The 56373-nt window shown below is 69.9% G+C and carries 52 protein-coding genes and 3 pseudogenes (1 of these 55 only partly in view); 29 read left to right on the top strand and 26 right to left on the bottom strand.

The genetic code is table 11. From position 1 onward, the window contains the following. From JHN45_RS03385 to JHN45_RS03375, 3 genes are all read left to right on the top strand, one after another. Window positions 1–817, top strand: partial view of an ATP-binding cassette domain-containing protein gene (locus tag JHN45_RS03385; protein ID WP_201047934.1) — the final stretch only. The gene continues 1706 nt to the left of window position 1, outside the view; only the last 817 of its 2523 coding nucleotides appear in the window; its start codon lies beyond the left edge, outside the window; it ends in the stop codon at window positions 815–817. Between the two features lie 37 nt (window positions 818–854). Further along, on the top strand, window positions 855–2063 hold the full coding sequence (locus JHN45_RS03380) for an ABC transporter substrate-binding protein (protein WP_201047933.1): 1209 nt from the start codon (window positions 855–857) through the stop codon (window positions 2061–2063). A 188-nt stretch (window positions 2064–2251) separates the two neighbouring features. Beyond that, window positions 2252–4039 carry a serine/threonine-protein kinase gene (locus JHN45_RS03375; RefSeq protein WP_236583265.1) on the top strand — a complete coding sequence of 596 codons (1788 nt, stop codon included), beginning with the start codon at window positions 2252–2254 and terminating at the stop codon, window positions 4037–4039. 19 nt (window positions 4040–4058) lie between these two features. On the opposite strand, the gene JHN45_RS03370 is transcribed toward JHN45_RS03375, so the two are convergent. Next, entirely contained in the window at window positions 4059–4598 is a 540-nt protein-coding gene (locus JHN45_RS03370) for a hypothetical protein (RefSeq protein WP_201047932.1), read from the bottom strand. 282 nt (window positions 4599–4880) lie between these two features. Between JHN45_RS03370 and JHN45_RS03365 the strand changes: the two genes are divergently transcribed. Then, window positions 4881–6065 carry an MFS transporter gene (locus tag JHN45_RS03365; RefSeq protein WP_201047931.1) on the top strand — a complete coding sequence of 395 codons (1185 nt, stop codon included), beginning with the start codon at window positions 4881–4883 and terminating at the stop codon, window positions 6063–6065. A gap of 205 nt (window positions 6066–6270) precedes the next feature. Continuing rightward, window positions 6271–7086 (top strand): SAM-dependent methyltransferase, encoded by an 816-nt coding sequence (locus tag JHN45_RS03360; protein ID WP_200708647.1) that lies wholly within the window; start codon window positions 6271–6273, stop codon window positions 7084–7086. A 28-nt stretch (window positions 7087–7114) separates the two neighbouring features. Here the strand turns inward: JHN45_RS03360 and JHN45_RS03355 are convergent, their stop codons facing one another. Beyond that, complete coding sequence (locus JHN45_RS03355; protein ID WP_200708648.1) at window positions 7115–8020, bottom strand: helix-turn-helix transcriptional regulator; 906 nt, start codon at window positions 8018–8020, stop codon at window positions 7115–7117. Window positions 8021–8275: 255 nt separating this feature from the next. Between JHN45_RS03355 and JHN45_RS03350 the strand changes: the two genes are divergently transcribed. The 6 genes from JHN45_RS03350 to JHN45_RS03325 are packed head-to-tail and all read left to right on the top strand — an operon-like array spanning window position 8276 to window position 14436. Continuing rightward, a complete protein-coding gene (locus JHN45_RS03350) occupies window positions 8276–9367 on the top strand; it encodes a substrate-binding domain-containing protein (protein WP_201047930.1) in 1092 nt (363 codons plus the stop codon). 39 nt (window positions 9368–9406) lie between these two features. After that, window positions 9407–10495, top strand: coding sequence for a mandelate racemase/muconate lactonizing enzyme family protein (locus JHN45_RS03345; protein WP_201047929.1), 1089 nt, complete (start codon window positions 9407–9409; stop codon window positions 10493–10495). Further along, window positions 10492–11556, top strand: a complete 1065-nt coding sequence (locus JHN45_RS03340; protein ID WP_201047928.1) for an ABC transporter permease — start codon at window positions 10492–10494, stop codon at window positions 11554–11556. The genes JHN45_RS03345 and JHN45_RS03340 overlap by 4 nt, the downstream gene beginning before the upstream one ends. Then, window positions 11553–12593: an ABC transporter permease gene (locus JHN45_RS03335; protein ID WP_236583264.1), complete on the top strand. Its 1041-nt coding sequence runs from the start codon at window positions 11553–11555 to the stop codon at window positions 12591–12593. Before JHN45_RS03340 ends, JHN45_RS03335 begins: the two co-directional genes overlap by 4 nt. After that, window positions 12590–14116: a sugar ABC transporter ATP-binding protein gene (locus JHN45_RS03330; protein ID WP_201047927.1), complete on the top strand. Its 1527-nt coding sequence runs from the start codon at window positions 12590–12592 to the stop codon at window positions 14114–14116. The genes JHN45_RS03335 and JHN45_RS03330 overlap by 4 nt, the downstream gene beginning before the upstream one ends. Beyond that, window positions 14113–14436: an L-rhamnose mutarotase gene (locus JHN45_RS03325; protein WP_200708653.1), complete on the top strand. Its 324-nt coding sequence runs from the start codon at window positions 14113–14115 to the stop codon at window positions 14434–14436. The genes JHN45_RS03330 and JHN45_RS03325 overlap by 4 nt, the downstream gene beginning before the upstream one ends. A 38-nt stretch (window positions 14437–14474) precedes the next feature. Here JHN45_RS03325 and JHN45_RS03320 read toward each other — a convergent pair whose 3' ends face one another. From JHN45_RS03320 to JHN45_RS03300, 5 genes are all read right to left on the bottom strand, one after another. Beyond that, entirely contained in the window at window positions 14475–15200 is a 726-nt protein-coding gene (locus JHN45_RS03320; protein ID WP_201047926.1) for a GntR family transcriptional regulator, read from the bottom strand. Between the two features lie 100 nt (window positions 15201–15300). After that, window positions 15301–16860 (bottom strand): MFS transporter, encoded by a 1560-nt coding sequence (locus JHN45_RS03315; protein ID WP_201047925.1) that lies wholly within the window; start codon window positions 16858–16860, stop codon window positions 15301–15303. A 112-nt stretch (window positions 16861–16972) separates the two neighbouring features. Further along, on the bottom strand, window positions 16973–17752 hold the full coding sequence (locus JHN45_RS03310) for a hypothetical protein (RefSeq protein WP_201047924.1): 780 nt from the start codon (window positions 17750–17752) through the stop codon (window positions 16973–16975). Between the two features lie 88 nt (window positions 17753–17840). Further along, the gene (locus JHN45_RS03305; protein ID WP_201047923.1) at window positions 17841–18806 is read right to left on the bottom strand and encodes an SMP-30/gluconolactonase/LRE family protein; all 966 of its coding nucleotides are present in this window, start codon (window positions 18804–18806) and stop codon (window positions 17841–17843) included. Between the two features lie 174 nt (window positions 18807–18980). Then, window positions 18981–19868, bottom strand: coding sequence for a helix-turn-helix domain-containing protein (locus tag JHN45_RS03300; protein WP_201047922.1), 888 nt, complete (start codon window positions 19866–19868; stop codon window positions 18981–18983). 280 nt (window positions 19869–20148) lie between these two features. Here JHN45_RS03300 and JHN45_RS03295 point away from each other — a divergent pair, with 280 nt between their 5' ends. Next, the gene (locus JHN45_RS03295) at window positions 20149–21171 is read left to right on the top strand and encodes a CdaR family transcriptional regulator (protein WP_201047921.1); all 1023 of its coding nucleotides are present in this window, start codon (window positions 20149–20151) and stop codon (window positions 21169–21171) included. Window positions 21172–21332: 161 nt separating this feature from the next. Further along, window positions 21333–22154, top strand: coding sequence for a class I SAM-dependent methyltransferase (locus tag JHN45_RS03290; protein ID WP_201047920.1), 822 nt, complete (start codon window positions 21333–21335; stop codon window positions 22152–22154). A gap of 5 nt (window positions 22155–22159) precedes the next feature. Here JHN45_RS03290 and JHN45_RS52745 read toward each other — a convergent pair whose 3' ends face one another. Beyond that, on the bottom strand, window positions 22160–22357 hold the full coding sequence (locus JHN45_RS52745) for a helix-turn-helix transcriptional regulator (protein WP_374195585.1): 198 nt from the start codon (window positions 22355–22357) through the stop codon (window positions 22160–22162). A 257-nt stretch (window positions 22358–22614) separates the two neighbouring features. On the opposite strand from JHN45_RS52745, the pseudogene JHN45_RS03280 reads away from it, so the two are divergent. Both JHN45_RS03280 and JHN45_RS03275 read left to right on the top strand, forming a co-directional pair. Next, window positions 22615–23399, top strand: a pseudogene (locus JHN45_RS03280) (dioxygenase). A gap of 9 nt (window positions 23400–23408) precedes the next feature. Beyond that, a pseudogene (locus tag JHN45_RS03275) lies at window positions 23409–23707 on the top strand (muconolactone Delta-isomerase family protein). On the opposite strand, the gene JHN45_RS03270 reads toward JHN45_RS03275, so the two are convergent. Beyond that, a complete protein-coding gene (locus tag JHN45_RS03270) occupies window positions 23668–24708 on the bottom strand; it encodes an LD-carboxypeptidase (RefSeq protein WP_201047919.1) in 1041 nt (346 codons plus the stop codon). The pseudogene JHN45_RS03275 and the gene JHN45_RS03270 overlap by 40 nt on opposite strands. Before the next feature lie 605 nt (window positions 24709–25313). Between JHN45_RS03270 and JHN45_RS03265 the strand changes: the two genes are divergently transcribed. The 3 genes from JHN45_RS03265 to JHN45_RS03255 all read left to right on the top strand — a co-directional run bounded on the left by JHN45_RS03265 (window position 25314) and on the right by JHN45_RS03255 (window position 28040). Then, window positions 25314–26156, top strand: a complete 843-nt coding sequence (locus JHN45_RS03265) for an oxaloacetate decarboxylase (protein WP_201047918.1) — start codon at window positions 25314–25316, stop codon at window positions 26154–26156. Window positions 26157–26487: 331 nt separating this feature from the next. Continuing rightward, window positions 26488–27309, top strand: coding sequence for an SGNH/GDSL hydrolase family protein (locus JHN45_RS03260; RefSeq protein WP_307783028.1), 822 nt, complete (start codon window positions 26488–26490; stop codon window positions 27307–27309). Between the two features lie 77 nt (window positions 27310–27386). Further along, window positions 27387–28040 (top strand): TetR/AcrR family transcriptional regulator, encoded by a 654-nt coding sequence (locus tag JHN45_RS03255; protein WP_236583262.1) that lies wholly within the window; start codon window positions 27387–27389, stop codon window positions 28038–28040. A gap of 77 nt (window positions 28041–28117) precedes the next feature. On the opposite strand, the gene JHN45_RS03250 is transcribed toward JHN45_RS03255, so the two are convergent. Continuing rightward, complete coding sequence (locus JHN45_RS03250) at window positions 28118–29749, bottom strand: MFS transporter (protein WP_201047916.1); 1632 nt, start codon at window positions 29747–29749, stop codon at window positions 28118–28120. 311 nt (window positions 29750–30060) lie between these two features. Then, on the bottom strand, window positions 30061–30516 hold the full coding sequence (locus JHN45_RS03245; RefSeq protein ID WP_201047915.1) for a MarR family winged helix-turn-helix transcriptional regulator: 456 nt from the start codon (window positions 30514–30516) through the stop codon (window positions 30061–30063). Window positions 30517–30710: 194 nt separating this feature from the next. Between JHN45_RS03245 and JHN45_RS03240 the strand changes: the two genes are divergently transcribed. Together JHN45_RS03240 and JHN45_RS03235 are read left to right on the top strand one after the other, a co-directional pair. After that, window positions 30711–31679, top strand: a complete 969-nt coding sequence (locus JHN45_RS03240) for an alpha/beta hydrolase (RefSeq protein WP_201047914.1) — start codon at window positions 30711–30713, stop codon at window positions 31677–31679. Window positions 31680–31725: 46 nt separating this feature from the next. Then, window positions 31726–32466 carry a maleylpyruvate isomerase family mycothiol-dependent enzyme gene (locus JHN45_RS03235; RefSeq protein WP_201047913.1) on the top strand — a complete coding sequence of 247 codons (741 nt, stop codon included), beginning with the start codon at window positions 31726–31728 and terminating at the stop codon, window positions 32464–32466. 7 nt (window positions 32467–32473) lie between these two features. On the opposite strand, the gene JHN45_RS03230 is transcribed toward JHN45_RS03235, so the two are convergent. Beyond that, complete coding sequence (locus JHN45_RS03230) at window positions 32474–32851, bottom strand: MarR family winged helix-turn-helix transcriptional regulator (protein WP_200708667.1); 378 nt, start codon at window positions 32849–32851, stop codon at window positions 32474–32476. 87 nt (window positions 32852–32938) lie between these two features. Between JHN45_RS03230 and JHN45_RS03225 the strand changes: the two genes are divergently transcribed. After that, window positions 32939–34420 carry an MFS transporter gene (locus JHN45_RS03225; protein WP_201047912.1) on the top strand — a complete coding sequence of 494 codons (1482 nt, stop codon included), beginning with the start codon at window positions 32939–32941 and terminating at the stop codon, window positions 34418–34420. Window positions 34421–34493: 73 nt separating this feature from the next. Further along, window positions 34494–34781, top strand: coding sequence for a DUF6332 family protein (locus JHN45_RS03220; RefSeq protein WP_201047911.1), 288 nt, complete (start codon window positions 34494–34496; stop codon window positions 34779–34781). On the opposite strand, the gene JHN45_RS03215 is transcribed toward JHN45_RS03220, so the two are convergent. The 3 genes from JHN45_RS03215 to JHN45_RS03205 all read right to left on the bottom strand — a co-directional run bounded on the left by JHN45_RS03215 (window position 34742) and on the right by JHN45_RS03205 (window position 37404). Next, window positions 34742–35407, bottom strand: coding sequence for a response regulator transcription factor (locus tag JHN45_RS03215; protein WP_201047910.1), 666 nt, complete (start codon window positions 35405–35407; stop codon window positions 34742–34744). The two genes, JHN45_RS03220 and JHN45_RS03215, sit on opposite strands and share 40 nt — an antisense overlap. Further along, window positions 35404–36624 carry a sensor histidine kinase gene (locus tag JHN45_RS03210; RefSeq protein WP_201047909.1) on the bottom strand — a complete coding sequence of 407 codons (1221 nt, stop codon included), beginning with the start codon at window positions 36622–36624 and terminating at the stop codon, window positions 35404–35406. Before JHN45_RS03210 ends, JHN45_RS03215 begins: the two co-directional genes overlap by 4 nt. 87 nt (window positions 36625–36711) lie before the next feature. Beyond that, the gene (locus tag JHN45_RS03205) at window positions 36712–37404 is read right to left on the bottom strand and encodes a TetR/AcrR family transcriptional regulator (RefSeq protein WP_201047908.1); all 693 of its coding nucleotides are present in this window, start codon (window positions 37402–37404) and stop codon (window positions 36712–36714) included. A 167-nt stretch (window positions 37405–37571) separates the two neighbouring features. Between JHN45_RS03205 and JHN45_RS03200 the strand changes: the two genes are divergently transcribed. Next, window positions 37572–38021 carry a nitroreductase family deazaflavin-dependent oxidoreductase gene (locus JHN45_RS03200; RefSeq protein WP_200708673.1) on the top strand — a complete coding sequence of 150 codons (450 nt, stop codon included), beginning with the start codon at window positions 37572–37574 and terminating at the stop codon, window positions 38019–38021. On the opposite strand, the gene JHN45_RS03195 is transcribed toward JHN45_RS03200, so the two are convergent. Next, complete coding sequence (locus tag JHN45_RS03195; RefSeq protein WP_200708674.1) at window positions 38011–39288, bottom strand: geranylgeranyl reductase family protein; 1278 nt, start codon at window positions 39286–39288, stop codon at window positions 38011–38013. The genes JHN45_RS03200 and JHN45_RS03195 overlap by 11 nt on opposite strands. A gap of 132 nt (window positions 39289–39420) precedes the next feature. Here JHN45_RS03195 and JHN45_RS03190 point away from each other — a divergent pair, with 132 nt between their 5' ends. From JHN45_RS03190 to JHN45_RS03180, 3 genes are read left to right on the top strand one after another with little or no spacing between them, the layout of a single operon-like run. Then, window positions 39421–40776, top strand: a complete 1356-nt coding sequence (locus tag JHN45_RS03190) for a dipeptidase (protein ID WP_201047907.1) — start codon at window positions 39421–39423, stop codon at window positions 40774–40776. A gap of 58 nt (window positions 40777–40834) precedes the next feature. Continuing rightward, a complete protein-coding gene (locus JHN45_RS03185; protein WP_307783027.1) occupies window positions 40835–41107 on the top strand; it encodes a DUF1905 domain-containing protein in 273 nt (90 codons plus the stop codon). A 14-nt stretch (window positions 41108–41121) separates the two neighbouring features. Continuing rightward, the gene (locus tag JHN45_RS03180; protein WP_201047906.1) at window positions 41122–42174 is read left to right on the top strand and encodes a protein kinase family protein; all 1053 of its coding nucleotides are present in this window, start codon (window positions 41122–41124) and stop codon (window positions 42172–42174) included. Here the strand turns inward: JHN45_RS03180 and JHN45_RS03175 are convergent. The 8 genes from JHN45_RS03175 to JHN45_RS03140 all read right to left on the bottom strand — a co-directional run bounded on the left by JHN45_RS03175 (window position 42147) and on the right by JHN45_RS03140 (window position 50799). Further along, window positions 42147–43217, bottom strand: coding sequence for an ABC transporter ATP-binding protein (locus JHN45_RS03175; protein WP_201047905.1), 1071 nt, complete (start codon window positions 43215–43217; stop codon window positions 42147–42149). The genes JHN45_RS03180 and JHN45_RS03175 overlap by 28 nt on opposite strands. Further along, window positions 43214–44332 carry an ABC transporter ATP-binding protein gene (locus JHN45_RS03170; RefSeq protein ID WP_307783026.1) on the bottom strand — a complete coding sequence of 373 codons (1119 nt, stop codon included), beginning with the start codon at window positions 44330–44332 and terminating at the stop codon, window positions 43214–43216. The genes JHN45_RS03175 and JHN45_RS03170 overlap by 4 nt, the downstream gene beginning before the upstream one ends. Continuing rightward, window positions 44329–45249: an ABC transporter permease gene (locus JHN45_RS03165; protein WP_201047904.1), complete on the bottom strand. Its 921-nt coding sequence runs from the start codon at window positions 45247–45249 to the stop codon at window positions 44329–44331. Before JHN45_RS03165 ends, JHN45_RS03170 begins: the two co-directional genes overlap by 4 nt. Next, the gene (locus tag JHN45_RS03160; RefSeq protein ID WP_201047903.1) at window positions 45242–46228 is read right to left on the bottom strand and encodes an ABC transporter permease; all 987 of its coding nucleotides are present in this window, start codon (window positions 46226–46228) and stop codon (window positions 45242–45244) included. The genes JHN45_RS03165 and JHN45_RS03160 overlap by 8 nt, the downstream gene beginning before the upstream one ends. A 120-nt stretch (window positions 46229–46348) precedes the next feature. Continuing rightward, entirely contained in the window at window positions 46349–48169 is a 1821-nt protein-coding gene (locus tag JHN45_RS03155) for an ABC transporter family substrate-binding protein (protein WP_201047902.1), read from the bottom strand. 250 nt (window positions 48170–48419) lie between these two features. Continuing rightward, window positions 48420–49463 (bottom strand): NUDIX domain-containing protein, encoded by a 1044-nt coding sequence (locus JHN45_RS03150; RefSeq protein ID WP_201047901.1) that lies wholly within the window; start codon window positions 49461–49463, stop codon window positions 48420–48422. Window positions 49464–49602: 139 nt separating this feature from the next. After that, a complete protein-coding gene (locus JHN45_RS03145; protein ID WP_200708683.1) occupies window positions 49603–49797 on the bottom strand; it encodes a hypothetical protein in 195 nt (64 codons plus the stop codon). A 30-nt stretch (window positions 49798–49827) separates the two neighbouring features. Next, complete coding sequence (locus JHN45_RS03140; protein WP_201047900.1) at window positions 49828–50799, bottom strand: TIGR01777 family oxidoreductase; 972 nt, start codon at window positions 50797–50799, stop codon at window positions 49828–49830. 188 nt (window positions 50800–50987) lie between these two features. Between JHN45_RS03140 and JHN45_RS03135 the strand changes: the two genes are divergently transcribed. Next, window positions 50988–53009: an NPCBM/NEW2 domain-containing protein gene (locus JHN45_RS03135; protein WP_201047899.1), complete on the top strand. Its 2022-nt coding sequence runs from the start codon at window positions 50988–50990 to the stop codon at window positions 53007–53009. Window positions 53010–53077: 68 nt separating this feature from the next. Here the strand turns inward: JHN45_RS03135 and JHN45_RS03130 are convergent, their stop codons facing one another. Then, complete coding sequence (locus tag JHN45_RS03130) at window positions 53078–54034, bottom strand: ROK family protein (protein WP_201047898.1); 957 nt, start codon at window positions 54032–54034, stop codon at window positions 53078–53080. A 205-nt stretch (window positions 54035–54239) separates the two neighbouring features. Here JHN45_RS03130 and JHN45_RS03125 point away from each other — a divergent pair, with 205 nt between their 5' ends. Further along, the gene (locus JHN45_RS03125; RefSeq protein ID WP_201047897.1) at window positions 54240–55277 is read left to right on the top strand and encodes a LacI family DNA-binding transcriptional regulator; all 1038 of its coding nucleotides are present in this window, start codon (window positions 54240–54242) and stop codon (window positions 55275–55277) included. An 8-nt stretch (window positions 55278–55285) separates the two neighbouring features. Beyond that, window positions 55286–56068 carry a hypothetical protein gene (locus JHN45_RS03120; protein ID WP_201047896.1) on the top strand — a complete coding sequence of 261 codons (783 nt, stop codon included), beginning with the start codon at window positions 55286–55288 and terminating at the stop codon, window positions 56066–56068. Here the strand turns inward: JHN45_RS03120 and JHN45_RS03115 are convergent. Next, window positions 56014–56373 (bottom strand): annotated as a pseudogene (locus JHN45_RS03115) (serine/threonine protein kinase); the annotation flags it as partial. The gene JHN45_RS03120 and the pseudogene JHN45_RS03115 sit on opposite strands and share 55 nt — an antisense overlap.

Raw genomic sequence — 56373 nt, 5'->3', positions numbered from 1 at the left:
CGTACTGAAGGACCCGAGGGTGCGGTCGTCGTACCTGGGAACGGTCGGCACCAGGACCCGGCCGCCCGAGCACGTGGGCGGACGGAGCATGATCCGCCTGCACGGGGTCGGCCACACCTACGGCGGGGTGGTCGCGCTGCGGGACGTCGACCTCGATGTCCGCCAGGGGGCGGTGCTGGGCATCGCCGGGGCCAACGGCGCGGGCAAGAGCACGCTGGCCGGGATCCTGCACGGCTCGCTCGAACCGGCGCGCGGGCAAAGGGAGTTGGGCGGTGTCGTGCGGACCGGTCTGGCGCCGGAAGGGCGGGCCCTGTTCAGGACGCTCTCCCTGCGCGAGAACCTCGAGGTTGCGGCGTACGCGGCGGGCATCACCGGCGGCGCGCTGCGCGAACGGCTGGAGGAGACCGTCGAGTGGCTGCCGGCCCGGCTGCGGGACCGGATGTCGGCGTCCGCGGGCGGGCTGTCCGGCGGGGAGCAGCAGATGCTCGCCATCGCCCGGGCCCTCATCGGCGCGCCGGACGTCCTGATCGTCGACGAACCGGCACTCGGCCTGGCCCCCGCCCTGGTCGACGAGGTGTACGACCGGCTGACCAGGCTGGCTCACGAGGGGCTGACCGTCGTCCTCCTCGAACAGCTCCTCAGCCGCGCCCTGTCCGTGTGCCACGAGGTGGCCGTACTGCACGAGGGCGTCGTCGCGGTGCGAGGGCGGCCCGGCGACCCGGAGTTCGCGGCCCTCGCGGAAGCGGCCTACTTCGGCGGCGGCCTGGGAGCCGCACCCACCGCGGCGGGCAACGCCCGTACCTCACCCGTGAATTGACAGCCCGTACCGAACTCCGTACCGAACGAGGTGGACCGTGTTCCGGACCAAGAGAAACTCCCGCCACGCCCTGGGCGCGATGGCCGTCCTGGCCGCGGTGGCACTCACCGCCAGTGCCTGCGCCGGCCAGGACTCCACCGCTGCCAGAGGCAGCTCCTCCGAGATCCACATCGGCGCGTGGCTCCCGCTCACCGGCGCCACCGCGACCTACGGCATAGGAGAGAAGGCGGGCGCCGACGCGTACTTCAAGATGGTCAACGCCCAAGGTGGCGTCAACGGCCGCAAGATCGACTGGACCGTCAAGGACAACGCGGCCGATCCGCAGCAGACCGTGCAGATCGCGCGTGAACTGGTGGGCCAGGACAAGGTCGTTGCCATCGTCAACGCGAACGGCACCTCGCAGGCCGAGGCGGCCTTCCCCTTCGTCCTCAACCAGTCCAAGGTGCCCGTCGTGAACGAGGTGGGCGGCACCGAGTCCTGGTACAAGCCGCCGCGCGCCGGTCTGTTCGGCACGCAGACCCTGTACGAGGACCAGGCGGCGGCGATCGCCGCGTGGGCGGTGCAGGACGGCGCGAAGAAGATCCTCGTGGTGCACAGCGACCCGGCCGCGTTCGTGAACGTGGCCAAGCAGGTGGAGCCCGTCGCGAAGAAGCTGGACCCCTCGGTCGAGGTCGACCGGCTGCCGGTGAAGTACCAGACCACCGACTACACCCCCGTGATCAGCAAGGTGAAGGCCGCGAAGACCCAGGCGGTGGTCCTGATCCTCACCTCCCCGGAGGCGGCCGCCTTCCTCAAGGAGGCCAAGCTCCAGGGCCTGTCGCTGCCCACCTACGCCTATGCTCCGGTGGCCGCCGAGTCGACGGTCGCGCTGGCCAAGGACGCCGCCGAGGGCCTGAAGGCCGTACAGCTGGTGAAGGCGCCGTCCGACAACGACCCCGCGGTGAAGGAGTTCCGGACCGCGATGGCCAAGTACGAGCCCGGTCAGGACGCCGGGTTCCTCGCGCTGTGGGGCTGGAGCAACGCGAAGGTGTTCGCCGAGATCGCGAAGACCATCAAGGGGCCCGTCACGTCCAAGGCGATCACCGCCGCGTACGAGAAGGCGTCCTCGGTGGACCCGGGGGTGTCACCGGTGATGAGGTTCAGCGCGAGCGATCACCTCGGGACGCGCAGTGTGCAGCGCGTGGTCGTGAAGAACGGCGTCTGGACGTCCGTCGGCGACTTCTACACTCCGCCGCCCCGCGACTGACCGCCCTCCGGAGGCCGCCTGCGCCGTGTTGCTGTGCCTCAGATCAACAACCAGCCTGATCGGCCGTCCTGAACAGCCCACCGGGGGAACGGAAGTGCGGGAAACCCAGAACGTACGCCACCGCTCGGCTAGCCTCGTGACTCCTTGGGGCCGAACTGACGTACGGCGCACATCACTTCGGGGGTTCCTTGTCAGAACAGCGGCCGCTGCCACCGGACTTGGCGACGAACGAGGCCGCCGCAGTGCGGCAGACCGGTGCCTCACCCCTACGCCTCGGCGACCCGGACCACATCGGCCCCTATGTGCCGCTGGCCCTGCTCGGCAGCGGCGGTATGGGACGGGTCTATCTCGCGCGTCCGGCGGACGGCGGCCCCGGTCTGGCCGCGGTGAAGGTGATCAGGCCGGAGTACGCGGACGATCCGGGCTTCCGACGCCGGTTCGAACGTGAGGCGTCGGTGCACGAACGGGTCAGCACGTCGCACACGCCGAGACTGTGCGGCACGGGCTTCCAGGACGAGTTGCTGTGGATGGCCACCGAGTACCTCCCGGGGCTCGATCTCGCGCATGCCGTACGGGAGCACGGCCCCCTGGAGACGGCCGCGGTCTGGCGTCTGGTGGCCGAGCTGGGGCAGGCGCTGGCCGACCTCGCGGCCACGGGGATCGTGCACCGGGATCTGAAGCCGTCCAACGTGCTGTTGTCCGTCGGGGGCGCGCATGTGATCGACTTCGGCATTTCGAAGGCCATGGACGCCAGCACGATCACCGGCACGGGTGTCCGGGTGGGAACTCCGGCCTACATGTCCCCGGAACACTTGCGGACCGGCAGGTCCGACACGGCGTCGGACGTGTTCTCACTCGCCGGGACCCTGGTGTACGCGGCAGCGGGGCGTGCCCCGTTCGGCGACGGTACGGGAGTCGACGTGATGCACCGGGTCGCGTTCGAGGAGCCGGATCCCGAGCTGATCGCCGAGATCTCGGCCGCGGACGCGGCACTCGGCTCGCTGCTGACCGCCTGCCTGGCCAAGGAGCCCGAACGGCGGCCCACAGGGCAGGACTTGACCGATGCCGCCGGGGAACGCACCGAGACGACCGTGTGGCCGGAGCCGCTCGCCGGCCAACTGCTGGCCCGGCAACGGGCGTACGAGGTGCTGCACCGCATCCCCGTCGCGTCCCGAGCCCGATTACGGTCTCCGGACGAACGCCCGATGGCGATGCCGTCGGCGTCGGCGTCGGCCGGGCAGGGCGGCCGGCCCGGTCCGCCCGTTCCCGAACCACCGGTGGTGGCCGTCGACGCCGCCTCCGGGGCACCATCGGCACGCCCCCAGGAGAGCCGGGTCCGCACCTGGGCACGGCGGAAGCCGGTACGGGCCGTCGTCGTGGGCATCGCGGTCTGCGCGGTGGCCGCGGGGGTCTTCGTGCTCAGTCGCCATGACGCTCCGCCCGCCGCTGCCGCCCCGCGGTCCGCCACGACGACCGGCCGCACCGTGCCGGGCGGCACCGTGCTGTCACCGACACCCGGGGCCTCGGACGCGAGAGCCGCGTCCGGCAAGAACGTCGACGGCGCCGCGAACCCGAACGGCACGGCCGCGGATCCCGGGGATTCCGGCTCCGCCGCACCGGCGGTGCACGGCACTCCCTCCGCTCCCGATGCCGATCCCGGCGCCCCGGCCGACGCGACTCCCTCGTCGTCTCCGAGCAGTCCGCCCACCACCGGGCCCGCGATCCCGGCCTGGATCTCGGACTGCACGTACTACCGCGGCAACGGACGCACGCGTCTGGGAGACAGCGGCAAGCGTGTGCTCCAGGTGCAGTGCGTGCTGACGAAGCGCGGATACGACATCGGGAGCACAGGCGTGGACGGCGACTTCGGCGCCGGAACCGAGTCCGCGGTGCGGAGCTTCCAGAGCGACAGGCTGCTGGACGCCGACGGCATCGTGGACCACGAGACCTGGCTCGCCCTGCGCAGTACGGAGTGACACACCGGCCGGGGACGGTTCAGCGGGGTGTTCTGACGTAGGTGTACGGGGCGCAGACGTATGCGCTGTGATGATCCGCGGCACGCAGGGCGGCGGTCAGGCGCTCTCGCGGTTTGAGGCCGAGCTCGGCGGTGGCGTGAAGGGCGCCGAGAGCCAGGTCGTCCCCGGAACCCACAGCGGCATATCCCTCGGCGGGCTCGCCGACCTGGTAGTCGACATGAACCTCGAAGAGACGGCCGCGGATGCCGACGAGGAAGACGCCCGCCTGTTCCTGCTCGGAGTCCTTGCGGGCCCAGCCACCGTCCTTGAGGCAGGCCCGGACGGCGTTGATGAAGCGCGTGGCCATGAAACGGTCGAGGTCGCCCTCGGGGTGTGGTGCCTCGAAGGCGTGGTGCAGAAGCTGGCCCATACGGAACGAGGACGTGAACCCGAGTACATAGGGACCGTTGGTGAAGACCTTCGGGTCGCGGCGGATCGTGAGCTGCGATCCGCTGCTGCCTGCCGAGTCTCCGGCCAGGTGCACACGCTGCCGATGGACCAGCCCGACGATGACGGTCAAGTCACCACCCCCTGCGACTCGTTGGGTCCTTGTCGTCTCGCATGGCCACGTTCTGCCCTCCGCCCGGGCGGAGCTACCACTTCCGCGAGAAAGCGCGCCCGGTCCGCAGCCCCGCTCGTCGAAGGCGGGGAGGGCCGGGTCGAGTCCTCCGGGGGCACCGCGCACCACGCCACCACATGCCGGGCGGATCCCTGAACGCGCCCCGACTCCCTTGCCCCAGCCACAGCACCCACCTAACCTCAATTTGTGCCGCAAATAAACAAACCCCGAACGCACAACGCCGTGCCGGGCACCGCCACCGACCTCACCCGGCTACGAGCCGTCCTCACCGCCTTCTTCGCCCTCGACGGCTTCATCTTCGCCGGATGGGTCGTCCGCATCCCCGCCATCAAGGAGCAGACCGGCGCCTCCGCCGGCACCCTCGGCCTCGCGCTCCTCGGTGTCTCCGCCGGCGCCGTCATCACCATGATGCTCACCGGCCGCCTCTGCCGCCGCTACGGCAACCACCAAGTCACCGTCGCCTGCGCCGTGTTGCTGTCCCTCAGCGTCTCCCTCCCCCCGCTCACCCACTCGGCGCTCACCCTCGGCCTCGTCCTGCTGGTCTTCGGCGCCGCCTACGGGGGGATCAACGTGGCGTTCAACAGCGCGGCGGTCGAACTGGTCCGGGCCATGCGGCGGCCCATCATGCCGAGCTTCCACGCCGCGTTCAGCCTCGGCGGCATGGTCGGCGCCGGCCTCGGCGGCCTGGTCGCCGGAACCCTGACCCCCACGCAGCACCTGTTCGGCCTCACGGTGCTCGGACTCGTCGTCACCGTCCTGATCGGCCGCCCCCTGCTCCGCCTCCAGCCCCCGCCACCGCCACCGCACGAGGACTCACCGAAGGAGGAGACCGCAGAGGCCGCACCCCGCCGCCTCGACGCCCGCACCCGCGGCCTCGTCGTCACCTTCGGTCTGATCGCCCTCTGCACGGCCTTCGGCGAAGGCGCCCTCGCCGACTGGAGCGCCCTGCATCTGCAGCAGGATCTCGACGCCACCGCCGGTGCCGCCGCCATCGGCTACTCCTGCTTCGCGCTCGCCATGACCGCCGGCCGGCTCAGCGGCACCCGGCTGCTCGAACGCCTCGGCCGGACCCGCACCCTCGTGGCCGGCGGCACGACCGCCGCCGTGGGCATGCTGCTCGGCGCGCTCGCGCCCACCCTGTGGGCGGCCGTCCTGGGCTTCGTGATCACCGGGCTCGGTCTCGCCAACCTCTTCCCCGTCGCCGTGGAGCGCGCCGGCACCCTGGCCGGTCCCGACGGAGTGGCCATCGCCTCCACCCTCGGCTACGGCGGCATGCTCCTGGGACCGCCCGCCATCGGTTTCATGGCGGACTGGTACTCGCTGCCCGCCGCTCTCACCAGCGTGGCGGTCCTCGCCGCCACGGCCGCGCTCATCGGATTCCTCACGCGGCACGCGGCAGAACGTTGACTCCCGTTCACCCGGGGTGGCAATCAAGCCAACGGGCGGCCGAACATGGGCGGTTGGGGCCGGCGGGGCGCATGAGTCGAGGCGTGGGGGAATAACGTGGGCCTCCACGACCGGTGTTCGACGGTTTCGTGGCTCCCACCACGGTGGCTCTGACCACGGTGGCTCTGACCACGGTGGTTCTCACCACGTACACACAGGAGTGACCATGACGGACGAGGCAGCCGGCTCCGAGCAGGAAGCGCTCTCCAAGTTCGACACGACGGTGCCGCAGTCGGCCCGGATCTGGAACTACTGGTTAGGGGGCAAGGACAACTACGAAGTGGACCGCGTCGCCGGTGACGCCTTCCGCGAGATCTTCCCCGGCATCGAGACCGGGGCCCGCGCCGCCCGCTACTTCCTGGCCCGCGCCGTTCGTCATCTGGCCGCCGAGGAGGGCATCCGGCAGTTCCTGGACATCGGCACCGGCCTGCCCAACGTGGACAACACCCATGAGATCGCCCAGCGGGTGGCTCCCGAGAGCCGCATCGTCTACGTCGACAACGACCCGCTGGTGCTGGCACACGCCCGCGCCCTGCTCACCAGCACCCCGGAGGGCGTCACCAACTACGTCGACGCCGACCTGCGCGACCCGGACACCATCGTGCGGGAGGCGGCCAAGACGCTGGACTTCGACCAGCCCGTCGCGCTCATGCTGATGGGCATCCTGGGCCACATCGAGGACTACGACGAGGCCCGCTCGATCGTGCGGCGACTGGTGGCGGCCCTGCCCGCCGGAAGCTATCTCGTGCAGTACGACAGCACCGACACGAGCGAGGCCTACGTCGACGCCATCCGGCAGTACAACGAGGGCGGTTCGATCCCCTACATCCTGCGCAGCCCCGAGCTGATCGCGGGCTTCTTCGAGGGGCTGGAACTGCTCGAACCGGGCGTGGCCTCGTGCTCGCGCTGGCGTCCCGACGACAGCGCCTGGGGCCTGCCCGCCGAAGTGCACCAGTACGGCGGAGTCGGCCTCAAGCGCTGACCCCGCCCGGTTCGGCGCCCGGCCCGGCTCAGGTCTCCTGAAGGATGCGATGCAGGATCGTCGGAGTCTCCTCCGGCGATTCCGCCTCGACCACCAGGCGGTTCATGACGTCCCAGTAGCACTCGATCTCGTTCGGCCGGTCGGGATAGAGGGCCGTGACGCGCTGTTCGAGGTAGACCATGTCGGGCAGCCGACCGCCGGGCAGCCGCAGGATCGTCACCGGGCCGGCTTCCCCGGCGTGCCCGCCGGCGAGGAACGGCATGATCTGGACGGTGACTTGGGGCAGCCGGCAGATCTCGATGAGATGCCTCAGCTGCGCGCGCATCGTACGGATGCCGCCCACCGGTCGGCGCAGCGCCGCCTCGTCGATCACGGCCCACAACTGCGCCGCGGGCCGCCGGCGCAGGATCCGCTGGCGGGTCATCCGCAGCATGACCCGCCGGTCGAGCTCCTCCCCGCGGGCGTCCGCGTGGGCGAGCCGCAGGGAGGCGCGCGCGTAGTCGGGGGTCTGGAGCAACTGGGGCACGCGCTGCACCTCGAAGCAGCGGATGAGGCTCGCCGCCTGTTCGGCCCCGAGGTAGGCCTGCGTCCAGGTGGGCACCACATCGTTGAAGTACTGCCACCAGGCAGGGGCGTTGGCCTCTTCGGCCAGGGTCAGCAGGGTGGCGCGCTCGCCCTCGTCGCGGACGCCGTAGAGGGTGAGCAGGTCGGCCACGTCACGCAGTTTGAATCCGTGCCGGCCTGCCTCGAGGCGGCTGATCTTGGACCGGGAGGCGCGGATCACCTCGCCCGCGGCCGTGCGGGAGATCTGCCGCTCTTCCCGCAGTTCGCGCAGCCGCGCGCCCAGGACCAGACGCGGCACCATGGGTCCGGCCGAACGGCCGTCCAGGAGCGCGCTGTCGGGCGGTGTGGTTAAGACCTCGTCGGAACCCATGGTCGATATCTCCCTGCGGTGCACGCGACGTTGTGTGGGGACGAACGCTACGGCCAGTCATCCTAGGCGCTCTTGGCTGTCAACTCGCCGTGCTCAAGAGTTTGCTTTCCTATACGATTTTCCGGGCCATCGGGCGTTTTAAAGACCAGGGACGTCTCCATCACCGCCTGCCGCTGCCGCAACCCTTGACGCGTAAGCCTTCCTGCCCCACGATCGCCGCATCCATTTCCTATTTGATTTGGCGAGGGGTCGGGCATGCGCTTCCCAACCAGATCCGTCCTGCCCGGAGTTGTCGCCGCCGTGCTGCTCAGCGCCGGGACGACGGCCTGCACCTACCGCAACTCGGGTGCCCAGTCCGGTGGTTCGGCCTCGTCGGCCGCGCGGACGGGCGGCGGCGCCGACCTCGTGGACGGCTCCGGGACCAAGGTCGCCCTCGTACCGGGCGGCGCCCACCCGTACTTCCAGCCCTGGAAGACCGCGGGCGCCGCCGCGAAGAAGACCTACGGCCTCGGCGCCGTAACCTTCGACGAGACGGCCGAGTGGGACCAGCAGAAGCAGAACAACCTGCTGTCCACGCTGGCGGCGCGCGGCTACAACGCGTTCGGGGTGTTCGGCGTCTCCCCCACCGACATCAACTCGACCTTCGGAGACCTCAAGTCGCAAGGTTTCCCGGTGGCTTCACTCGGCTCCTGCCCCGCCGGCGACAAGGACCAGGCCGACTTCTGTCTCTCCACGGACGTCCAACTCGCCGCCTACAAAGCCGCGAAGGCGGCGATCGCGGCCATGGGCGGCCACGGCGTCCTGGTCCATCTGACCGGCAACAACGTTGACGCCAATACCCAGTTGAGGATCAAGGGCGTCGGCCGGGCCGTGCGGGAGACGGGCGGCAAGGTGAGGCTCCTGCAGACCATCACCGACATCGACACCGACCTGGGGACCGCGCAGAAGGCGGTGTCCGACCTGATGGCGGCCAAGGGCGAGCAGATCACGGGCATCGTCGCCACCGCCTACAACCCCGCCGTCGCAGCCGCCGACGTCGTCAAGTCGTCCGGTTCGAAGGCGAAGGTCATAGCGATCGACGACGACGCCAAGATCCTGAGCGGCATCAGAGAGGGCACGGTCACGGCGACCGTGGTGCAGAACCCGGTCGGCCAGGCCGAGATCGGTACCTGGGCGCTGGCGCTGCTGCAGACGAAACAGTGCTCCGTGCGCGATCCCGGCGTGCGGGTGGACTCCGGTTCGTTCGTCGTCGACAAGGCGAACGTCTCGGCCTACGACACCGCGCGGCGGGCGAAGACGGCAGAGCTGAAGCAGCAGTTCGCCGACAGGATCCTCAACTGCGGCTGACCGCCCCCAAATCCCCACGACAGAAATCGGAACCGCCGGATGAGCATCATCACGACCGCGACCGCCAGGCTGGTCGACATCGCCGTCGAGCAGGACCGCACCGACGCCGTGCAGTCGTTCGTCAAACAGGAGACGATCCTGGTCGACGTGGAGACCTGGGACGGCGCCAAGGGAACCGGCTACTCCTACACCATCGGCACCGGCGGCACCTCCGTACTGGCGCTGCTGCGCGACCACCTGCTGCCCGCCCTCGTCGGACAGGACGCCCGCAACATCGAGGCGCTGTGGCAACGGCTGTTCGCGCTCACCCGAGCGACCACCACCGGAGCCATCACCTCGCTCGCCCTCGCCGCCGTCGACACCGCCCTGTGGGACCTGCGCTCCAGGCGGACGGGCGAGCCCCTGTGGCGGCTGGCCGGCGGCCACCGCCAGGAGGTGCCGGTCTACGACACCGAGGGCGGCTGGCTCCATCTGAGCACCGAGGAACTGGTCAAAGGCGCCCTGTGCGCCCAGGAGTCGGGCTGGGCGGGCGTCAAGATCAAGGTGGGCAAGCCGCACCCCGCCGAGGACGCGGAACGGCTGCGTGCCGTACGCGAGGCGGTCGGCCCCTCCCTGCACATCATGACCGACGCCAACCAGTCGCAGACGGGCTCCTCGGTGCTGCGGCTCGCGGCGGCGCTGGAGCCGTACGACCCGTACTGGCTGGAGGAGCCGCTGCCCGCGGACGACATCAGCGGGCACGCCCGGCTCGCGGCGGCGACCCGTATCCCGGTCGCCGTGGGCGAGTCCATGTACTCGCTGACGCAGTTCCGCTCCTATCTCGAGTCCGGCGCCGCCTCCGTCGTGCAGGTCGACGCGGCCCGGATCGGGGGCATCACCCCGTGGCTGAAGGTCGCGCACCTCGCGGAGAGCCACAACGTCATGGTCTGCCCGCACTTCCTGATGGAGCTGCACGTCAGCCTCGCCGCCGCGGTGCCCAACGGCCAATACGTCGAGTACATACCGCAGTTGAGGGCGGTGACCCGGACCGAGCTGACCATCCGGGAGGGCATGGCGGTGGCCCCGGACGTACCGGGCATCGGCATCGACTGGGACCCGGACGCGCTGGACGACCGGAGGGTGGCGTGACGACCGCCGTCGGCCCGCCCGACACCGTCACGGAGGAGCGAACGGCACCGCGCCGCCTGCCGTTCTGGGTCAACCAGCGCCTCGGCCTGCTGCTCCTGGTCATCGCGCTCAGCGTCCTGTTCGGCGTGCTGCGCCCCGCGTTCCTGGACCAACGGCTGGTGCTCTTCCCGCTGTTGCGGGACATCTCCACCCTCACCGTGGTCGCGCTCGCCCAGATGGTCGCCCTGTCCGTAGGCCACATGAACCTCGCGGTCGGCCGTATGGCGGCCTTCGGCGCACTGTTCGCGGGCCTCGGCTACGACCGTCTCGGCGTCCCCATGCAGGTGGGCCTGCTCCTGAGCCTGGCCGCCGGTGCCACCGTCGGCGCGCTCACCGGCTGGCTCATCGCCCGCACCGGAGTCAGCTCCTTCGTCGTCACCCTGGCCATGGACTTCGCCCTGCTGGGTCTGGTCTCCCTCCTCTACTCGGCCCTCACCGACGACGCCGCCTTCACCACCCACCCCTCCGGCATCGACGCCCTGCGCTCCTACTCCCTCGCCGACATCTGCGCGGGCCCGATCTGCGGCTCCCCCGCCGTCCCGCAGATCGCCCAGTTCACCGTCCTCGCCATGCTCGGCCTCGCATTCCTCTACGGCAGTACGCGCATCGGCCGCGAACTGCTGCTCACCGGCGCGAATCCGGCCGCCGCCGAGCTGTCCGGCATCCCCACCGGGCGCCGGATCGTGCTCGCGCACACGCTCTCCGGGCTGCTCGCCGCGCTGGCCGGGTTCATGGCGGCGGCCGGCACGGGCACGTTCCGCGCCTCCATCGGTGACGACTTCATGCTGCCGTCCTTCCTCGGCGCGGTGCTCGGCGGCACCCTGCTCACCGGTGGGGTGGTGTCGGTGCTGGGCACGCTGTTGGGCACCGCGCTCGTCGGGGTGATCCGCAAGGGGCTCGATCTGCTCGGCGTGGGTCTGGAGAGCCTCAACATCTACCTCGGCTGTGTCCTGCTGCTGGCCCTGTCGGCCGACCGGATCCGCGCCGTGGTGTCCTATCGGAAGGTGGTGCGCTCCACATGAGCCGCGTGAACATGCTTGCTGGTCAAGGGAGTTGGGCTGCCGGAGCGCTGCGCCGGTTCTCCCGTTCCACGGCGGCGATGCTGCTCGCCGTGGTCGTGGCCGGGTATGCGGCACTGGGCATCGCCTCGTCGGGCGCCTTCTTCGAGGGCCCCTCGGTGCGGGTCTTCCTCCAGTACCTGGCCACGCCCATCCTCATCGGCCTCGCCCAGATGGTGGCGCTGTGCGTGGGCCAACTCAACCTCGCCGTGGGCGCGTTGGGCGGATTCACCGCCTGCCTCATGGGCGTTCTCATGGCCGACCACGGTGTGCCCGCCGAAGTCGCCGTGCTGGTGGGCCTGTTGACCGCGACGGCGATCGGCCTGGCGACCGGTGTCGCCATCGTCGCCACTCAGATCAACGGGTTCATCGTCACCCTCGCCACGATGACGATCCTGCTCGGAGCGCAGTACCGGCTGACCGGCACCCGTACCGTCGACGGCTACTCGCGCACCCTGCGCGACCTGGGCACGTCGGCGCCGCTGAACATCCCGCTCGTCTTCGTCACCGCGCTCGTCGCGGCGGCACTGCTGGCGGCCTTCATGTACCGCACGGTCGCGGGCCGCAGGCTCCTCGCCGCGGGCGGCAACCCGCTCGCCGCCCGGCTGTCCGGGATCTCCACCGACCGGCAGATCGTGGTCGCGCACACCCTGTCCGGGCTGCTGGTCGGTGTGGCCGCGGTGACGGCCACGGCCTCGCTGCCGGGCGTCAACCGCAGCGTCGGCGGCGACTGGCTGCTGCCGAGCTTCGCCGCGCCAATCATCGGGGGCGTGGCGCTCACCGGCGGTTCGGTCGCGGTGTTCGGGACCGTGCTGGCGGCCTTCGTGACCCGGCTCATCGACGCGGCGCGGGCGCAGTTCTCGCTGGACCCGAGCTGGGTGAACCTCCTGATCGGCCTGGTGGTCCTGGGCACGGTCGCCGGTGGACGGCTGCACCAGACCCGCCTGGAGAAGAGCCCGCAGTCACCAACTGCCCTGCCGCAGCCGGGAGGTGCCCGGTGAGCGACACGGTCCTGCTCGAATGCGACGACCTGGTCAAGGTCTTCCCCGGTGTCCGGGCACTGGACGGCGTGGGCCTGCGGCTCACCGCCGGCACCGTCCACGCACTCCTCGGCGAGAACGGCGCCGGCAAGTCCACCCTCATCAAGGTCCTGACCGGAGTCCACTCCCCCGACGGCGGCACGCTCACCTGGTGCGGCCAACAGGTCCAGCTCCGCTCGCCGTTGGAGGCGACCCGTACCGGCATCGGTGTCGTCCACCAGGAACGCAATCTGATCCCGGACTTCTCGGTGGCGGAGAACATCACCCTGCAACACCCGCCCTCCCACCACGGCCTGATCGACCGTCAGGCCATGACCGCACCGGCCCTGGCATGTCTCGCGGAGTTGGGAGTCGACCTCGATCCGCACCAACCGGTACGTGAACTGTCCGTCGCCCAGCAGCAGTTGGTGGAGATAGCCAAGGCCCTCCACACCGAGAGCCGGGTGCTGCTGCTGGACGAACCCACCGCCTCCCTCTCCCCACAAGAGGCGGAGCACCTCTTCGAGGTCATCCGGCGACTGGCCGGGCGGGGTGCCTGTGTGGTCTTCGTCAGCCACAAACTCGAGGAGGTCTTCGCCGTCTGCGACACGGTCACCGTGCTGCGCGACGGGAAGTCGGTACTGGAGTCCGCACCCCTCGCCGAACACACCCACGACGACATCGTCGGCCTCATGGTGGGCCGCGCCCACACCGCGACGGAGCTGCGCCCACGCACGGTCGACCGTACCGCCGCACCGACTCTCGTCCTGGACGCGGTGTCCACGGCCGGCGGACACCGTGACATCAGCCTGGAGGTCCGCCCCGGAGAGATCGTCGGCCTGTACGGCCTGGTCGGCGCCGGACGCAGCGAGTTGGTGAAGGCCGTGCTCGGCCTGGACCGCATCACCGGCGGCGAGGTCCGCGTGCACGGCACGCCCGCCCGCATCACCTCGCCCCGCCAGGCGCTGCACGAGTTCGGCATCGGATACGTCACCGAGAACCGCAAGGAGGAGGGCGTCTTCCTGGAGCAGCCCGTCGTACGCAACATCACGGTGACGGTGTGGAAGCGACTCGCCAAGGCCCTCGGATTCGTGTCGGCCCGCGAGGAGCGCGACACCGCCCAGGATCTCGTCGACCGCCTCGGCATCCGGGTCTCGGGACTCCAGCAGAACGCCGGTGAACTCTCGGGCGGGAACCAGCAGAAGGTCAGCCTCGCCAAGTGGCTTGCCGCGGACACCAAGTTGCTCGTCATCGACGAACCGACGGTGGGCGTCGACGTCCGTACCAAGCGGGCCTTCCACGAACTGATCTGGGACCTGGCCGCCGACGGTCTGCCCATCCTCCTCATCAGCAGCGACCTCGCCGAGACGGTCACCCTCGCCGACCGCATCGTGGTCATGACGGACCACCGGGTCCGCGGCGAGATCGACAACGACCGTGACTACGACCGCGTGAGCGGCCGGGTGATCCGCCTGATCCACGACCGCGATACGGTGCGGTCATGAAGCGCGTGGCCCAAGTGATCGCCGTACGCCCGGAACTGCTCGACGAATACCGGGAGTTGCACCGAGCCGTGCCCGAGCCGGTGCTCGACCGGATCCGGCGCAGTCACATCTCCAACTACTCGATCCATCTGCTGGGCGACCGTCTGTTCAGCTACTTCGAGTACCACGGCGAGGATCTCGCCGCGGACCTGGCGGCGATGGCCGAGGACGAGGCCACCCAGCGGTGGTGGAAGCTCACCGCGCCCTGCCAGGTGCCCGTGCCGGAGGCGGCACCCGGCGAATGGTGGGCCGCGGCGGAACAGGTGTTCCTCATGGAGTGACGGAAGCGGGCCCCGACTCCCGCTGCCTCGGGGGCCGTTCAGGCGACAGGGTCAGCGCCGTCGTCGTCGAGCTGCCGCTCCAGACTCCGGGTGAGATGCTCCGTCATCGCCTCGGCCGCCCGCTCGGGGTTGCGGCGCAGGATCGCGCGGACGATCCGTTCGTGCTCGGCGACGGTCGGGCCCTCGGCGCCGACCACCTTGCTGAGCCGGAAGATGTGCAGATGGGCGTGGAGTCGTTCCACCGCGTCCGCGAGCAGCGGCCGGTGCGTGGCCTGTCCGATCGCCTCGTGGAAACGCTGGTCGAGGGCGGCGAAGTCGCGGTAGGACGCGTACCGGCCCTTGGGGCTCGGGTGGGCCTGCAGTTCCTCGACGATCCGCTCAAGGCCGTCGAGCTGTGCCTCGGTGGCGTTCACCGCGGCCAGCGCGGCTGCCCTGGGTTCCAACAGCAGCCGCATCTCGAAGAGTTCCTCAAGACCCCGGCGGGTCAGCAACTGCGTGGCCCGGTATCCGGAGAGCGCGCGCTTCACGACCAGGCCCTCGGACTCCAGCCGGGCGAGCGCCTCGCGGACGGGGGTCGGCGAGACCTTGAGCGCCCGGGCCAGCGAATCGATGCCGACCCGTGCGCCGGGGGCGATCTCGTGGTCCATGACCATCGCCTTGATGCTCTCGTACACGCTGTCCGACAGCGCCAGCCGGACGGGCGGCACGCTCGGCTCGTCGCCTTCGTCCGGAACCCCGGCCGCGGAAGGACTGTGCGGCGGCATCCCCACTCCCCCTCAAAGGCTTGGCGTATCCGCACAGTTTAGCCAGGTGGACGGAGCGGGCCGCCGGGAACGGAACACCTCGGTCCGGCGACAGCGACCGTCACCCCGCCTCAGCGGGAACCGCCGCTCCCTCGCTCTTCTCGGCCAGGTCGAGGCTGCTGCGCAGGCCGGTCGGCTTGAGCAGGATCGCGGCGATCACCGCGAGCAGGGCGGCCCCGGCGGAGAGCAGGAAGATCTGCGCGGTGGCGTCCCCGTAGGCGACACGGACGATCTCCCGCACGGCGCCGGCGTCCGATCCGGTGGCGGTGCTCCGCAGTCCCGCGTCGGCGAGACCGTGCGCGATCTGGTCCTGGACGTGCCGGGCCAGTACGGCGCCGAGCACGGAGACACCGATCGTGCCGCCGAGCGAACGGAAGAAGGACACCGTGGAGCTGGCCGCGCCGATGTCCTTGAGCGGGACGGTGTTCTGCACGACGAGCACCAAGTTCTGCAGCGTCATCCCGACGCCCATCCCGACGCAGAGCATCTCCACGCTCAGCAGGAGGATCGGCGTCCTGGAGTCGAGGGTGCCGAGACCGGCGAAGCCGACGGTGAGCAGGACGGCCCCGGTGATGATGAACGGCTTGATCTTCCCGGTCCTGCTGATCAGCCGCCCCGCGACCGTGGAGGCGACGAGGATCCCCGCCATCATGGGAATCGTCAGCAGACCGGCCTCGGTCGGACTGTGCCCCCGGCTGAGCTGGAAGTACTGGCTGAGGAAGACGGCCGCGCCGAACATGGCCGTACCGACGGCGAGGCTGCCGACGATCGCCAGGGCGGTCGTCCGCTGCCGCACGATGCCGAGCGGTACGACGGGTTCGGCGGCCCGCGACTCCACCCACACGGCGACGGCGATCAGCACCAGCCCGCCGCCCACCATGGCCCCGGTCTGCCAGGAGGCCCAGCCGAAGGAGTTGTCGACGAAGGACACCCACACCAGCAGCACACTGACCCCGGCGGCGATCAGGGTCGCCCCCAGGTAGTCGATCCTGACGTTCTCACGGCGGATGACGGGCAGGTTCAGCGTCCGCTGGAGCAGGAACAGGGCTACGACGGCGATCGGCACGCCGATGAAGAAACACCACCGCCACCCCAGCCACGAGGTGTCGACGATGACCCCGCCGAGCAACGGCCCGCCGATGGTCGAAGTCGCCGTGACACTGCTGAGGTAGCCGCTGTAGCGACCGCGCTCGCGGGGCGGAATCATCGCCGCCAGGGATATCTGGACGAGGGCCTGCACACCACCCACACCGACACCCTGCAGAGCCCGCGAGGCGATGAGCTGCCCGGCGGTCTGACTGACCCCGGAGGCCACGGCCCCCAGCACGAACACGGCGATGGACGCCTGCACGAGGGTCTTCTTGCTGAACAGGTCGGCGAGCTTGCCCCAGATCGGTGTCGTCGCCGTGGTGGTGAGCAGGGTCGCGGTGACGACCCACGTGTACTGGGTCTGCGATCCGTGCACCGCCCCGATGATCTTCGGCAGCGCGCTGGAGACGACCGTACTGCTGAGGGTGGACACGAACAGCGCCAGCAGCAGCCCGCTGAGCGCCTTCAACACCTTGCGACGGACCGCGGGGGACGTGTCCGTGGGGCTCGCCCCATTCACTGCCGCACTCATCCGACGAACCCCCCGCGCCCAGCTCGCTATACGCCATGTATAGCGACATCGCTTTACCATACATGGTGTATAGCCGTGCTGGGCGCGGGACTTCTGAGGCGTCGTTCGCCGGCTACTTCAGGTCGAGGGTGTCCCCCGCGGCCGCCTTCAGCGAGGTGGTCGTGGTGCCGGGGAAGTACCAGCGCCAGCTGCCCGCCGAGGTGACGGTCACCTTGGTGGTCAGCTGCCCGACGTTGCCCGTCGTGACGGTCCTGACCGTGGCGTAGTGGGCGGCGCCCTTCTTCCTGAACTGGAGCTTGACCTGCTGCCCGGGGAACCCGTGGTACTTGCGGTCCTCCCAGTTGGCCCGCGACAGCTTGCCGGTGACGGTCACCTTGGCGTTCTTGGCGACCTTCTCGGGTGCGATCACCATGGTGAGCCGGGCGGCCCTCTTGACCTTGTACTCAGCGATGTGGTCGGAGATCCAGTAGTCGCCGTCGTTGGCCTTGACGGTGGCGTTGATCTGCCAGACCCCGGCGACCTTGTTGGAGTCGATGTCGTCGCTGTCGGCGATCCAGGCCGGGTCGATGGTCAGCGTGGCCCGGCACACCGAGGTCGTCGCGCTCTTCTTCGTGCAGGACGAGTCGTCGTTCCAGGTCGCGAAGGTGTAGGCGCTCGTCTTGTTGAAGGTGCTGACGTGCGTGAGCCCCTTCACCCCCGAGTTGTCCTTGACGGTGATGTCGACCGGGTAGCGGATCGTCTCGGCCGTGCCCACGATGACGTTGCCGCCACCGTTGACGACGGTCTTCACCACCCGGACATCACCCCGCCCCTCCGCGTGTGCCCCGGTCGCCGTCACCAACACCAGGGCCGCAGCCCCACCGGCCGCGGCCCAGGCCGTTCTGCCTCTCATGGTCCTCCCCTTGTCGTGTGCGTGCCAGGAGAGGCTATGTGATCAGGGCCTTTCCCCGGCCACCCGGTCGGGGCGTCGGCGGACCCGGTCACCGTTCCAGGTGGGCCAGCAGGAGGTTGGGGTCCTCGGCGGTGACGTAGGCCGCGCTCAGGACATAGGCCGTGTCGCCGCGCAGGGCGATCGAGGTCGGGTTCCGCAGGCCGTCGGCCTCGGTCAGTACGACGGTGTTGCCGGCGTGCGGCTCGACGAGGACGACCTCACTCGAACCGTTGACGGTGGCGAGCAGTTGGTCCCCGCGCCCGGTGAAGGCGAAGTCGTCGACCCCCGGCAGGCCGGTGGCCTCGGTGCGGACCCGGCCCGCGCGTCCGTCCCGCAGGACGGGGATGCGTACGACGGTGCCCTGGTCGAGGTTGGTGACCCAGAGCGCCCCGCCCCGGATCTTCAGGCCGTTGGCACCGAGGAAGCCGGCCGACGCCAGTTCCGGGGCGGTGGACCAGGCGGTGGGAGTGCCGCCGGAGACGGGCACCTTCCAGACGGTGCCGAGCACGGAGTCGGTGACGTACAGGGTGCGCGAACGGGCGTCCAGCGCAAGGCCGTTGGGCAGCCCGTCCGCCGGCAGCGCGGCGATCCGCTCCGGTGCGCCGCCCGGCCGCAACCGCCATACGCCGGTGAGGTCGGCGGTGCCGGTGGCGTAGAGGAAGTACAGCGTCCCGTCGTGGGCCCGGACGATGCCGGACGTCAGCGCGAAGCCCAGGACGGGGGTGTGGACCCCGCCGTCCGCCGGCGCGGGCAGGGTCGCCAGGATCCGAGTGGCGCCCTTGGGCGAGAGCCGGGCGATCTGGCGGGCGGCGGCGAAGGTGACGTAGGCGCTGCCGTCCGGGGCGAGCGCGATGTTCTCCGGGGTCTGCCCCTTGGCCAGGTCGAAGTGGCGGGCGATCCGCGCGTCGCTCAGCGGCGCGGAGACGGCCGACGCGGGAGCCGGGGACAGCACGGCGGTGGCGGTCGCGACGACGACGGCCGTGGACAGGACCGACTTGGTGAGGATCTTGCGCATGGGTTGGTTCCTTCTTGAGAGGTGAATTCGGACGGTGCTTTCGGGCACGGCTATTGGGCACGGCTTTCAGGCCCTGCTTTTGGGCCCTGCTTTTGGGCATGCGGCAGCGCGGTGCCGATGCGCCGATGCGCCGATGACATTGATGCGGGCGGCGGTCGACCGCCCTGGACGGGGTCAGTCCGTATGGACCCTGGACCCGTTCGACGCGGACCCGGCCGGTACGGCGGCCTGGGCGAGCAGGGTCAGTGCCGCGCGCGAGGGTGAGTCGGCCGGGGTGGTGGCGACGACGAGGCTGATGCCACGCCCGAGACCGAGGCTCTGCTGCACGACCGTCAGCGGACCCACCAGCGGATGCTTCATGTCGTACGCGGCGAACATGTGCGACTTGACGCGGTGATCGGCCCACATCGAGGCGAACTCGCCGCTCTTGGAGCTCAGTTCACCGACCAGCGCGTGCAGCGCCGCGTCGTCGGGGAACCGGCCCGCCATCAACCGGAGGTTGCCCACCACGGCCCTGGCCTTGGTCGGCCAGTCCGCGTACAGATCGCGGGTGTGCGGGTCCAGGAACACCAGCCGGGCCAGGTTGGGGCGCTCGGCCGGCCGGTCCGGGGCCTCGGGGTCGAGGTGCCCGGCGAACAACGTGTGCCCCAGCCGGTTCCACGCCAGCACGTCGGCGCAGCGGCCCTGCACGATCGCGGGAGTGTCTCCCAGCACGTCCAGGAGCTGGGCGTTCTCCTCCGTCACCCGCTCCGCCGGGAGCCGTCGGCCCCGGGGGCGCTGTCTGCCCGTACGGGCCAGATCGTGCAGATACCGCCGCTCTGGTTCGTCGAGCCGCAGGGCACCGGCCAGCGCGTCCAGTACTTCCGGCGACGCGCTCGGCGACTGTCCCTGTTCCAGCCGCGTGTAGTAGGAGACGCTGACCCCCGCGAGCAGCGCCAGTTCCTCGCGCCGGAGACCGGGCACGCGTCGTCGCTCCCCGTAGGTGCTCACCCCGACGTCCGCAGGACGGAGGTGAGAACGCCGAGCCTTCAGAAAATCCCCGAGCTGCGTTTCTGCGTTCACGGAACTCAGTATGGGCAGCGATCGCGCCCGCAGCCTGACCCAACTTCGGGTAGGCAAGGGCGGGTTCGACTCCCCGGGCCGGCCATCCTCCCGTCACTCCGTGTGAGCCCGCTTGACACCGGCTTGTTGTCGATTCGACAGTGTCGGGCGTGACAGCCTCCGCGGTACGACCGGACGGACATCCGCTGCGCCTGCTCTGCGAATCGCTGCGGTCCCGGCTCACGAACTCAGCCTTGAGCTCACCGACGACATCAGACGCGAGATCCCCTCGTACGCGGCGATGCCGCTCGCCGAGCAGCGCCGGACGGTACGGGTGCGCCTCGGCTATGTGCTGCGCGGCCTCGCCCTCGATGTGGAACCGACGGCCGAGGACCTGCTGGAGGTGCAGACCGCGTCCCGCCGAAGGGCGTACTACGGCCTGCCCGTCCAGGACGTGCTCGCGACCTTCCATCTCGTCTCGCGCCGACTGTGGGACGAACTGCGGGACGCGGCGCGCGGTACGGCGGCCGAGGACACCGCGATCGAGCTGGTCGCGCCGCTGTGGCTGTGGGTCCAGGCGATGAGCGGTGTCGTCGCGGACGTCTACGCGGACGAGGCCGGGGCACGGTATGGCCGTGAGGCCGGTCTGCGCCAGCGTTTCCTCGAGCTGCTCCGCACCGGTGGGGCGCCCCGCGAGCACACCGCCGAGATCGCCCGTGAGCTGGGCTTCGACCCGGACGGCGAGTTCCAGGCCCTGTGCACGACGGCCGCCGTGTGGGCCGCGGAAGGACGCCTCGGCCTGTTGCAGCGCGCGGCACAGCAGCTCGCCGGCAAGATCTCCTGCGGTCTGAGCGGTGAACTGATGGTCGCCATCACCCAGCGGGGCGACCCGGCCGACCTCGTCAGCCGCGTGACCAAACTGGGCGGCGACGACGCTCTCGTGGGCGTCGGCCTCGTCCGGTCCGGGCTGGCCGGCGCGGAGATGAGCATCAGCGACGCCGAACGCGCCCTGGTGGTCGCCGAACAGGGCGGCCGTGCCACGTCGTTCGAGGACGCCTGGCTGCGGGCGAGCCTCGTCGACAGCCGGGACCGGCTACTCCCCCTCTTCACCGAGATCCGTCGGGTCGCGGGCGAGCAGCCCCAACTGGCCGAGACCGTCCTCGCGTTCGCCGACGCAGGGCTGTCGCTCGCACATACCGCCGACGCGCTCCGGATCCACGCCAACACGGTGGCCTACCGGCTCGGCCAGTGGCACAAGCTCACCGGCACCGACCCGCGCAGCTTCGACGGCCTGTTGCGCTCGGTCGTCGGCATCACAGGCTGACGTCGCCAGTTGACTTTGACTGTGACTGTGGAATCCACAGCGAACCGCCCGATCACTCCATGATCACGCCGAAGACCGCCCTCCGCCCGATTCCTACACTCCGTAGTTGACGATGTGCCGCGTTCAGGCGGCATTCCATAAAACGATGGAATGGATCAGGAATGGCCGAGACGGACCCGAGTTCCTATGTCATGGGAAACAGCTCGGAGGAGGCGGACAGGCTCGGAATACAGGCCTCTCTCTACGACCGCCATACCGAATACCTGCTGAGGACCGCGGGGTTGAAGGAGGGAATGCGTGTCCTCGACGTCGGCTGCGGTACGGGTGAGGTGTCGCTCTGCGCCGCGCGGATCGTCGGCCCGAGCGGCCGGGTCCTCGGCGTCGACATGGAACCGGGTGTCCTGGAGCGCGCACACGCCAACGCGGCGGTGTCCTCCGCCGACAACGTCACCTTCGAACAGGACGATCTCTCCGACCTCCGTACCACCGGGCCCTTCGACGCCGTGGTGGGGAGGCTGATCCTGATCCACCTCGACGACCCGGCAGCGGTCGTGAAAGAGCTGACACGGTTGGTGCGCCCCGGTGGCGTCATCACCTTCCAGGACTTCAACATCTCAAGGACGCGCGCCGTCCCCCACGTCCCCCTGGTGACGCAGACCGTGGAGTGGATCGCGGCAGCGCTCAGGGAAGGCGGCCGAAACCCCGACATGGGTGAGCAACTGGCCCATGTGCTACGGCTTTCAGGGCTGCCCGAGCCCCGGGTGGCGGTCGCCGTGCCCACCGGCGGACCCGACTCGGCCGCGGTGACCCTGATCGCCGAGTCGGCGCGCAGTCTCCTGCCGGTGATGGAGCGCGGCGGAATCACCACCGCCCGGGAAGCGGACCTCGACACCCTGCGCGCCCGTATGTCCCGCGCCTGCACTGAGGTCCAGGCGACGGTCTACGTCCCGGAACTCGTCGCCGCGTGGGCCGTGTTGGACTGAAGACGTCAATCGCTCGACGGCAACTCCCTGAACTGTGCGGCGAGTTCACTGCGGGAGCGGATGCCGAGCTTCGAGTAGACATGCGTCAGGTGGTACTGGACGGTCTTGACCGAGATGAACAGCTCCAGCGCCGCCTGCTGGTTGGTGGCCCCGTCCGCGACCAGCCGGGCCACGGCCCGTTCCTGCGGGGCGAGTTGGACCATGCCGAGGGTGAGGCGGCCGGTGTGCAGACCGCCCGCCTGCAGTTCAGGTCGCAGTGTTCCACGTAGGTGCGGGCGCCGAGGGTGGCGTAGGCGTCGCGGGCGTTCTTCAGAACGGTGTCGGCCTCCCGGCGTTTGCCGGCCCGGCGCAGGGTCTGACCGTAGGCGAAGTCGACCCGGGCCCGGTCGTAGGGGAACGGCAGGTGTTCCAGGTGGGCGAGGGCCAGCTCGAACTCCTTGCGCGCCGCGTCGATGTCACCATGCACGGCGACGAGCCGGCCCCGGGCGAGGCCGAGGCGGGCCTGTGCGGAGCGTCGCCCCCGACGGGCGGCCAGTTCCTCGTGTGGGCCGAGAAAGGCATCGGCCTCGCCCCAACGGCCGGTCACCACAAGGGCGTTGGCGTACATGTCGGGCCAGGGCCAGAAGCCCGGTTCGTCGACGCCCTCCCGTTCCGCAGCAAGCAGCGGACGGACGCGGCCGACGTCGACACCGAACGCGTAGACACCCTCGTCGCCGAACTGCTGACCGCCGCCCACCACATCATCCGCCGCCACGAGGTGACGTACGCCGAGTACGACGCGCGGAAGTCCTGGCTGATCCGGTTCGGCGAGGACGGCGAGTGGCCGCTCTTCCTCGACGTATGGCTGGAGCACGCCGACGAGGAGGTCGCGGGCGCGAGCCGCGAAGGCAGCAAGGGCACCATCGAAGGCCCCTACTACGTGCCCAACTCGCCTGCCCTGCCCGCCGATTCGACCCTCCCCATGAGGGACGGCGAGGACGGCACCGCGCTGCTGTTCCAGGGCCAGGTCCGCTCCGTCGACGGCACCCCTCTGCCCGGCGCCACCCTCGAGATGTGGCACGCCGACAACGACGGCCTGTACTCCCAGTTCGCCCCCGGCCTCCCGAGTGGAACCTGCCTGGCACGGTCGTCGCCGACGACCAGGGCGGCTTCCGGATCCGCACCATCCAGCCGGCGCCGTACCAGATCCCGGCCGACGGCAACGGCCGGGAGGTCACCTACGACTTCGTTCTCGACAAGGCGTGACGCACCGTACTGTTCGCCGTACACACGCAGGTCTCCCTCCCCCGCGACCTCGCCTCCAAGATCCGCGCCGACCTGGTGGCCCGCGAGAAGTCCTACTGCCAGGAACTGCAGAAGTCGGGGCGGTGGGTGTACATCTGGCGGTGCGTCGGCCAGTACGCCAACATCAGCGTCTTCGACGTCGCCGACAACGAGGCGCTGCACCAACTCCTGTGGGATCTACCGCTGTTCCCCTACATGACATGACGATCGAGGTGACACCGCTGGCACGTCACCCCTCGGACCTCACGGCGGCCTCGACATCGGTCTGAGAAACGACGACCGTCGGTTCGAGCAACGACAACGTCCGCTGCCCGGCGTCCAGTTGGGCACGGACGCCGACCGGCATCGGCAGATTCGGCCCGGCATGCCCGAACTCGACGTTGCCCAGGACCGGGATGTCACGGTCGCCAAGGACATCGAGAACTATGTCCCGGAGAGTCGGGAGCCCGTCGTCGGACGTCCCGAGCCCGTCGATCTCGTGCGGGACGCCCACGACCATGCCGGAGATCCGATCGAGAATGCCGCAGTGCCGCAGCACATGCAGAAGGCTCCACACATGCGCCGCCTGGCCGCCCAGCTCCTCCCAGAACAGCACGGCGCCGTCGAACCGTTCGAGCGGCAGGGCGTACGGCGTCGCCTGCGCGAACACGATGCGATTAATCACCCCGCCGATCAGCGGGCCTTCGGCGCGACCGGCGCGCCAGCACTCCCAGGACGGGGTGGTCGGCAGCGCGCCGATCGCCTCGCCGCCGGTCAGCAGCCTCAAGTAGAGCCGCTCAAGCACCACTTGGCGCTCCGCCGACGCTCTCTGCCAGTGGCCGCCGAGTCCCGGGGTGGCCAGGTCGGCGTGAAACCCGACGAGGCCGGTGCGCGCGTAGAGCACCAGGTGCAGCAGCGAGATGTCGCTGTAGCCGAGGACCGGCTTGGGATCGGCGGCGACCGCCTCGAAGTCGATCAAATCCAGATAACCGAGCGCCGTCTGACCACCGTCGTGCGCGACGATCGCCCGCACCTCGGGATCACGCAGGAGGCCGTTGAACTCCTCGGCGATCTCCGCAGGCCGCGCCGCACTCCACCAACGCTGCCGCCCTGCCCGCAGAAGGGGCGCCAGCCGCACCCGGAAACCCATCCGCTCCAGCACGACCACCGCCTGCTCAAGGTCGGGCCCGTAGACGGCGTGCAGCGGTCCGGACAGCGCGGCGATGACGACGAGATCCCCGGGCAACAGGGCCCGGGGCCGGAGCAGTTGGGGCGGAACGGTACGGGTCACCGAGGCAGTCTCGCGGCGCCCGCAACAGCACGCCACTCATTTACCGACCGGCCGCTACCGGCCGCTACCGCCCTGCCTGTTCGACTGTCAGACTCGCAGCCATGAGGCGCAATGGATCCGTCGATCGCGCACTCGACCTGGAAGAGCGCCTGTACCGGAAAACGAAGCGGGCATTCGGCGAGGAACATCTGGTCCTCTATCATCTGCCCTCCCGGCGGGAGATTCCCTGCGCTCTCGGCGAATATCACGAAGTAAACGGCTCCTGGCAATCCGCAACCCTCATTTACGGACCGTGGGACACCGACCGGAACCACACGCGCATCGTCCACAGACCTGGCAATTGCAGACAACCATCGACGACCACAACGTCCTGGTGACGGGCCGCGGGCCATCCGGAGACCTTTCCCTTGAGACGGCCGCCGACATCGCCCCATTCATCGATGCACGGCGGCGCAGACGCCTTCCATTCCCGGTGGAGGAATCGTCAAATTCCCTTGATCGAGCTACCCGCGGGTACCCGCCGCCACCCGCGTAACCCCAAAAACATAACGCTCGTTGCGTAAGCGCACATCACAACCATCGCAAAAGACAAGAGGACCCGTTCAATGCCTCACGGCAGCGCACTGCGCAGCGCGATCACCGCTTCCGGCACGACTCCTCTGATCGGCGTGTACGACATGTACTCGGCGTCGATCGCCGCCCAGCACTACGACGGCCTCTTCGTCTCCGGGTTCGGATTCGCGGCGTCCTTCTACGGCCTGCCGGACATCGGTTTCATCGCGTGGCCGGACATCGTGGCGTTCACGGAACGGCTTCGCTGGGCCTTCCCCCGCCATCACCTGCTCGTGGACATCGACGACGGCTACGGCGACCCGGAGGTGGCCTGTCATGTCGTACGTCGGCTGGAGCGGGCCGGTGCCTCGGGGGTGATCCTGGAGGACCAGAAGCGTCCGCGGCGGTGCGGTCATGTGGCGGGCAAGCAGCTCCTCCCGCTCGACGAGTACCTCGACAAGCTCGAACGTGTGCTGGCCTGCCGGACCACCGACCTGACCGTGGTCGCGCGGACCGACGCGACCGACGAGGCCGAGATCCTCACGCGCGCCAAGGCGCTCGCCGCCACCGACGCCGACGTGGTGCTGGTGGACGGAGTGCGTGACGTCGACGCGATCCGCCGGATCCGCGACTCCATCGGCGACAAGCCGCTGCTGTTCAACCAGATCGCCGGTGGCCGCTCCCCCCGCTTGTCCCTGGGCGAGTTGGCGGAACTCGGCGTGGACGTCGCGATCTACAGCACCCCCTGTCTCTTCGCCGCGCACGAGGCGATGGACAAGGCTCTGACCGACCTCAAGCTGACGGGCGGACGGCTCCCGGAGACGGGGGACGGCGGAGTCGGCGTGCCCCAGTCCGTCGAACTGCTCACCCGCAATCTCCAGGCCACACCGAGCTGACGCGACGGAGCCCTCTATCTCCGGTTGGACCCGGTGATCGTCCCGCGGCACGAGGACGGCGCCCCACCTCCGCCATAGCCTCGATCACATCGAGAAAGCGCGCGGCCCCTCGACGGAGCCGGCCGCCCGCTCTCCGGTACGCGGCGGCGCCGGCAGCGCAGCGCGCCGCGGCGATCCCATTCCCCGAGAGCGCGGAGGCGTTGTGCCCGTATTCGGATTGCCCCCTTTCCCCGGCCGACGGTCGCGAAATCTCCGTACGGCCACGGCAGTTGTGGTCACCTCGGCCGCCGCGTTCACGTTGAGCGCGCCGACGGCAACCCCGATCTCAACCGTGCCGGTGGCAGTCGGCACCCGCGGCGGATCCCCCTACGTCGCGCTCGGCGACTCCTACGCCTCGGGTGCCGGGCTGGCCGGGGTGAAGGACGCCAAGTGCGACCGTACGAGCGGCAGTTACCCCGGTCAGATCGCCAAGTTCCGTTCCGTCACCGGAGCGCGCCACGCTTTCAAGGACGTCACCTGCAGCGGCGCCACCACATCCGACTTCTGGAACAGCCGGGGCGGCACCCCGCCCCAGATCGACGCCCTCACCCCCGACACGAGACTCGTCACCCTGACGCTGGGCGGCAACGACGTCGGCTTCTCCAGCGTGCTCGCCACCTGCGCGCGCCTCGGCTCCTCCGACCGGGACGGCAGCCCCTGCGAGCGGTACTTCACGGCGGACGGCAAGGACGTACTGGAGGAGCGAGTCGCCACCATGGAGGGGCGCGTCCACGACGTGCTCGCCGACATCGGACGGCGCAGCCCGCACGCGAAGGTGATCGTCGTCGGATATCCCGCGCTCTTCCCCGACGACGGCGTCGCCTGCCCCGAAGTCCCGTTCGCCAAGGGCGACTTCGCCTATCTGCGGGACACCACGAAGAAGGCCAACCGGGCGCTGGAGCGTCAGGCGGAGGCCGCCGGGGCGGGTACCTCCTTCGCGGACACCTACACGCCGACGATCGGCCACGACATGTGCCGACCCCGCGACGAACGGTGGATCGAGTCCCTGACCCCCGGCCCGAACACCATGGCCGCGCACCCCAACGCCATCGGCCAGTCGGTCATGGCGGCGTCGGCGCTGCGGCAGATCTACAAACCCTTCCACAAGCCGTAGCGGTCGACTTCACCAAAGCACCAGGTCAGGGCAGCATCGCCAAACGGACCGCGCCCCACCCGCCGTATAGTCGCGTCATGCAAGAGACTGGGCGGATGGAGCCGACGCCCCGCAGGAACCTGCGCGAAGAGCAGAAGATCCTCACCCATCGCCGACTGCTCGAAGCGGCCGTCACGGTGTTCACCGAGAAGCCCTTTCTCGAAGCGCGGATGGAGGACATCGCCCAGGCCGCGGGGGTGACCCGGGTGACGGTCTACGCCCACTTCCCCGGCAAGGCCGAGATCGTGGACGCGCTGGTGGAGCGCCTGTACGGCCTGATGGGCGAGGCCTACGCCGACCTGGCCGCCCTTCCCCGGTGGACGCCGGCGGACATCCGGGCGTGGCTCGACGAGGCTGCGGTCCGCTGGCGCGAGATGGCGCCCATCCGTCGTGTCGCCAACGCGGCGGCCCCGACGGCACTGCGCAGCCTGGGCGACGGCCGGACGCAGTACGTCGAGGCGCACGAGCGGTATGTCGGGATGCTGGTCGGCGACTACGAGCGGTGGTGGGGCGTGGACCCCGCGGAGGCGCGGCAGCGTGCGCTGATGGCCGTACTGCAGACCGAGTCGTTCTTCTCCGCCTGGATCGCCGTCGAGTGGCCCTTGGAAACCGCGGACCCGCTGGGCCTGTTGGCCGACTCGCTCTGTCATCTCCTCGCCCCCGCAGTGGAGAGCGACAGTGCCTCGGCCTGAACGGGCCGTACGTCAGGGGTGGTTGACCCTCGGTGTCGTAGCCGATGACCAACCACCCCTGGAACAGCGGTCGTTGGTCAGCCGGTCTCGCCGACGGCCGTCGCCCCGGCGGCCGTTTGGGTGGCCACAACGGGTTCCGCATGCGGGGCGCGGGCGCGGACGCCGATCGTGACGAGGGCCACGGCGGCTGCCACCAGCATGCCGACTCCGCCGACGAGGGCGCAGGTGTGGAGCGCGTCGGTGAAGCTCGCGCCGTAGGCGGTCAGGGCCCGGCCGGTCGCCTCGCCGGAGTTGAGGTGCAGGAAGGCGCCCGCCTGGATGCCGACGCCGTTCACCGTGCCGATGACCTGGCCCTGGTCGGCGGGGCTCAGGCCGGACGCGGCGACGTGGCCGGGCAGGGTGCCCAGGGTGCGGTTGGTGAGGATGACGCCGAAGATGGCCGGGCCCAGGGCGCTGCCGATCTGGCGGAGCGCGCTGTTGGCGGCGCCCGCGGTGCTGCCGAGGCGGCGGGGCAGGCTGTTCATGGCGATGGTGGTGATCGGGGCCATCGCGAGCGCGATGCCGATGCCGAACACCGCGATGACCAGGGCCGCTTCGCCGGTGCCGGTGGTGGCGTCGAAGAGGTTGACCAGGAGCGCCCCGATGCCGCCGACGAGCAGGCCGGTCACCAGCACGAGGCCGGGCGAGAAGCGGTGCATCAGCCGGCCGACGACCGGGCCGAGGACGACGGTGAAGCCGTTGAGGGCGATCAGGCGCACCCCGATGTCCCAGGTCGAGGCGTGGTGGACGAGACCGAAGTACTCGCTGAGCGAGAAGACCAGACCAACCTGGGCGAACAGGGTGAGCGCCATGACGAACGCGGCCCCGGAGAACGCCGTGGACTTGAACAGACGCATGTCCAACATCGGGCAGCGGGAGCGCAGTTCGACGACCACGAAGGCCGGAAGTGCGAGGGCGGCCACGACGAACGCGGTCACGACCTCCGCCGAACCCCAGCCCGGAGCGCCGCCGCCCTCGATGACGCCGTAGACGATGCCGGTGATGGCGACGATCGCGAGGAGCTGGCCGGGGATGTCGAGGTGGCGTTCGCGGTCGGAGCGGGAGTCGACCAGGACGAAGGCGCCGACCAGGACCGTGAGGGCGCCGATGACCAGGGTGGGCAGGAAGATCCAGCGCCAGCCGGTGTGTTCGACGATCAGGCCGTTGAAGAGGGGGCCCAGGGTCAGGCCGAGGCCGAGGGCGGCGGTCCACAGGGCTATCGCGCCGGCCCGCTTGCGGTGGTCGGGACAGACGTGGCTGATCAGGCCGAGGGTGGCCGGGAGCAGTGCGGCGGTGCCGATCCCGGTGAGGGCCTGGCCGACGCAGACCTGGACGACGCTGTGCGCGGTGAGGGCGACGAGACAGCCGACGCAGGACAGCGCCAGGCCGATCAGGTACATCTTCTTGCGGCCGTAGAGGTCACCGATAACACCGCAGGTCAGCAGTAGGGCGGCGGTCGGGAGGATGAACGCGTCGGTGATCCACTGGAGCCCGGTGGTGGAGGCGTCCAGCGCCTGCTGGATCACCGGAAGCGCCACCGACACACCGACGACCGGCAGGTAGGAGACGAAGACTCCCAAGCAGGCCAGCAGGATCGTGCCGGTGACGTGGCGGGACGAGGAGTCCGGTTGGGGGGACGCAGGCGAGACTTCGGAGACCAGGGTCGGCATGGCACCTCTAAACGTCGTCGTACGGGGCGGTACGGGGCGGATTGACCGGGTGTGAACTGCGCGTGGCGTTCCGTGCCTGGCTACGGCGGGGGTGACGGTGCCGACTCCGTCAGTCGTGTCCCGTGGCCCGGAGGCTGACGTGGTTGTTCGGCTTGAATCTCCATTGACGTAAGCCATTTCGTTTCGGGAAATCGCTTCGGACCGTATACCGGGGACCCGGTCCTGGAGATGCCGTTGGACCTGCAAACTAAGCTGAACAGCGGCGACGACACACTGCTCCGCGGGGCATGAACGCGCAGGTGGGAGGCCGGTCAGCCGGCGGCGACGTTGGCCGTGATCAGCCGGAGGAGCTGCTTGGCGAGGGCGTCCTGGTCGGGGGTCAGGCCCATCGCGTCGCCGATCTTGGGGGGCACGGCGGCGGCCCGCTCCCGCATCCGCGCGCCGGTGTCGGTGAGCCGGATGGCGACCGAGCGCTCGTCGTCGAGCCGGCGTTCGCGGCGCAGCAGTCCGTTCGCCTCCAGCCGCTTCAGCAGCGGGGAGAGCGTGCTGGATTCCAGTTGGAGCGCGGCGCCCAACTCCCGTACGGAGATCGAGTCCTGCTCCCAGAGGACGAGCATGACGAGGTACTGCGGGTAGGTCAGGCCCAGTTCGTCGAGCAGCGGCCGGTAGCGGGCGGTCACCGCGCGGGAGGCCGCGTACAGCGCGAAGCACAGCTGGTCGTCGAGGAGCAGCGATCCCTCGGCCGGTTCCGCGGCGGCTGGGCTCATGGTGCGACTCCTCGCTCCGGTACTCCGGTGCTCTTCAGGGCAATCTCCACCTTATCGTTCAGGTCCGGTCGATCCTATCGAGCACGCTTTAGTTGTGCGCGACTTAATCGCACGCTACTCTCATCCTTGTGCCGCACCACCGGCCCCGGACCCCACCGGGCCCGTCCGCGGCACCCGCTCGTGAGGAGACCGTCATGACCGACAGCACCGCACCCCGCCCCGTCCTCGAACCCGCGGCGCAGGCCTTCGCCGAGGCGACCGCGAACCCGCCCTACCTCTTCGACCTCGCCCCGGCCGAGGGCCGCAAGGCGGTCGACGAGGTCCAGTCCGGCGACATCGCCAAGCCCGCCGTCGACGAGGAGTGGATCACCGTCCCCGGCGGCCCCACCGGCCAGGTCAGGGCCCGTGTCGTCCGCCCGGCCGGCGCCACCGGCACGCTCCCCGTGATCATCTACATCCACGGCGCGGGCTGGGTCTTCGGCAACGCCCACACCCACGACCGGCTGGTGCGCGAACTCGCGGTCGGCGCGCACGCCGCCGTGGTCTTCCCGGAGTACGACCTCTCCCCCGAGGCCCGCTACCCGGTCGCCATCGAGCAGAACTACACCGTGGCCCAATGGGTCGTGCAGCAGGGCGCCACCAAGGACCTGGACGCCACCCGTATCGCCGTCGTCGGCGACTCGGTGGGCGGCAACATGACCGCCGCGCTCACCCTGATGGCCAAGGAACGCGGCGATGTCCCCCTGGTCCAGCAGGTGTTGTTCTACCCGGTGACCGACGCGAACTTCGACACCGCCTCCTACCACCAGTTCGCGGAGGGCTACTTCCTGCGCCGCGACGGCATGCAGTGGTTCTGGGACCAGTACACGACCGACGAGACCGAACGCGCCCAGATCACCGCGTCCCCGCTGCGCGCCACCACCGAGCAGCTCACCGGACTGCCCCCGGCCCTCGTCATCACCGGCGAGGCCGACGTCCTGCGCGACGAGGGCGAGGCCTACGCCAACAAGCTCCGCGAGGCCGGGGTCCCCGTCACCGCGGTCCGCTTCCAGGGCATCATCCACGACTTCGTGATGCTCAACGCCCTGCGCGGGACGCAGGCCGCCGAGGCCGCGATCACCATGGCCGTGGCCGTGCTGCGCAAGGCACTCGCCACCGGCTGATCCCGGGAGCGCCCGCCCCCGCCTTCCGTACGGCACACTCGCCCCCATGGACACCGATGCGTTCGTACGGACCCTGGACCGGGAGGGCGGTCTGCTGGCCTCGGCCGCCGAGGAGGCGGGCGTCGCCGCCGAGGTGCCGACCTGTCCGGAGTGGCGGGTGCGGGATCTGCTCCGGCACACGGGGATGGTGCACCGCTGGGCGACCGCGTTCGTGGCGGAGGGGTACGCCGAGTACCACCCCGACGGCGGTCTGCCGGATCTCGACGGCGCCGATCTGGTGGCCTGGTTCAGGGACGGGCACCGCTCCCTCGTGGACGCCCTCGCCGCCGCCCCGCCCGACGTGGAGTGCTGGCACTTCCTGCCGGCGCCGTCACCGCTCGCCTTCTGGGCGCGGCGTCAGGCGCACGAGACGACCGTGCACCGGCTGGACGCCGAGGCGGCGCGCGGCGGGGTGGCCGGCGAGATCGCCCCGGACTTCGCGGCCGACGGCATCGACGAGTTGCTGCGCGGCTTCCATGCTCGCCGCAAGAGCAGGGTACGCAGCGAGGAGCCCCGGGTACTGCGGGTGCGGGCGACGGACACGGACAGCGCGGTGTGGACCGTACGGCTGTCCCAGGAACCGCCCGCCGCCGAGCGGGACGACACCGGGGATGCCGACTGCGAACTGGCCGGTCCTGCGGGGCAGTTGTACCGGGCACTGTGGAACCGGGGGCCGTTCCCGAGGGTGACCGGTGACATGTCGCTCGCCGGGCTGTGGCGGGAGAAGTCGGCGATCACCTGGAGTTGACGGTCCGTCAGCCGGACAGCATCCTCGTCAACACCGCGCGCTGCAGCGGGAGTACCTCGCCGTGCAGATCACGCCCCTTGTCCGTGAGGGTCACGCGTACGCCCCGGCGGTCCTCCGCGCACATGCCGCGCTCGACTAGACCGTCCTTCTCCAGCCGGGCGATCAGTCGAGACAGGGCGCTCTGACTGAGGTGGACGCGCTCGGAGATCTCCTGGACGCGATAGGCGCACGCGTCACCGGCCAGCACGTCCAGCACCTCGAAGTCGCTGCCGCACAGGCCGTGTTGATGGAGGGTGCGGTCGAGTTCGCACTGCGTGCGGGCGTGCAGCGCCAGCATCTCCCGCCACTGTTCCACGAGCGCCTGCTCGGCCTTCTTCGCCGCCATGACAGGGCACCGTAGCAGAGAAGTGGGTTTGTTGCATCGTAATTAAATGCATTTGCATTCGATGCATGCGCATGTAGTCTCTGCGGCATGACCACTCCGCTCTCCCCTCCCTTGTCCGAGGGACGTTGGACCCCACGGCTGTGGGGCACCCTGCTGGTGCTCTGCGCCGCGATGTTCCTGGACGCGCTGGACGTGTCGATGGTCGGCGTCGCCCTGCCCTCCATCGGCTCCGAACTGGACCTCTCCACCTCGACGCTCCAATGGATCGTCAGCGGCTACATCCTGGGATACGGCGGGCTGCTCCTCCTCGGCGGCCGGACCGCCGACCTGCTCGGCCGACGCCAGGTCTTCCTGGTCGCCCTGGGAGTCTTCGCGGTGGCCTCCCTGCTCGGCGGACTCGTCGACTCGGGTCCGCTGCTGATCGCCAGCCGCTTCATCAAGGGCCTCAGCGCCGCCTTCACCGCACCGGCCGGCCTGTCGATCATCACGACGACCTTCGCCGAGGGCCCGCTGCGCAACCGTGCCCTGTCCATCTACACCACCTGCGCGGCCACCGGCTTCTCGATGGGCCTGGTGCTCTCCGGCCTGCTCACGGAGGCCAGTTGGCGGCTCACCATGCTGCTTCCCGCGCCCATCGCGCTGATCGCCCTGCTCGCCGGCCTGAAGCTGCTGCCGCGCAGCGAACGCGAGAAGAACCACAACGGCTACGACGTCCCCGGCGCCGTCCTCGGCACCGCGTCGATGCTGCTGCTGGTCTTCACCGTCGTGCAGGCTCCCGAGGCCGGGTGGGCCTCGGCCCGAACTCTCCTGTCCTTCCTGGCGGTTGCCGTCCTGCTGAGCGTCTTCGTGTACGTCGAGCGGCGCTCCGCGGGGCCGTTGATCCGGCTCGGGGTGCTGCGCTCCGGCAACCAGATCCGCGCCCAGCTCGGCGCGATGGCGTTCTTCGGGTCGTACGTCGGCTTCCAGTTCCTCGTCACGCTGTACATGCAGTCGCTGCTCGGCTGGTCCGCGCTGCACACCGCTCTCGCCTTCCTGCCGGCCGGGGCGGTGGTGGCGGTGTCCTCGACGAAGGTCGGTTCGATCGTCGACCGGTTCGGCACGCAGCGGCTGATCGCGACGGGCTTCGCGCTGATGGTCGTCGGGTACGCGCTGTTCCTGCGGGTCAGCCTCGATCCGGGGTACGCGGCGGTCATCCTGCCGTCGATGCTGCTGATCGGCGCGGCCTGCGCACTGGTCTTCCCCTCACTGAACATCCAGGCCACCAACGGGGTCGAGGACCACGAACAGGGCATGGTCTCGGGGCTGTTGAACACCTCGGTGCAGGTGGGCGGCGCGATCTTCCTGGCCGTCGTCACGGCCGTGGTGACCGCACACGCCCCCGTACACGCCACCCCGCAGGCGGTGCTGGACAGTTACCGGCCCGGGCTGGTCGTGGTGACGTTCGTCGCCCTCGCCGGGCTGCTGATCACCTTGCCGGGGCTGCGCGGTCGTCGCGACCAGCAGACCCTCGTGGTCGCCAAGTCCACCGTGAAGGAGGCGGAAGCGGAGCGCGTGGCGGTCCGTGACTAGGGGGACGCCTCCCTGAGTGTGCGCCCGGCGGAGCCGATTGCTCCGCCGGGCGCACGCGTGTGAGACTCGTGGAATGAGCATGACCGGGGGACGGCGCACACAGGCCGAGCGGGACGCGATGACCGTCGAGATCGGGTACGCGCTGGTCAGCGCGGTTTTCGCGGCTGTCGTCGTGTTCGGGGCGGTCGCCGGTCCGGTGTGGCTGTTCGAGCTGCCGGGCACCGTCGAGACGGTTCTGATGTCGGCGGGGCTCGTGCTGCTGCCCGTCGTGTTCTTCGTGCGTGCGGCGAGCGTGCTGTACCGGTATCGGCGGGCGGCCGGTCAGCCCAGCCAGCCGGGGCGGACCAACCCCGACTCGTAGGCCAGTACGACCAGTTGGGCCCGGTCCCGGGCGCCCAGCTTCACCATCGTGCGGCTGACATGGGTCTTCGCGGTGAGCGGGCTGACGACCAGACGGCGGGCGATCTCCTCGTTCGAGAGGCCGATACCGACCAGGGCCATCACCTCCCGTTCCCGCTCGGTGAGTTGGGTGAGGGCGTCGGCCGTCGCCGGTTCCTTGGAGCGGGCCGCGAACTCGGCGATCAGACGGCGGGTCACCCCAGGTGAGAGCAGCGCGTCGCCGTCGACCACCGCCCTTACGGCGCGCAGGAGTTCGTCCGGCTCGGTGTCCTTGACGAGGAAGCCGGAGGCACCGGAGCGGATCGCCTCGAAGACGTACTCGTCGAGTTCGAAGGTGGTCAGCATGACGACCTTCACGTCCGCCAAGTCGCCGTCCTCCGTGATGCGCCGGGTCGCCGCGAGGCCGTCGAGCGACGGCATGCGGATGTCCATCAGGACGACATCCGGGCGCAGTTCGCGCACCTTGCGCACCGCCTCCTCGCCGTCGGAGGCCTCGCCCGCGACCTCGATGTCCGGCTGCGCGTCCAGCAGCGCCTTGAAGCCGGCGCGAACCAGCGACTGGTCGTCGGCGAGCAGTACCCGGATCACCGGTCGTCCTCCTTCGGTGTGACCTTCAACGGCAGTACGGCGAGCACCCGGAAGCCGCCGTCCGGGCGCGGGCCCGCCTCGATGGTGCCACCGAGCGCGGCGGCCCGCTCCCGCATCCCGGCCAGTCCGTTGCCACTGCCCCCGGCGTCCGTGCCGGTCGCGGGCCCGTCGTCGTCGACGCGCAGCCGCAGCTCCCGGGGGTCGTGCTCGACGTGCACGCGCGCGTGCCGCGAACCCGAGTGCCGTACGACATTGGTGAGGGCCTCCTGGACGACCCGGAAGGCGGCGAGGTCGGTGCCGGGCGGGAGGCGGGGCGGGGTTCCCTGGACCTCGACCGTGAGGCCCGCGCTCGCCGCCTGCTGCACCAGTTCGGGCAGCCGGTCGAGGCCGGGGGCCGGGGCGCGGGGCGCGTCGCCCGGGGCGCGCAGGCTGTCGAGAACCTGACGGACCTCGCCGAGCGCCTCCTTGCTGGCGGCCTTGATGGTGGTGAGGGCCGTACGGGCCTGCTCGGGGTCGGAGTCGAGAAGCGCGAGGCCGACGCCCGCCTGGACGTTGATGACGGAGATGCTGTGCGCGAGGACGTCGTGGAGTTCGCGGGCCATCCGCAGCCGCTCCTCGTCGGCGCGGCGACGGGCCGCCTGGGCGCGCTCGGCGCGCTCGCGGACCCACTGGTCGCGGCGGGTGCGGGCCAGTTCGGAGATCGCGGCGACGGCCACCAGCCAGGTGGCGACGGCCAGTTCGCGGCCCCAGGGCATCGCGTGGTCGTGCTGCGGGGGCAGCCACCGGTAGAGCCAGTGCGCGATCAGGAGGTGCGACGCCCAGAGCGCGCCGAGCGCGGTCCAGGCCGCCCAGCGGCGCCCGGCGACGACCGCGCCGAAGCAGCCGAGCGCGACGGGCAGGAAGACGGGGCCGTACGGGTATCCGGACCCGAAGTAGAGCACGGCGGCGAGCACGGTCCCGAAGGCCACCCCTACGGGGTAGCGGTGACGCCACAGGAGCAGCACCGATCCGGCGACGAGCAGCACGCGCGCGTAGAGGTCGAGCTGGACGCGGTCGGGCTGGCCGTGCCCGGCGAAGCTGCTGCCCACCAGCACGAACACGGTGACCAGCAGCGTGGAACGCCACGGCCACCGGGTCGGGGCCGCCTCCCCGCCCCACGGCGGTCCGTGGCGCCACCACTGGGGCGGTCCCCCGCCGCGCACACGCTGCTCGTCCATGCACGTCACGCTAGACGCCGGGCGGGGTCGGGGTCGTCAGCCGGACGGCGCGATCACGTGTACTTCCCGGGGAGTACGTCCCCTAGGTCAGCCTTCCGCGAGACCCACCCCGAGGGCCAGTCGTCGTACCGCATGACGGAAGAACGGCCCGCGGTCCTCCACCACCCGGCGGAACTGCCCGAACAGCTCGAAGCTCACCAGCCCGTACGTCTCGGCCAGCGCGGCGACGAGGGCGACGGCCGACCCGGGCGGGAGGCCGCCCGCGAAGTCCGCGATCATGCGGTCCGCCTCGGGGCGCAGGCCTGCCGGGAGCGGGGGCTCGGTGAGGGTGCCGGCCCGTTGGGCGTCCTGGGCGACGCCGATGAGGAGAAGGGCGACGCGGGCCGCGGACGGGACGGTCGTCTCCGGGGCGACATAGCCGGGGACCGGTGAGCCGTAGATCAGCGCGTACTCGTGCGGGTTCGCGAGTGCCCAGGTGCGCACCGCCTCGCACACGGTCGTCCAGCGGCGCAGCGGGGCCGCGTCGGCGACTTCGGAATGTGCCGTCTCCGCGGCCTCGCCCAGGGAGTCGTACGCGTCGATGATGAGAGCGGTCAACAGGTCGTCGCGGCTGGGGAAGTACCGGTACAGGGCGGAGGAGACCATGCCCAGTTCACGGGCCACGGCGCGCAGCGAGAGCTTCGCGGCGCCCTCGGCGGCGAGCTGTCTGCGCGCCTCGTCCTTGATGGCCGCGGTGACCTCGATCCTGGCTCGGGCGCGGGCGCCTTGTGTGGTGCTCATACGGGCAAGTGTGGCATGGATTCAGATCAGTGCACACAAACGAGAGCAGCGCACAAAAAAGAGAGCACCGCTCTTGCACTGGATCGCCGAACCGGTGCAGACTGTTCCCGAGAGCGAGAGCAGTGCTCACAAAAGGGAGCCGCGCTCTCCAAAACCCAGGAGTCGTCATGAGCACGCACGTCCAGAAGCCCGGCTGGTTCACGGTCAACGTCTTCAACCGCGCCGTCGCCTGGTTCACCCGCCGCGGCCTCAGCGTCTGGGGTTCACGGGTGCTCGCGGTCCGCGGCCGCAAGAGCGGCGAGTGGCGGACCACCCCGGTGAACCTGCTGACGGTGGACGGACAGCAGTACCTCGTCGCCCCGCGCGGCCACGTCCAGTGGACCCACAACATGCGGGCTGCGGGCGGCGGCGAGCTGCGCCTCGGCAAGAAGGTGGACACGTTCACCGCGACCGAGGTCACCGGCGACGACAAGGTGCCGCTGCTGCGCGCCTACCTCAAGCGCTGGAAGGCCGAGGTCGGCGTGTTCTTCGGAGGAGTCGGCCCCGACTCCTCCGACGACGAACTGCGGGGGATCGCGGACGACCACCCCGTCTTCCACGTCACGGTCAGGAGCTGACCTCGCCCTCCGTGGACTCCACTGCCTCCACCGCCTCCACGGGCGTGACGGGTTCCGCGGTCCTGCGGTCGAAGGCGGTCAGCGCGCGCTGCGCCATGGGGTGGCTGCGCACCAGCTCGCCCAGTGTGGTCGAGCCCCGGGTGATGTCCATGAAGGCCTTCCAGGCCGGCCGGAAGCCGGTGAGGGCGGCGTGGAACAGACCGGGGCGCTTCTCGAAGATCGCCAGCATGCTCTTGCCGACGCTCATCTCCACGCCGAGCCCCGCCTTGATCGCGAACGCGTAGTTCAGCGCCTGGCGGCGGGTGTCCACGGCGTCGTGCGCCTCGGCGATCCGGACCGCCCACTCCCCCGCGAGCCGTCCCGAGCGCAGCGCGAACGAGATGCCCTCGCGGGTCCACGGCTCCAGCAGGCCCGCCGCGTCTCCACAGACCAGCACCCGCCCTCGCGAGAGCGGCGAGTCGTCCGCCCGGCAGCGGGTCAAGTGCCCGGAGGAGATGCTCGGTTCGAAGCCGGCGAGGCCGAGCCGGGCGATGAAGTCCTCCAAGTACCGCTTGGTGGCGGCGCCTTCACCGCGCGCGGAGATCACGCCGACCGTGAGCGTGTCCCCCTTCGGGAAGACCCAGCCGTAACTCCCGGGCATCGGGCCCCAGTCGATGAGGACCCGCCCCTTCCAGTCCTCGGCGACGGTCTCCGGCACCGGGATCTCCGCCTCCAGGCCCAGGTCCACCTGGTCGGTCTTGACCCCGACGTGCGCCCCTATGCGGCTGGCACTGCCGTCGGCGCCGACGACGGCCCGCGCGAGGACCGTCTCGCCGCCGCTCAGCACCACGGCGACCGTACGGCGGTCCGGCACCGCGGAGCCGTGCTGCTCGACTCGTGTCACTGTGACGCCGGTGCGCAGCTCGGCGCCCGCCTTCTGCGCGTGCTCGACGAGCTGCTGATCGAACTCGGGCCGGTTGATCAGCCCGAACAGCATCTGCCGGGACCGGCGGGTACGCGTGAAACGCCCGTTGTTCGAGAACGTTATGGCGAACACCCGGTCCTTCAACGGCAGCTCGAAGCCGGGTGGCAGGGAGTCGCGCGAGGGTCCGATGATGCCGCCGCCGCATGTCTTGTAGCGGGGCAATTCGGCTTTCTCCAGCAACAGGACACGCCGTCCCGCGACGGCCGCCGCATAGGCGGCCGAGGCCCCCGCGGGTCCCGCGCCCACCACGACGACGTCCCACACCCGCTGTTCGTCGTCCGCCGAAGAGTTCTCGCTGCTCACGATGGTCTACTGCTCCCGATCAAGCCGCTGCCGCACCTGTCCCCCGCATCCTACGGCGGACATCGCCCCAGGCCGTTGTGGGAGGATCGACGGCATCATTCGTACAACGTCGCACCCACAAGGAGCGTGCCCATGTCGTCGAATCCGGTCGCCGAGACCGTCGCCTCGCTGATGCCCAGGGCAAGAACTGAGCTCGGCGAGCTGGTGGCCTTCAAGTCGGTGGCGGACTTCGACCAGTTCCCGAAGAGCGAGAGCGAGGGCGCGGCGAACTGGGTCGCCGACGCGCTGCGCGCCGAGGGTTTCCAGGACGTGGCCCTGCTCGACACCCCGGACGGCACGCAGTCGGTCTACGGCTACCTGCCCGGCCCGGAGGGCGCGAAGACCGTGCTCCTGTACGCCCACTACGACGTGCAGCCGCCGCTCGACGAGGCCGCCTGGACGACCCCGCCGTTCGAACTGACCGAGCGCGACGGCCGCTGGTACGGGCGCGGTGCCGCCGACTGCAAGGGCGGCGTGATCATGCACCTGCTCGCGTTGCGCGCCCTCAAGGCCAACGGCGGTGTCCCGGTGCACGTCAAGGTGATCGCCGAGGGCTCGGAGGAGCAGGGCACCGGCGGCCTGGAGCGGTACGCCGAGGAACACCCCGAACTCCTCGCCGCCGACACCATCGTGATCGGCGACACAGGAAACTTCCGCGTCGGCCTGCCCACGGTCACCTCGACCCTGCGCGGCATGACCCTGGTGCGCGTCCAGATCGACACCCTCGAAGGCAACCTGCACTCGGGCCAGTTCGGCGGTGCCGCGCCCGACGCGCTGGCCGCGCTGATCCGCGTGCTGGACTCGCTGCGCGCCAAGGACGGCTCGACGACCGTCGACGGGCTCGCCGCCCACGCGACCTGGGACGGACTGTCGTACGACGAGGGGCAGTTCCGCGAGGACGCCAAGGTGCTGGACGGCGTCGAACTGATCGGGTCCGACGCGGTCGCCGACCGCATCTGGGCGCGCCCGGCCGTCACGGTCCTCGGCATCGACTGCCCGCCGGTCGTCGGCGCCACCCCGTCCGTGCAGGCCGGCGCCCGCGCGCTGGTCAGCCTGCGCGTCCCGCCGGGCGTCGACACGGCCGAGGCGACCAAGCTGCTCCAGGCCCATCTGGAGGCCCACACCCCGTGGGGCGCCCGCGTCAGCACCGAACAGATCGGCCAGGGCCAGCCTTTCAGCGCCGACACGACGAGCCCGGCGTACACGGCGATGGCCGAGGCGATGGCGGTCGCCTACCCGGGCGAGGAGATGCAGTACGCAGGCCAGGGCGGCTCCATCCCGCTGTGCAACACCCTCGCCGCCCTGTACCCGCAGGCGGAGATCCTCCTCATCGGCCTCAGCGAGCCGGAGGCGCGGATCCACGCGGTCGACGAGAGCGTGTCACCGGAGGAGTTGGAACGGCTGTCGGTGACGGAGGCGCTGTTCCTCCAGAACTACGCGGCCAACTGAGCGCATTCTGAGAGGTGTCGGGGAGATCGACGGCAGCCGTTTCGTCTTCACCGGCCGGGTGATCGAGTGGCGCGGCCCCGCGCCGTACTACTTCGTCCCCGTGCCGGACGAGGAGTCGGCGGACATCCGCGAGGTCGCCGGCATGGCCTCGTACGGCTGGGGAGTGATTCCCGTCGAGGCGCGGATCGGCGAGGCCGTGTTCACGACGTCGCTCTTCCCCAAGGACGGCGGCTACTTGCTGCCGCTCAAGAACGCCGTGCGGAAGCCGTTTGGTCTCGGCGCGGACGACGAGGTGACGGTGGAGATGACCGTCCGGCTGGGCGCCCTCTGAACGAGGATGGTGCCATGTCCCGCATCGAGCGCATCACCGCCCACAGCGACATCGCCACCTCCCTCGCCCTCCTCTCCGACCACGAACTCGCCGAACTGGTCGACGCGGGAACGCCGTTGGGGACCGGTATCGGCGGGCGCTCGGCGCTGATCGAGGTGGACGGCAGAAAAGTGTTCGTGAAGCGGATGCCGCTCACGGATGTGGAGCGGCGGGCGGAGAACGTCCGGTCGACGGCCAATGTCTTCGGAATGCCGGCCTACTGCCACTACGGCCTCGGAAGTCCGGGCTTCGGTGTCTGGCGGGAGCTGGCCGTGCACACGATGACCACGAACTGGGTGCTGGCGGACCGGTTCCCGGGCTTTCCGCTCATGTACCACTGGCGGGTACTGCCCGACACGCCCCAGCCGCTGCACAAGGAACTGGCGGATGTGGAAAGGGTCGTGGCCTACTGGGGCGGCAGCCGACAGGTGCGCGAGCACATCGAGGCACGGCGCACGGCGAGCGCGAGCCTGACGCTGTTCGTCGAGCACTTCCCGCACACGCTGCACGACTGGTTCGACGACCAGCTGCGCACCGGCGATCCGGACGCCGCCTGCAGCCTCGTGGAGCAGCAGCTCAAGAGCACCACGGAATTCCTCCACGAGCGCCGACTGCTGCATTTCGACGCCCACTTCGAGAACATCCTCACCGACGGCCGACAGCTCTACCTCACCGACTTCGGCCTGGCGGTCTCATCGCGCTTCCGACTCGCCCCCGAGGAACGGGAGTTCCTCGACCGGCACCGGCACTACGACCGCTCCTACGCCACCGCCCGGCTGGTGAACTGGCTCGTCGTCGCCCTGTACGGGTACAACCTTCCAGAGCGCGAGGCCTTCGTGCGCGCCTGCGCCGACGGCGAGCGGCCCGGCGGAATCCCCGAAGCCGCCGCCTCGATCATCACCCGGCACGCGCCGCTCACCGCCGTACTGGCCGACTTCAACCGCCGTGTGCAGAACGAGAGTCGGCTCACTCCGTACCCCGACGACGAACTGGACCGCGCCTACAACAACTCCACGCTCTCCGCGTAGTGACAGGCGACCGGGTTCCCCCCGCCCCGGTCCACCAGCGCCGGCACCTCATCGACGCAGGACGCGCGTTCGCTCTCGGTCAGCTGGTTGGCGAACTTCGGGCACCGCGTGCGGAACCGGCAGCCGCTCGGCGGGCGGACCGGGCTCGGGACGTCGCCCTGGATGGTGATCCGTTTCCGGGCGCGTTCCTTGCGCGGGTCGGGCAGCGGGATGGCCGAGACCAGGGCCTGGGTGTACGGATGTGCCGGGCGGGCGAAGAGCTGTCGGGCGGGGGCGATCTCGACCAGGCGGCCCAGGTACATGACGGCCACCCGGCCCGCCACGTGCCGCATCACCGACAGGTCGTGGGCCACGAACAGGAAGGACAGGCTGAGTTCGCTCTGCAGGTCCATCAGGAGGTTGAGGACACCGGCCTGGATCGACACGTCCAGGGCCGACACCGGTTCGTCGAGGATGACGACCTTGGGGCGCAGGGCCAACGCCCTTGCTATGCCGATGCGTTGGCGCTGGCCGCCGGAGAACTCGTGGGCGAAGCGGTTGCCGTGCTCGGGGTTGAGCCCGACCAGTCGCAGGAGTTCGCTCACCTCGGCGCCCGCTCCGGACCCGTACCGCCCGTGGATGCGCAGCGGTTCGGCGACGATCTCGTGGACGGTCATCCGGGGGTCGAGCGAGGCGTACGGGTCCTGGAAGACGATCTGCAACTCCCGCCGCAGGGGCCGCATCTGACGTCTGCTCAGTTCGGTCAGCTCATGCCCCTGATAGCGGACCTGGCCAGCGGTCGCCCGTTCCAGACCGAGGACGGTGCGGGAGATCGTGGTCTTGCCGGATCCCGACTCCCCGACCAGGCCCAGGGTTTCGTTCTCGTGGAGGTCGAAGGAGACTCCGCAGACGGCGTGCACATCGCCGACGCGGCGGCGGATGACGCCCTTGGACATGACCGGGAAGTGCTTGACCAAGTCCCGTACCTGGAGGACCGGTTCGCCGGTGCCGCCGTGGCCGGGCAGCGGCGGCAGAGGGGTGACGGCCTGCGCGGGCGCGGTCATACGGCGTCCTCCTCGGGGTTCGTGGCGGGGGCCGCGTCGGCGAAGCGGGCCAGGGCCTCGGTGTCCGCGCCGACCGCGTCGAAGACCTGATCCGCGCCGGTGTCGACGAGTTCGTCGGCGAAGTGGCAGGCGCTGAGGTGCAGGTCGCCGCCGGCCCTGCGGAGTGCGGGTTCGTCGGTGTCGCAGACATCCCGGCGCATCGGGCAGCGGGGGGCGAAGGGGCAGCCGGGCGGCAGGTTGAGCAGGCTGGGCGGTGAGCCGGTGATGGGGGTGAGTCGTGCCTCCTCGCGGTCGAGGCGGGGCAGGGAGCCGAGCAGGCCCAGGGTGTAGGGCATGCGCGGGGTGTAGAAGATGTCCTCGACCGACCCCGTCTCCACTATCCGGCCCGCGTACATGACCGCGACCCGGTCGGTGTGGCCGGCCACCACACCCAGGTCGTGGGTGATGAGGACGAGGGCCGCGCCGGTCTCGGCGCGGGCGGTCTCCAGGGCTTCGAGGATCTGCGCCTGCACGGTGACGTCGAGGGCGGTGGTCGGTTCGTCGGCGATGATCACGTCCGGGTCGTTGGCCATGGCGATCGCGATGACGACGCGCTGGCGCATGCCGCCGGACATCTCGTGCGGGTAGCTGTCGACGCGCCGTTCGGGGCTGGGGATGCCGACGGTGCCGAGGAGTTCGACGGCCCGTTTGCGGGCGTCCTTGTGTTTCATCTCGGGGTTGTGGCGGAGCAGGGTCTCGCTGATCTGGTAGCCCACGTTGTAGACGGGGTTGAGTGAGGTCATAGGGTCCTGGAAGATCATGGCGATGCCGCTGCCGCGCAGGTCGGACAGGCGCGCGTCGGACAGTCCGAGCAGCTCGGTGCCCTCGAAGCGGACCGAGCCGCGTACCTTGGCGCCGGTCGGCAGCAGACCCATCACGGCGAGGGCGGTCACCGACTTCCCGGACCCGGACTCGCCGACGATGCCCAGCGATTCGCCGCGGTCGAGCCGGTAGCCGACGCCGCGTACGGCCCGTACCGTCCCGTCCTCCGTGCCGAACTCCACGCTGAGGTCCTCGACTTCGAGCACGGCGGAGGTCACGGGGACCTCGCGCACTCCATGACTCGTGGTCGTCACTGTCGCACCCTTTGCTGCCGGGGGTCGAAGGCGTCGCGCAGTCCGTCGCCGATGAAGTTGATGGTCAGCGCGATGGCGATGATGAACGCGCCGGGGATGTAGAAGAGCCAGGGGCGGGTGTCGACCGCCGTCTGCGCCTGGGAGACCAGCAACCCCAGGGAGGTGTCGGGGGGTTGGACGCCGAAGCCGAGGAAGGAGAGCGCGGTCTCGGTGAGGATGCCGGTGGCCACCAGGATCGTCGCGTTGACGATGATCGGGCCGAGGGCGTTGGGCAGCAGATGCCGGAAGATGATCCGCACGTCGGAGGCGCCGAGCGCCCGCGCCGCCTCGATGAACTCCTTCTCGCGCAGCGACAGCACCGAGGAGCGCACCACCCGGGCCACGTATGCCCAGGTGAGTCCGGCGATGACGAGGGCGATCCAGTACCAGGAGCCGCCGGTACGGGAGGAGATGACCAGGGCGATCGCGAACAGGGGCAGCGTCAGCACGAGATCGGCGATGCGCATCATGACGGCGTCGACGACGCCCCGGTAGAAGCCGGCGATGGCGCCCCAGATCGCGCCCAGCAGGGTGGAGCCGAGCGCGATCATGATGGCGATCTTCAGTGAGGTCTGGGTGCCGCGCATGACCTGTGCGTAGGCGTCGTATCCCGAGGAGTTGGTGCCGAACGGGTGCTTCCAGGACGGCGGTTTGGAGTTGTCCTCGGTGTACTTCTCGTAGGAGTAGTGCCACAGGTGCGGGCCGATGAACGCCCACAGCAGGATCAGCACGAACACGACCAGGCTGACCATCGCGGCCCGGTGCCGCACGAAGCGGCGCAGCACCAGCTGGGTCTGGGTGCGCTGTCGTACGGTGAACTCATGGTCGCCCGGCGGCAGTTGAGTGCCCGCCGGACCCGGTGCCTCGATGTCAGTCATAGCGGATCCTCGGGTCGAGTACGGCGTAGAGGAGATCGGCGATGAGGTTGAACCCGATGACGACGACGGCGGAGAGCAACAGCCAGGCCATGGTGCGGTAGACGTCGAGCGTGGTGGCCGCCTGCACCAGCATCTCGCCCATGCCGTGCCACTGGAAGATCGTCTCCGTGATCACCGCGCCGCCCAGGATGATCGCGATGTCGAGCGCGGTGACGGTGGCCAGCGGGATGAGGGCGGTGCGCAGCGCGTGCCGGGTCATCACCCTGCCGCGCCGAAGTCCCTTGGCGCGGGCGAGCCGTACGTAGTCGCTGTTGAGAACCTCCAGCATGGAGGCGCGGGTGTAGCGGGTCCAGGACGCGAAGGAGACCAGGGCGAGGGTGATGGTGGGCAGGATCAGATGGCCCACGTGATCGGTGAACTCGTTCCAGGTGGTGTCGACTTCGAGGTACGGGGACTTCTCGCCGATGGTGCCGAGGAACTGGCTGCCGGTCTTCTCGTTGAGCCAGATTCCGGCCTGCTTGAGGAGGACCGCGAACCAGAACACGGGCATGGCGAGGAAGAGGAAGCCGAAGAAGGTGATGGTGTAGTCGGCCGCGGAGTACTGGCGGATGGCGCTGAACACGCCGAAGACGACGGCCATGATCAGCGCGAGGATCATGGCCGCGGCGACCAGGGTGATGGTCACCTTGAAGCGGGTGAACAGGTCGTGTCCGATGTTCAGGTTGGCCTGCACGGACGGGCCGAAGTCGCCGTGCAGGACCCCGGTGATCCAGTTCCAATAGCGTTCCATCACCGGCTGGTTGGCGTGGATGTGCCGGGCGAAGGCGGCCACCGCCGCCTTGCTGGGCGCGGGTTGCCGTGAGGTGGCGAAATTGGCCACCGGGTCACCGGAGTTGATGACGACGAGGAACACGATGAACGTCGAGACGATGAGGACGGGTATGGAGACGAGGATGCGGCGCACGGTGTAGGCGAGCATGCGGTCTTCTCTCGGAGGCCGGCGGGTCGGTGATGCCGTCCGTGGTCGGGGCCCGGCCCCGGTGTCGCCGGGGCCGGGCTCGACGGGCGTGCCGGTGGAGCAATTCCCTCTGGCTGTGGGCTACTTCTTCAGACCCCACGTGCCGGTGTTGTAGGCCGGTCCCACGTTGGTGGAGTTGTTCCGCATGTTCACGAACCGTGTCTGCGAGGCGAAGAACGTCGGCTTCTGGTAGAGTGGCAGGACGTAGGCGTCGTTCACCATGAGCTGGTCGGCCTGGTTGAGGAGGGCCGCGGCCTTGGTCGCGTCCGTCTCGCCCACGGCCTGGGAGATCAGGGAGTCGGCCGTCTTGTTGCTGTAGCCGCCGTAGTTGCCGCCACCGCCGGTGAACCAGTTCTGCTGGGCGTTGCTGGTCGGGAACGGTGCCGCGACCCAGGCGAAGACGATGATGTCGTACTGGTGCCCGGCGAGGACCGTGCCGAGGTCGGCGGCGCCGATCGGCTTGATGGTGACCTTGATGCCGAGGCTCGCCAGGTTGCTCTGCAGGATCTGGCACTCGCTCTGCCGGATCTGGTTGCCGGTGGTGTAGCGGCAGTTGAAGGGGCCGACGGTCTTGCCGTCAGGTGTCTTCAACGCCGTGCCCACCCCGGTGAACTTGGCGGCCGTGAGATCCGCCTTCGCCTTCGTCAGGTCACCCGACCCCTGACCGGTGCCGGTGACCACGTCCTTGTAACCGGCCTGCCCGGGAACGAAGTTGTGGTTGCCGAGCGGCTTCACGGCCGGGTCGAACTGGCCGACCGTCTTGGCGATGATGTCCTTGATGTTGATCGCCGTGAACATCGCCTGCCGCAGTGCCAGATACTTGCCGAGCACCGGGTTGTGCAGGTTCAGGTCAAAGTGCTCCCAGGTCAGCCCGTTGCCGATGTTGTAGGTGATGCCGGGAATGTCCTTGACCTGGTTGACCAGGTCGACCTCGGGCTGCGGATAGATGCCCTGAACCTCGTTGTTCTTCAGGGCCGTTGGCTCCTGGGTGGCGTCCGAGATCACCTTGAAGATGAGCCGCTGGAGGGTCGCCTTCTTGGCGCCGGTCCACTTGGGGTCGGGTACGTAGGTGGCGTGGTCGTTGTCGACCCACTGCTGCATCTTGTAGGCGCCCGCGGTGGGGTACTTGGTGGGCGGCGTCTTCAGGAAGTACTGCCAGGCCTGCGCCATCTGAGTGGCCGTCATGGCGGCGGCGTCACCGACCTTGGCGCCGGAGAGCTTCTCCGCGGTGTGGGCCGGGTAGAGCGGATAGCCCGCGCCGAACAGGGACTTCCAGTCGGAGTACGGCTTCGACATCACCATGGTGACGGTCTTGCCGTTGTCGGACGGGGTGAGGGACTTGATCCGGTCGTAACCCGCGGTGCTCTGCGGCAGACAGCCATGGGTCTGGCTGGAGTCACTGGCGGGCGGCGGCGGACAGTCCTTGCCGTTGTTGGTGCGCCAGTAGTACGTGAAGTCGTCGGCGGTGATGGGCGTCCCGTCGTTCCACGCCGCCTTCGGGTTGATCTTGTAGACGATGGTCTGCGGGCTGGTGCTGGTCTGCGTCGCCGAGGTCACCAGGTCGGTGTTGAGGACGACGGTGAAGTCCGGCTGTGGCACGAACACCTGCGGCAGGACGACCTCCAGGGCCTCCCCGTTCTCGAAGGTGTTGCCGTTGACGTCCTGGACGTTCCACTGCTGGATGTTCTTCTCCAGCACATAGGTGTACGTTCCGCCGGACTTGGTGGCGGCCGAGTTGCAGGTGTTGGCCTGGCCCACGGTGTTGCAGGACGTGAGTCCGGCCGAGCTGCCCTTGCTGGGGCTGCCGCCCCCACCGCCGCCACTGCTGCAGGCGGTGAGCACCAGGGTGAGCCCGGCGGCGAGAGTGAGGGCCCGGGTCAGGGCCGAGGATGGCGCGCGCATGTTCCTCTCCTTCGACCGGCGAAATGTCCGGTCCCGTCGAGGCGGCCGGCGGCCGCGAGAGAACTGAGCTGCGCAAAGACGTTAGAGCTCCGATGTACCTTCTTCACGTTCTTGTTCATACCGGGACGGCGACAATTCGCCCTCGCTTTGTTATCGGAATGACCCATGCCCCGCAAAATCGCCAGGTGGCGTCCCCGAAAAGGCAAAGTCCCGTTCAACATCGTTGATCAGCAAGCAAATTGACGAGTCGTCAGCCAACCGGTACACCCGCCTCCAGATAGAGCGCGGCCCCCCGCTCCCGGGCGCGCAACGCCCACCGCAGGCGCTCGTAGCGGACCGGCGGCAACAGGTCGGCGGCCTCCTGCTCGCTGGCGAAGCACCAGCCGCGCAACTCCGGTCCTGGCAACAGCAGTCGGTCCGCCTCGGCGGCGCCCAGCCGACCGCCGTCGAAGAGGAGGCGCAGACCGCCGTAGCCGGGTGGTGCGGGTGGTTCCCAGTCGACGACGAGCAGCCGGGGTACGTCGTCGAGGACGAGGCCGGTCTCCTCGGTGACTTCGCGCATGCCGGCCCGGGCGGGTGCCTCGCCGGGTTCGACGACGCCGCCGGGGAACTCCCAGCCGGCCTTGTAGGTGGGGTCGACGAGCAGCACCCGGTCCTCTTCGTCGAAGAGGAGCACGCCGGCCGCGATGGTCTCGGAGGTGGGCTCCGGGGTCTGCACGATGTCGCAGACCGGGACGGTACCGCTGCCGACGGCGTCGGCGATCCGGCAGGCCGTCTCGTACGGGGTGAGGGCACTGGTGTCGACGAGATGAGCGTCGGCGGTGAGCCAGGAGGCGAGTGCGGCGCGGTACGGCTCGATGTGGTCGTACGCCCACTGCTGCATCCGCAGCTCGCCGTCGGGGAGGTCCGGCGGGATCTCCCGGCTGGCTATTCGCTCGCGCAGGATCGTTTCCGCCGGTGCCAGGAGAACATGCCGGACCGCGACCCGGCGGGCCGCGAGGCCGCCGAAGATCTCGTCGCGGTACTCCTGGCGCAGCAGGGTCATCGGGACGACGAGGGTCCCGCCGAGCTCGGCGAGCATGGCGGCGGCCGTGTCGATCACGAGCCGTCGCCAGATCTGCAGGTCCTGGAAGTCGCCGACCTCCGCGAGGTGCTTGGGCGGGAGCAGGTTCGGAAGTGCTCCGCCGATGATCTCGGGGTCGAAGAACGTGCTGTTCGGGATCAGGTCGATCAGTTCCCGTGCGGTGCTGGTCTTGCCTGCACCGAACGCGCCGTTGATCCAGACGACGGTCACAGGTCCCCCTCTTCTGTTGGCCCCCTGAGGCTTGCCCGTTCCACCCTGCCACGGAAACCAGCCGCAGTTGAGGGCGTACATACGACGGCGCCGGCGCCCCCTCCGACGGGGCACCGGCGCCGAGCATTTCCGGCCGGTATCAGGTGTTCTGCCCCAGGGAGTTCTCGTCGACGGCGAGACTGCCGTCGCTGACGAGGTGGTCCATGGAGCCCACGGTGTCCTTGACGTTGAGATCGCCGAGTACGTCGTGGTCGTGGGAGTGCGACGGAGTGATCGCGGCGACGACGAACCCGGTGGCGAGGGAGGCGATGGCGAGCATGCTGCGCTTCTTCATGCCCCGTTCAACTGACGAAGCGCGCGGGGGTCACGCCCGGACCGGCCGCCGGGTGGAAACCGCCCCGCCGCGCGACCGTCGTACGAGGTCCACGGCCGCCTCGGGCCACTGCGGATGGTCGAAGGTGAAGCCCTCCGCCAGCAACCGCCCAGGGACGACCCGCCGGCTCTTCAGGAGGAGTTCGGTGTCCGAGCGCAGCGCGAAGGCGCCCAGTTCGGCCATCCACCTGGTGGCGGGCAGGCCCACGGGGATGCCCCGGGCGGCGCGCAGGACGCGCATGAAGGCGCGTTGCGGTAGCGGCCCCGGGGCGGCGAGGTTGACCGGCCCGGCGATGTCCTCCCGAGCCACAAGGAACTCCACCGCGCGGACGAAGTCCTGGTCGTGGATCCAGGACACGTACTGGGCGCCGCCCGCGACCGGACCGCCGAGCCCGAGCCGGGCCAGCCCTTGCAGGACGTCGAAGACACCGCCCCGGTCGGGGCTCATCACCATGGCGGCGCGCAGGGCCACCTTGCGGGTGCCCGGGGTGACGGCGCGCTCCTGCTCGCGTTCCCAGTTCTTGGCGATCTCGACGCTGTACGACCAGTAGCCGGGGACGTCCGGTTCGGCGCCGCCGATCAGGCCGGTGGCCTCGTCGTTGGGGGCGTCGTAGCGATGGGCGTAGACGGTCGCGGTGCTCATCTGCAGCCAGACGCGCGGCGGGTGCGCGGCGGCCGCGATCGCCTCGCCGACGACCCGGGCGGAGCGCACGCGCGAGTCCATCATGGCCTTGAGGTTGGCGGGGGTGTAGCGGCAACTGACGCTGCGGCCCGCCAGGTTGATCACGACGTCGCCGCCGTCGATCTCCCGGGCCCAGGAGCCCAGGGTCTCGCCGTCCCACCACACCTCGCGGTCGCGCTTCGGCCGCCTGGTGAGGACGACGACCTCGTGGCCGGCCTCGGTCAGGGCGCGGTCGAGGATCGCGCCCACCTGTCCCGTGCCGCCGGGAATGACGATCTTCACAGGGCTCCCCCTTCTGTTCGGGGGCGAGCCTAGCGCAGAGAGTTGAACGTGTTCAAAACTCGCGCGATGGAAAGTCGAACAATAAATACGCAACTCTTCCAACAGAGTTCGACACGTCCTACCGTAATCGCGCACATGACATGCACAGGAAGTAATCCCATCTCTCGCGAGTCCGGAGGAACGTCACCATGCGTCACCCCCACACCCGCACGACCCGCCGAAGAGTGGTAGGAGTGCTCGCAGCAGGGCTGTTGTGCACGGCGGGCCTCGCCGTGCCCGCGGTCGCCACCCCCGTACAGGACCCCGCCTCCCCCGCCCTGGCCGACGGTCAGGCGCTCACACCTCCGATGGGTTTCAACAACTGGAACTCCACCAACTGCCGCGCCGAGTTCAACGAGTCCATGGTCGAGGGAATCGCGGACCTCTTCGTCGCCAAGGGCCTCAAGGCGGCCGGCTACCAGTACGTCAACCTCGACGACTGCTGGGCCCTGCCGTCCCGTGACGCCGACGGCGAACTCGTCCCCGATCCGGTCCGCTTCCCGCACGGCATCAAGGCCGTCGCGGACTATGTGCACTCCAAGGGGCTCAAGCTCGGCATCTACACGAGCGCGGGCACCAAGACCTGCAACGACGCCGGTTTCCCCGGTGCTCTGGGCCACGAGTACAGCGACGCACGGCAGTTCGCCGACTGGGGCGTGGACTACCTCAAGTACGACAACTGCAACAACCAGGGCGTGGACGCCAAGTCGCGCTACACCACCATGCGCGACGCCCTGAAGGCGACCGGCCGGCCCATCGTCTTCAGCATCTGCGAATGGGGCGAGAACAAGCCCTGGGAGTGGGCCTCGGACGTCGGGCACCTGTGGCGCACCACCGGTGACATCAGCGACAACTGGGGCTCGATGCTGTCGATCCTCAAGCAGAACCTGCCGCTCGCGCAGTACGCCGGACCCGGGCACTGGAACGACCCCGACATGCTGGAGGTCGGCAACGGCGGGATGACGGACACCGAGTACCGCTCGCACTTCTCGATGTGGTCGATCATGGCCGCGCCGCTCCTCATCGGCTCGGACCTGCGCAAGGCGACCGACGCGACCTTCGGCATCCTCGACAACAAGGAGGTCATCGCGGTCGACCAGGACCCGCTGGGCAAGCAGGGCAACGTTGTCACGTCCGAGGGCGGACGCTGGGTCGTCGCCAAGGAGATGAAGGACGGCAGCCGCACGGTCGCGCTCTTCAACGAGTCCGGCACCGCCCAGCGCATCGCCACCACCGCGACGGACGTCGGCCTCCCGAACGCCCGCGCCTACACCCTGCGCGACCTGTGGCAGCACAAGAGCTACAACACCGCGGGCACGATCTCCGCGACCGTCCCGGCCCACGGCACCGTCCTCGTACGGGTCTTCGCCGACCGGCAGTCGGTCAAGAACCCGCCCGCCGTCGAACTCGGCCTGGGCAGCTCCCCGTTGGTCCAGGCGGCGACCGCGACCCCGCTCACGACGACGGTGACCGACCTCGGCCGGACGACCGCCGAGCACGTCTCGGTGACCCTGACCGGGCCCGCCAGCTGGAAGATCCGGCCCAAATCGTCGACGACCGCGAAGGCCGTGCCGACCGGCAGGTCGCTGCGCACCAAGTGGACGGTCACCGCTCCCCCGGGGACACCCACGGGGTCGTACGACCTTGCGCTGAAGGCGAGTTACCGCTCGCCGAGCGGTACGCGCGTCACCAGCACCCTGCCGTTCACCGCGTCCGTGGTGGTCGCTCCCCCTGCGGGCACCTCGTACCTCGGTGACCTGCCGTGGATGTCGACGGCCAATGGATGGGGGCCCGTTGAGCGCAACACGAGCAACGGGGAGAGCGCGGCCGGGGACGGCAATCCGATCACGCTCGGCGGAGTCGTCTACGCCAAGGGGCTCGGTGTGCACGCCGAGAGCGAGGTGGAGTACTACACCGGGAAGTCGTGCGAGAAGGTCACCGCCGACGTCGGTGTGGACGACGAGAAGGGCGCCAACGGGACCGTCGCCTTCGAGATCTGGGCGGACGGCACAAAGGTCGCCTCGACCGGCGTCCTCACCAACGCGATGCCCGCCCAGCCGATCACGGCGGACGTGACCGGCGCCCAGGTGGTCCGACTCGTCGTCACCGACGGCGGCGACGGGATCGACTCGGACCACGCGGACTGGGCGGACGCGCAGCTCACTTGCTGAGCTACGTACAACTCACGTGCCGGACAAGGGCGTAGGGCACTGCACGAACGTTTCGTCCGTTCCGCGCCTCACACCCCGGCCGCGGTCGCGCTGCTCGCCTGCCCGGCGAGCGCGGCCGCGGCCGCTCCCACCAGCCCGGCGTCCGTGCCCATCTGGGCCGGCGTCACCGTCAGCCGCCGTACGAAGGACAGCGTCGCGTAGTCGCTCAACGCCTTGCGCAGCGGCGTGAAGAGCACGTCGCCCGCCTTGCCGACACCCCCGCCGATCACGGCGATGTCGATCTCGACGAGGGTCGCGGTGGCCGCGATACCGGCTGCCAATGCCTGCGCGGCCCGCTCGAAGGAGGCGACGGCGACCGGGTCGCCCGCGCGGGCGGCGGCGGCCACCGCGGCGGCCGAGGTGTCACCGTCCGGACCCGGACGCCAGCCGCCCTCGACCGCCCGCCGGGCGATGTTGGGACCACTGGCGATCCGCTCCACACAGCCGCGCGAACCGCACGGACAGGCGTCGCCGTCCAGGTCCACGCTGATGTGGCCGATGTGGCCCGCGTTGCCCGTCGGCCCGGGATGCAGCTGCCCGTTGAGGACGAGACCGCCCCCGACTCCGGTGGAGACCACCATGCACAGCGCGTTGGCGTGCCCGCGCGCCGCTCCCTGCCAGTGCTCGGCCGCCGTGATCGCCACGCCGTCGCCGATCAGCTCCACGGGCAGGCCCCCGGTCGCCGCACGCACCCGCTCCACGAGCGGATAGTCGCGCCAGCCGGGCACGTTGACGGGGCTCACGGTGCCCGCGGAGGCGTCCACGGGACCCGCGCTGCCGATGCCGAGGGCGCTCGCGCGGGACCACGAGGGCGATGCGGTGAGTTCCGCGAGCACCTCCTCCACGGCCCGCATCACGGTGTCGCCGTCGTCCTGCGAGGGCGTCGGGCGCTGCGCGCGCACCAGGATCTTGCCGTGGCCGTCCACCAGCGCCCCGGCGATCTTGGTGCCGCCGATGTCGAGCGCGGCCACGAGGTCGGTGTGCATCAGTGTCAGATCTCCCCGTCAAACATGAGAACCACCAGAAGGTGAGTTGGACCGGTCTCGCGGTGGGGGCGCAGGCCGTTGATATCGGTGGACAGTCTCTCTCGCATATGACAACGTTGTCCAGGCTCTATGCTCGACGCCACATCCTCATACAAACCCATGGACCTATGCATCCCCCGTGGACGACAGGACAGGACAGCGCATCGTGCCAGAGACCGCCCGCCGCCCCGAGAACCGCTACGGCAACCGTCCGACCATGAAGGACGTGGCCGCGCGCGCCGGTGTCGGCCTGAAAACGGTGTCGCGGGTGGTCAACGGCGAGCCGGGCGTCACGCCCGACACCGAGCGCCGCGTCCAGGAGGCCATCGACGCACTGGGGTTCCGGCGCAACGACAGCGCCCGCGTCCTGCGCAAGGGTCGCACGGCCAGCATCGGCCTCGTCCTGGAGGACCTCGCCGACCCGTTCTACGGCCCCCTCAGCCGCGCGGTCGAGGAAGTGGCCCGCGCCCACGGCGCCCTCCTGATCAACGGCTCCAGCGCCGAAGACCCGGACCGCGAGCAGGAGTTGGTGCTCGCGTTGTGCGCCCGTCGGGTGGACGGCCTGGTGGTGATCCCGGCCGGGGACGACCACCGTTATCTGGAGCCGGAGATCAAGGCGGGCGTCGCGACCGTGTTCGTGGACCGTCCGGCCGGACAGATCGACGCCGATGTCGTCCTGTCCGACAGCTACGGCGGCGCACACGAGGGGGTCACCCACCTCATCTCGCACGGCCACCGGCGCATCGGCTTCATCGGCGACATGCCCCGCATCCACACGGCCGCCGAGCGCCTGCGCGGCTACCGGGCCGCCATGGAGGACGCCGGGATAGCGGTCGAGGACTCCTGGATGTCCCTCGGTGTGACCGACCCCGTGCGGGTGCGCCGGGCCGCCGAGGACATGCTGTCCGGCCCCTCCCCCGTCACCGCGATCTTCGCGGGCAACAACCGCGTGACGGTCACCGTCGTCCGCGTCCTCGCCGAACAGGCCCGGCGGATCGCCCTCGTGGGCTTCGACGACTTCGAACTCGCCGACCTGCTCCAGCCCGGCGTGACCGTCGTCGCCCAGGACGCGGCGGCCCTCGGCCGTACCGCCGCCGATCGTCTCTTCCGCCAGTTGGACGGCACGCTCATCGCCCCGGAACGCATCGAGTTGCCGACCCGGCTGATCACCCGGGGCTCGGGCGAGCTGCCGCCGTCGGACTGAGCCGGCCCGTGAACGACCGTACGCTGGAGGCCCTGGGGCTGGCCCGGGCACCGCGCGAGTTCCCGCTCGACTACCCGGGCGCATGGCCCACCGAGTCCGGACTCCTCGTCGGGGACCGGCTGTTGCCCCTCGACGACCGCGTCACGTACGAGGACCGCACTCCGGTCCTCGCCATCGGCTCCAACGCCTGTCCCGGTCAACTGCGGCACAAGATGACCGAGTTCGGGATCGACTCCCCCGTCCCGATGGTGAAGGTACGGGTCACCGGCGTCGATGTCGGCGTCTCGGCGCATGTGAGCCGCGTGGGCTATGTCTCCGCGTCGCCGGTCAACTCACCGGGTGCTGTGCGGGAGTTGTTCGTCACCTGGTTCGACGCACGGCAGCTGACGGTGGTGGACGCGAGTGAAGTGGCGTACGACCGGGCGTGGTTGACCGGGCCCGAGTTCGGTTTCACGTCGTCGGACTCCGGGGAGTCACTGCGGGGCGCGCATGTCTACGTCAACCGGCACGGGGTGCTCCGGGACGGCACGGGTGTCCCCCGCCGACATCCCGGTGAGCGCGCGCTGCTCACCGAACTCCTCGCCGCCTCAACGGAGTTGAGGAAGCTGTTCGGGCGGACGCCGGAGGAGTTCTGTGTACGGGCACGCGCCGACCGGGAGTTGTGCGAGCGGGGTACGCGACTGTTCCGGGAGGAGGGGCTGGTGACGGTGTCCGGTCTGGAGCGCTTCGTACGGCCTCAGCAGACCGGCAGCCCCGGGACCGGTTCGTCGTTGCCCCCGCCCTTGATGTAGACGTCGCTGACATAGACGTTCGTGTTGCCGCTGTCGTCGTCCGTCTTCGCCCACCAGACGTTGGTCCACTGGCCGTAGGTCTCACGGCGGCCCAGATTCACCTGGCAGTAGAAGTAGTTGGTGCCCGTGCCGAGCACACCCACCTCGGTGCCGGACGCGGTGTAGGACTTGGCGGTGCGCCACACCTGGCAGTTGTACTTGCCGCCGCCGATGGACTGGCAGGCCGGGGTGGGGCTGGAGCTGGGGCTGGTCCCGTCGGTGGGGGTGCTGTTGCCGCCCGTGCCTCCTCCGCCGCCGGAGGACGT

It is taken from the genome of Streptomyces sp. MBT53 (assembly GCF_016654115.1).
In the GTDB taxonomy this organism is placed as follows: domain Bacteria; phylum Actinomycetota; class Actinomycetes; order Streptomycetales; family Streptomycetaceae; genus Streptomyces.
Note: the sequence above shows the minus strand (reverse complement) of the source record. Positions and strands in the feature narration are given on the sequence as shown.

What these genes read in the sequence shown, in the direction of transcription:
- JHN45_RS03360 (WP_200708647.1), top strand. Translation starts at nt 6,271, where the DNA reads ATGACGGACGAGGCAGCCGGCTCCGAGCAGGAAGCGCTCTCCAAGTTC.
- JHN45_RS03355 (WP_200708648.1), bottom strand. Translation starts at nt 8,020, where the DNA reads ATGGGTTCCGACGAGGTCTTAACCACACCGCCCGACAGCGCGCTCCTG.
- JHN45_RS03350 (WP_201047930.1), top strand. Translation starts at nt 8,276, where the DNA reads ATGCGCTTCCCAACCAGATCCGTCCTGCCCGGAGTTGTCGCCGCCGTG.
- JHN45_RS03345 (WP_201047929.1), top strand. Translation starts at nt 9,407, where the DNA reads ATGAGCATCATCACGACCGCGACCGCCAGGCTGGTCGACATCGCCGTC.
- JHN45_RS03335 (WP_236583264.1), top strand. Translation starts at nt 11,553, where the DNA reads ATGAGCCGCGTGAACATGCTTGCTGGTCAAGGGAGTTGGGCTGCCGGA.
- JHN45_RS03325 (WP_200708653.1), top strand. Translation starts at nt 14,113, where the DNA reads ATGAAGCGCGTGGCCCAAGTGATCGCCGTACGCCCGGAACTGCTCGAC.
- JHN45_RS03320 (WP_201047926.1), bottom strand. Translation starts at nt 15,200, where the DNA reads ATGCCGCCGCACAGTCCTTCCGCGGCCGGGGTTCCGGACGAAGGCGAC.
- JHN45_RS03315 (WP_201047925.1), bottom strand. Translation starts at nt 16,860, where the DNA reads ATGAGTGCGGCAGTGAATGGGGCGAGCCCCACGGACACGTCCCCCGCG.
- JHN45_RS03310 (WP_201047924.1), bottom strand. Translation starts at nt 17,752, where the DNA reads ATGAGAGGCAGAACGGCCTGGGCCGCGGCCGGTGGGGCTGCGGCCCTG.
- JHN45_RS03305 (WP_201047923.1), bottom strand. Translation starts at nt 18,806, where the DNA reads ATGCGCAAGATCCTCACCAAGTCGGTCCTGTCCACGGCCGTCGTCGTC.
- JHN45_RS03295 (WP_201047921.1), top strand. Translation starts at nt 20,149, where the DNA reads ATGCCGCTCGCCGAGCAGCGCCGGACGGTACGGGTGCGCCTCGGCTAT.
- JHN45_RS03290 (WP_201047920.1), top strand. Translation starts at nt 21,333, where the DNA reads ATGGCCGAGACGGACCCGAGTTCCTATGTCATGGGAAACAGCTCGGAG.
- JHN45_RS52745 (WP_374195585.1), bottom strand. Translation starts at nt 22,357, where the DNA reads ATGGTCCAACTCGCCCCGCAGGAACGGGCCGTGGCCCGGCTGGTCGCG.
- JHN45_RS03265 (WP_201047918.1), top strand. Translation starts at nt 25,314, where the DNA reads ATGCCTCACGGCAGCGCACTGCGCAGCGCGATCACCGCTTCCGGCACG.
- JHN45_RS03255 (WP_236583262.1), top strand. Translation starts at nt 27,387, where the DNA reads ATGCAAGAGACTGGGCGGATGGAGCCGACGCCCCGCAGGAACCTGCGC.
- JHN45_RS03250 (WP_201047916.1), bottom strand. Translation starts at nt 29,749, where the DNA reads ATGCCGACCCTGGTCTCCGAAGTCTCGCCTGCGTCCCCCCAACCGGAC.
- JHN45_RS03245 (WP_201047915.1), bottom strand. Translation starts at nt 30,516, where the DNA reads ATGAGCCCAGCCGCCGCGGAACCGGCCGAGGGATCGCTGCTCCTCGAC.
- JHN45_RS03240 (WP_201047914.1), top strand. Translation starts at nt 30,711, where the DNA reads ATGACCGACAGCACCGCACCCCGCCCCGTCCTCGAACCCGCGGCGCAG.
- JHN45_RS03235 (WP_201047913.1), top strand. Translation starts at nt 31,726, where the DNA reads ATGGACACCGATGCGTTCGTACGGACCCTGGACCGGGAGGGCGGTCTG.
- JHN45_RS03230 (WP_200708667.1), bottom strand. Translation starts at nt 32,851, where the DNA reads ATGGCGGCGAAGAAGGCCGAGCAGGCGCTCGTGGAACAGTGGCGGGAG.
- JHN45_RS03225 (WP_201047912.1), top strand. Translation starts at nt 32,939, where the DNA reads ATGACCACTCCGCTCTCCCCTCCCTTGTCCGAGGGACGTTGGACCCCA.
- JHN45_RS03220 (WP_201047911.1), top strand. Translation starts at nt 34,494, where the DNA reads ATGAGCATGACCGGGGGACGGCGCACACAGGCCGAGCGGGACGCGATG.
- JHN45_RS03210 (WP_201047909.1), bottom strand. Translation starts at nt 36,624, where the DNA reads ATGGACGAGCAGCGTGTGCGCGGCGGGGGACCGCCCCAGTGGTGGCGC.
- JHN45_RS03205 (WP_201047908.1), bottom strand. Translation starts at nt 37,404, where the DNA reads ATGAGCACCACACAAGGCGCCCGCGCCCGAGCCAGGATCGAGGTCACC.
- JHN45_RS03200 (WP_200708673.1), top strand. Translation starts at nt 37,572, where the DNA reads ATGAGCACGCACGTCCAGAAGCCCGGCTGGTTCACGGTCAACGTCTTC.
- JHN45_RS03190 (WP_201047907.1), top strand. Translation starts at nt 39,421, where the DNA reads ATGTCGTCGAATCCGGTCGCCGAGACCGTCGCCTCGCTGATGCCCAGG.
- JHN45_RS03180 (WP_201047906.1), top strand. Translation starts at nt 41,122, where the DNA reads ATGTCCCGCATCGAGCGCATCACCGCCCACAGCGACATCGCCACCTCC.
- JHN45_RS03175 (WP_201047905.1), bottom strand. Translation starts at nt 43,217, where the DNA reads ATGACCGCGCCCGCGCAGGCCGTCACCCCTCTGCCGCCGCTGCCCGGC.
- JHN45_RS03165 (WP_201047904.1), bottom strand. Translation starts at nt 45,249, where the DNA reads ATGACTGACATCGAGGCACCGGGTCCGGCGGGCACTCAACTGCCGCCG.
- JHN45_RS03160 (WP_201047903.1), bottom strand. Translation starts at nt 46,228, where the DNA reads ATGCTCGCCTACACCGTGCGCCGCATCCTCGTCTCCATACCCGTCCTC.
- JHN45_RS03155 (WP_201047902.1), bottom strand. Translation starts at nt 48,169, where the DNA reads ATGCGCGCGCCATCCTCGGCCCTGACCCGGGCCCTCACTCTCGCCGCC.
- JHN45_RS03145 (WP_200708683.1), bottom strand. Translation starts at nt 49,797, where the DNA reads ATGAAGAAGCGCAGCATGCTCGCCATCGCCTCCCTCGCCACCGGGTTC.
- JHN45_RS03135 (WP_201047899.1), top strand. Translation starts at nt 50,988, where the DNA reads ATGCGTCACCCCCACACCCGCACGACCCGCCGAAGAGTGGTAGGAGTG.
- JHN45_RS03130 (WP_201047898.1), bottom strand. Translation starts at nt 54,034, where the DNA reads ATGCACACCGACCTCGTGGCCGCGCTCGACATCGGCGGCACCAAGATC.